This window comes from Actinoplanes sp. NPDC048796 (assembly GCF_040650035.1).
Lineage (GTDB): Bacteria > Actinomycetota > Actinomycetes > Mycobacteriales > Micromonosporaceae > Actinoplanes.
This window is the reverse complement of the sequence record NZ_JBEZGO010000001.1, coordinates 1,318,169-1,375,839: the sequence shown is the minus strand read 5'-3', so window position 1 is coordinate 1,375,839 and position 57,671 is coordinate 1,318,169. Positions and strand designations below refer to the sequence as shown.

The 57,671-nt window shown below is 71.5% G+C and carries 45 protein-coding genes and 1 pseudogene (1 of these 46 cut by a window edge); 27 read left to right on the top strand and 19 right to left on the bottom strand.

Going from position 1 to position 57,671, the window contains the following annotated elements; genetic code table 11:
- Nucleotides 1-322: the 3' portion of a methylmalonyl-CoA mutase family protein gene (locus tag AB0C26_RS06485; protein WP_360242433.1), read on the top strand. 1,352 nt of this gene lie to the left of the window's left edge; only the last 322 of its 1,674 coding nucleotides appear in the window; its start codon lies beyond the left edge, outside the window; it ends in the stop codon at nucleotides 320-322.
- Here AB0C26_RS06485 and AB0C26_RS06480 read toward each other — a convergent pair.
- The gene (locus AB0C26_RS06480) at nucleotides 298-873 is read right to left on the bottom strand and encodes a helix-turn-helix domain-containing protein (protein ID WP_360242430.1); all 576 of its coding nucleotides are present in this window, start codon (nucleotides 871-873) and stop codon (nucleotides 298-300) included. The genes AB0C26_RS06485 and AB0C26_RS06480 overlap by 25 nt on opposite strands.
- Nucleotides 874-969: 96 nt before the next feature.
- On the opposite strand from AB0C26_RS06480, the gene AB0C26_RS06475 reads away from it, so the two are divergent.
- Together AB0C26_RS06475 and AB0C26_RS06470 are read left to right on the top strand one after the other, a co-directional pair.
- Nucleotides 970-1,917, top strand: coding sequence for a tetratricopeptide repeat protein (locus AB0C26_RS06475; protein WP_360242427.1), 948 nt, complete (start codon nucleotides 970-972; stop codon nucleotides 1,915-1,917).
- 16 nt (nucleotides 1,918-1,933) lie between these two features.
- Nucleotides 1,934-3,046: pseudogene (locus AB0C26_RS06470) on the top strand (arginase family protein); the annotation flags it as partial.
- Between the two features lie 564 nt (nucleotides 3,047-3,610).
- Here AB0C26_RS06470 and AB0C26_RS06465 read toward each other — a convergent pair.
- Complete coding sequence (locus AB0C26_RS06465; RefSeq protein ID WP_360242425.1) at nucleotides 3,611-5,521, bottom strand: penicillin-binding transpeptidase domain-containing protein; 1,911 nt, start codon at nucleotides 5,519-5,521, stop codon at nucleotides 3,611-3,613.
- Nucleotides 5,522-5,731: 210 nt separating this feature from the next.
- Between AB0C26_RS06465 and AB0C26_RS06460 the strand changes: the two genes are divergently transcribed.
- Nucleotides 5,732-10,666 (top strand): NAD-glutamate dehydrogenase, encoded by a 4,935-nt coding sequence (locus tag AB0C26_RS06460; RefSeq protein ID WP_360242422.1) that lies wholly within the window; start codon nucleotides 5,732-5,734, stop codon nucleotides 10,664-10,666.
- Here AB0C26_RS06460 and AB0C26_RS06455 read toward each other — a convergent pair.
- Entirely contained in the window at nucleotides 10,644-11,267 is a 624-nt protein-coding gene (locus AB0C26_RS06455) for a GntR family transcriptional regulator (protein WP_360242419.1), read from the bottom strand. The two genes, AB0C26_RS06460 and AB0C26_RS06455, sit on opposite strands and share 23 nt — an antisense overlap.
- Nucleotides 11,268-11,319: 52 nt before the next feature.
- Here AB0C26_RS06455 and AB0C26_RS06450 point away from each other — a divergent pair, with 52 nt between their 5' ends.
- Both AB0C26_RS06450 and AB0C26_RS06445 read left to right on the top strand, forming a co-directional pair.
- Nucleotides 11,320-11,856, top strand: coding sequence for a YbhB/YbcL family Raf kinase inhibitor-like protein (locus tag AB0C26_RS06450; protein WP_360242416.1), 537 nt, complete (start codon nucleotides 11,320-11,322; stop codon nucleotides 11,854-11,856).
- A 906-nt stretch (nucleotides 11,857-12,762) separates the two neighbouring features.
- Entirely contained in the window at nucleotides 12,763-14,910 is a 2,148-nt protein-coding gene (locus AB0C26_RS06445; protein WP_360242413.1) for a heavy metal translocating P-type ATPase, read from the top strand.
- 320 nt (nucleotides 14,911-15,230) lie between these two features.
- Here the strand turns inward: AB0C26_RS06445 and AB0C26_RS06440 are convergent, their stop codons facing one another.
- From AB0C26_RS06440 to AB0C26_RS06430, 3 genes are read right to left on the bottom strand one after another with little or no spacing between them, the layout of a single operon-like run.
- The gene (locus AB0C26_RS06440) at nucleotides 15,231-15,905 is read right to left on the bottom strand and encodes a TetR family transcriptional regulator (protein WP_360243592.1); all 675 of its coding nucleotides are present in this window, start codon (nucleotides 15,903-15,905) and stop codon (nucleotides 15,231-15,233) included.
- A 58-nt stretch (nucleotides 15,906-15,963) separates the two neighbouring features.
- Nucleotides 15,964-16,485 (bottom strand): DCC1-like thiol-disulfide oxidoreductase family protein, encoded by a 522-nt coding sequence (locus tag AB0C26_RS06435; RefSeq protein ID WP_360242410.1) that lies wholly within the window; start codon nucleotides 16,483-16,485, stop codon nucleotides 15,964-15,966.
- Nucleotides 16,482-16,904 (bottom strand): hypothetical protein, encoded by a 423-nt coding sequence (locus AB0C26_RS06430; RefSeq protein WP_360242407.1) that lies wholly within the window; start codon nucleotides 16,902-16,904, stop codon nucleotides 16,482-16,484. The genes AB0C26_RS06435 and AB0C26_RS06430 overlap by 4 nt, the downstream gene beginning before the upstream one ends.
- Before the next feature lie 295 nt (nucleotides 16,905-17,199).
- On the opposite strand from AB0C26_RS06430, the gene AB0C26_RS06425 reads away from it, so the two are divergent.
- The 3 genes from AB0C26_RS06425 to AB0C26_RS06415 are packed head-to-tail and all read left to right on the top strand — an operon-like array spanning nucleotide 17,200 to nucleotide 20,112.
- On the top strand, nucleotides 17,200-18,390 hold the full coding sequence (locus AB0C26_RS06425) for an ROK family transcriptional regulator (RefSeq protein WP_360242404.1): 1,191 nt from the start codon (nucleotides 17,200-17,202) through the stop codon (nucleotides 18,388-18,390).
- A 26-nt stretch (nucleotides 18,391-18,416) separates the two neighbouring features.
- The gene (locus AB0C26_RS06420; protein WP_360242401.1) at nucleotides 18,417-19,217 is read left to right on the top strand and encodes an ABC transporter ATP-binding protein; all 801 of its coding nucleotides are present in this window, start codon (nucleotides 18,417-18,419) and stop codon (nucleotides 19,215-19,217) included.
- Between the two features lies 1 nt (nucleotide 19,218).
- Entirely contained in the window at nucleotides 19,219-20,112 is an 894-nt protein-coding gene (locus tag AB0C26_RS06415; protein WP_360242398.1) for a ribokinase, read from the top strand.
- A gap of 7 nt (nucleotides 20,113-20,119) precedes the next feature.
- Here AB0C26_RS06415 and AB0C26_RS06410 read toward each other — a convergent pair whose 3' ends face one another.
- The 4 genes from AB0C26_RS06410 to AB0C26_RS06395 are packed head-to-tail and all read right to left on the bottom strand — an operon-like array spanning nucleotide 20,120 to nucleotide 22,400.
- A complete protein-coding gene (locus tag AB0C26_RS06410; protein ID WP_360242395.1) occupies nucleotides 20,120-21,007 on the bottom strand; it encodes a methyl-accepting chemotaxis protein in 888 nt (295 codons plus the stop codon).
- A complete protein-coding gene (locus AB0C26_RS06405) occupies nucleotides 21,007-21,540 on the bottom strand; it encodes a PAS domain-containing protein (RefSeq protein WP_360242392.1) in 534 nt (177 codons plus the stop codon). Before AB0C26_RS06405 ends, AB0C26_RS06410 begins: the two co-directional genes overlap by 1 nt.
- 39 nt (nucleotides 21,541-21,579) lie before the next feature.
- Nucleotides 21,580-21,936 carry a hypothetical protein gene (locus AB0C26_RS06400; protein WP_360242389.1) on the bottom strand — a complete coding sequence of 119 codons (357 nt, stop codon included), beginning with the start codon at nucleotides 21,934-21,936 and terminating at the stop codon, nucleotides 21,580-21,582.
- A gap of 5 nt (nucleotides 21,937-21,941) precedes the next feature.
- A complete protein-coding gene (locus tag AB0C26_RS06395) occupies nucleotides 21,942-22,400 on the bottom strand; it encodes a DUF6232 family protein (RefSeq protein WP_360242386.1) in 459 nt (152 codons plus the stop codon).
- 55 nt (nucleotides 22,401-22,455) lie between these two features.
- Here AB0C26_RS06395 and AB0C26_RS06390 point away from each other — a divergent pair, with 55 nt between their 5' ends.
- Genes AB0C26_RS06390 through AB0C26_RS06375 form a run of 4 tightly spaced genes read left to right on the top strand, consistent with a single transcriptional unit; the run spans nucleotide 22,456 to nucleotide 27,147 of the window.
- Nucleotides 22,456-23,229, top strand: a complete 774-nt coding sequence (locus AB0C26_RS06390) for an enoyl-CoA hydratase-related protein (RefSeq protein WP_360242383.1) — start codon at nucleotides 22,456-22,458, stop codon at nucleotides 23,227-23,229.
- Nucleotides 23,230-23,269: 40 nt separating this feature from the next.
- Nucleotides 23,270-23,872 (top strand): hypothetical protein, encoded by a 603-nt coding sequence (locus AB0C26_RS06385; RefSeq protein WP_360242380.1) that lies wholly within the window; start codon nucleotides 23,270-23,272, stop codon nucleotides 23,870-23,872.
- A 26-nt stretch (nucleotides 23,873-23,898) separates the two neighbouring features.
- Nucleotides 23,899-25,503 (top strand): Hsp70 family protein, encoded by a 1,605-nt coding sequence (locus tag AB0C26_RS06380; RefSeq protein ID WP_360242377.1) that lies wholly within the window; start codon nucleotides 23,899-23,901, stop codon nucleotides 25,501-25,503.
- Between the two features lie 21 nt (nucleotides 25,504-25,524).
- Nucleotides 25,525-27,147 carry an acetolactate synthase gene (locus tag AB0C26_RS06375; RefSeq protein WP_360242374.1) on the top strand — a complete coding sequence of 541 codons (1,623 nt, stop codon included), beginning with the start codon at nucleotides 25,525-25,527 and terminating at the stop codon, nucleotides 27,145-27,147.
- On the opposite strand, the gene AB0C26_RS06370 is transcribed toward AB0C26_RS06375, so the two are convergent.
- From AB0C26_RS06370 to AB0C26_RS06360, 3 genes are all read right to left on the bottom strand, one after another.
- Nucleotides 27,144-27,485, bottom strand: coding sequence for a PLDc N-terminal domain-containing protein (locus AB0C26_RS06370; RefSeq protein WP_360242371.1), 342 nt, complete (start codon nucleotides 27,483-27,485; stop codon nucleotides 27,144-27,146). The two genes, AB0C26_RS06375 and AB0C26_RS06370, sit on opposite strands and share 4 nt — an antisense overlap.
- Before the next feature lie 989 nt (nucleotides 27,486-28,474).
- Entirely contained in the window at nucleotides 28,475-28,777 is a 303-nt protein-coding gene (locus AB0C26_RS06365) for a DUF202 domain-containing protein (RefSeq protein ID WP_360242368.1), read from the bottom strand.
- A gap of 10 nt (nucleotides 28,778-28,787) precedes the next feature.
- On the bottom strand, nucleotides 28,788-29,168 hold the full coding sequence (locus tag AB0C26_RS06360) for a DUF202 domain-containing protein (RefSeq protein ID WP_360242365.1): 381 nt from the start codon (nucleotides 29,166-29,168) through the stop codon (nucleotides 28,788-28,790).
- Nucleotides 29,169-29,534: 366 nt separating this feature from the next.
- Between AB0C26_RS06360 and AB0C26_RS06355 the strand changes: the two genes are divergently transcribed.
- The 10 genes from AB0C26_RS06355 to gatA all read left to right on the top strand — a co-directional run bounded on the left by AB0C26_RS06355 (nucleotide 29,535) and on the right by gatA (nucleotide 42,658).
- Entirely contained in the window at nucleotides 29,535-30,314 is a 780-nt protein-coding gene (locus tag AB0C26_RS06355; protein ID WP_360242362.1) for an electron transfer flavoprotein subunit beta/FixA family protein, read from the top strand.
- Nucleotides 30,315-30,326: 12 nt separating this feature from the next.
- Nucleotides 30,327-31,250 carry an electron transfer flavoprotein subunit alpha/FixB family protein gene (locus tag AB0C26_RS06350; protein ID WP_360242360.1) on the top strand — a complete coding sequence of 308 codons (924 nt, stop codon included), beginning with the start codon at nucleotides 30,327-30,329 and terminating at the stop codon, nucleotides 31,248-31,250.
- A gap of 70 nt (nucleotides 31,251-31,320) precedes the next feature.
- Nucleotides 31,321-32,496 carry a cysteine desulfurase family protein gene (locus AB0C26_RS06345; protein WP_360242357.1) on the top strand — a complete coding sequence of 392 codons (1,176 nt, stop codon included), beginning with the start codon at nucleotides 31,321-31,323 and terminating at the stop codon, nucleotides 32,494-32,496.
- A 20-nt stretch (nucleotides 32,497-32,516) separates the two neighbouring features.
- Nucleotides 32,517-33,710 (top strand): tRNA 2-thiouridine(34) synthase MnmA, encoded by a 1,194-nt coding sequence (gene mnmA, locus AB0C26_RS06340; protein ID WP_360242354.1) that lies wholly within the window; start codon nucleotides 32,517-32,519, stop codon nucleotides 33,708-33,710.
- Complete coding sequence (locus tag AB0C26_RS06335; RefSeq protein WP_360242351.1) at nucleotides 33,703-34,707, top strand: methionine synthase; 1,005 nt, start codon at nucleotides 33,703-33,705, stop codon at nucleotides 34,705-34,707. Before mnmA ends, AB0C26_RS06335 begins: the two co-directional genes overlap by 8 nt.
- Before the next feature lie 76 nt (nucleotides 34,708-34,783).
- Nucleotides 34,784-37,195 (top strand): NAD-dependent DNA ligase LigA, encoded by a 2,412-nt coding sequence (gene ligA / locus AB0C26_RS06330; RefSeq protein ID WP_360242348.1) that lies wholly within the window; start codon nucleotides 34,784-34,786, stop codon nucleotides 37,193-37,195.
- Nucleotides 37,196-37,521: 326 nt separating this feature from the next.
- The gene (locus AB0C26_RS06325; RefSeq protein WP_360242345.1) at nucleotides 37,522-38,127 is read left to right on the top strand and encodes a hypothetical protein; all 606 of its coding nucleotides are present in this window, start codon (nucleotides 37,522-37,524) and stop codon (nucleotides 38,125-38,127) included.
- Between the two features lie 155 nt (nucleotides 38,128-38,282).
- The gene (locus tag AB0C26_RS06320; RefSeq protein WP_360243589.1) at nucleotides 38,283-40,238 is read left to right on the top strand and encodes an EAL domain-containing protein; all 1,956 of its coding nucleotides are present in this window, start codon (nucleotides 38,283-38,285) and stop codon (nucleotides 40,236-40,238) included.
- 651 nt (nucleotides 40,239-40,889) lie between these two features.
- Nucleotides 40,890-41,189 carry an Asp-tRNA(Asn)/Glu-tRNA(Gln) amidotransferase subunit GatC gene (gene gatC, locus AB0C26_RS06315; protein WP_097318230.1) on the top strand — a complete coding sequence of 100 codons (300 nt, stop codon included), beginning with the start codon at nucleotides 40,890-40,892 and terminating at the stop codon, nucleotides 41,187-41,189.
- A gap of 5 nt (nucleotides 41,190-41,194) precedes the next feature.
- On the top strand, nucleotides 41,195-42,658 hold the full coding sequence (gene gatA, locus AB0C26_RS06310) for an Asp-tRNA(Asn)/Glu-tRNA(Gln) amidotransferase subunit GatA (protein ID WP_360242341.1): 1,464 nt from the start codon (nucleotides 41,195-41,197) through the stop codon (nucleotides 42,656-42,658).
- A gap of 18 nt (nucleotides 42,659-42,676) precedes the next feature.
- On the opposite strand, the gene AB0C26_RS06305 is transcribed toward gatA, so the two are convergent.
- Nucleotides 42,677-44,134, bottom strand: a complete 1,458-nt coding sequence (locus AB0C26_RS06305; protein ID WP_360242338.1) for a M1 family metallopeptidase — start codon at nucleotides 44,132-44,134, stop codon at nucleotides 42,677-42,679.
- Nucleotides 44,135-44,260: 126 nt separating this feature from the next.
- Between AB0C26_RS06305 and gatB the strand changes: the two genes are divergently transcribed.
- Nucleotides 44,261-45,760 (top strand): Asp-tRNA(Asn)/Glu-tRNA(Gln) amidotransferase subunit GatB, encoded by a 1,500-nt coding sequence (gene gatB, locus AB0C26_RS06300; RefSeq protein ID WP_360242335.1) that lies wholly within the window; start codon nucleotides 44,261-44,263, stop codon nucleotides 45,758-45,760.
- A gap of 219 nt (nucleotides 45,761-45,979) precedes the next feature.
- On the opposite strand, the gene AB0C26_RS06295 is transcribed toward gatB, so the two are convergent.
- Genes AB0C26_RS06295 through AB0C26_RS06280 form a run of 4 tightly spaced genes read right to left on the bottom strand, consistent with a single transcriptional unit; the run spans nucleotide 45,980 to nucleotide 50,356 of the window.
- Entirely contained in the window at nucleotides 45,980-47,023 is a 1,044-nt protein-coding gene (locus tag AB0C26_RS06295; protein ID WP_360242332.1) for a hypothetical protein, read from the bottom strand.
- 41 nt (nucleotides 47,024-47,064) lie between these two features.
- The gene (locus tag AB0C26_RS06290) at nucleotides 47,065-48,705 is read right to left on the bottom strand and encodes a metallophosphoesterase (RefSeq protein ID WP_360242329.1); all 1,641 of its coding nucleotides are present in this window, start codon (nucleotides 48,703-48,705) and stop codon (nucleotides 47,065-47,067) included.
- A 46-nt stretch (nucleotides 48,706-48,751) separates the two neighbouring features.
- Nucleotides 48,752-49,933, bottom strand: coding sequence for a PQQ-dependent sugar dehydrogenase (locus AB0C26_RS06285; RefSeq protein ID WP_360242326.1), 1,182 nt, complete (start codon nucleotides 49,931-49,933; stop codon nucleotides 48,752-48,754).
- 48 nt (nucleotides 49,934-49,981) lie between these two features.
- Nucleotides 49,982-50,356 (bottom strand): PH domain-containing protein, encoded by a 375-nt coding sequence (locus AB0C26_RS06280; protein WP_360242323.1) that lies wholly within the window; start codon nucleotides 50,354-50,356, stop codon nucleotides 49,982-49,984.
- A 65-nt stretch (nucleotides 50,357-50,421) separates the two neighbouring features.
- Here AB0C26_RS06280 and AB0C26_RS06275 point away from each other — a divergent pair, with 65 nt between their 5' ends.
- The 3 genes from AB0C26_RS06275 to AB0C26_RS06265 all read left to right on the top strand — a co-directional run bounded on the left by AB0C26_RS06275 (nucleotide 50,422) and on the right by AB0C26_RS06265 (nucleotide 54,530).
- Complete coding sequence (locus AB0C26_RS06275) at nucleotides 50,422-51,498, top strand: exo-alpha-sialidase (RefSeq protein ID WP_360242320.1); 1,077 nt, start codon at nucleotides 50,422-50,424, stop codon at nucleotides 51,496-51,498.
- Complete coding sequence (locus AB0C26_RS06270; protein ID WP_360242317.1) at nucleotides 51,498-51,794, top strand: MoaD/ThiS family protein; 297 nt, start codon at nucleotides 51,498-51,500, stop codon at nucleotides 51,792-51,794. The genes AB0C26_RS06275 and AB0C26_RS06270 overlap by 1 nt, the downstream gene beginning before the upstream one ends.
- A gap of 162 nt (nucleotides 51,795-51,956) precedes the next feature.
- Nucleotides 51,957-54,530 carry an EAL domain-containing protein gene (locus tag AB0C26_RS06265; protein WP_360242314.1) on the top strand — a complete coding sequence of 858 codons (2,574 nt, stop codon included), beginning with the start codon at nucleotides 51,957-51,959 and terminating at the stop codon, nucleotides 54,528-54,530.
- A gap of 646 nt (nucleotides 54,531-55,176) precedes the next feature.
- Here AB0C26_RS06265 and AB0C26_RS06260 read toward each other — a convergent pair.
- On the bottom strand, nucleotides 55,177-57,666 hold the full coding sequence (locus AB0C26_RS06260) for a glycoside hydrolase family 2 protein (RefSeq protein ID WP_360242311.1): 2,490 nt from the start codon (nucleotides 57,664-57,666) through the stop codon (nucleotides 55,177-55,179).
- Nucleotides 57,667-57,671 lie beyond the last annotated feature (5 nt).

The window sequence follows — 57,671 nt, the reverse complement described above, 5'->3', positions numbered from 1 at the left end:
CTACCAGCAGGCGCTGGAGAAGAACGAGAAGCGGATCGTCGGCGTCAACGCCCACACCGGCACGGTGGCCAAGGAGCTGGAGATCCTGCGGGTCTCCCACGAGGTCGAGGTGGTGCAGAAACGGGAGCTGGGGGCCAGGAAGGCCGGGCGTGATCCGGTACGCGTGAAGGACGCCCTCGACCGCATGCTGGCCGCGGCCCGCAGCGGGGACAACATGATCCCGGCCATGCTCGACGCGGCGCGAGCCGAGGCCAGCCTCGGGGAGATCTGCGACGCGCTCAAACAGGAGTGGGGCATCTACCGCGAGCCGGCCCGGTTCTGAAGACCTTCCAGGAGTACGCCGAGGTAGCGCTCCGCCGCGTCGTCGCCACCGGCGCGGACGGCGTGCTGCACACCGCACATCAGCCGGCGCAGGTCGTCGCCGGTGATGTCGGGCCGGACCGCGCCCGCGGCCCGGGCCCGGGCGAGCACGGTGCCGAACGCCTCGAACAGTTCGGCGCTGAGCTCCCGGGTCTCGGTGCAGGCGAAGTCGCTTTTCTGCATGACGGCGGCCAGCGCGGGATCGGCCAGCATCAGCCGGAGCCCGGCGCGCATGATCCGGGCGAAGCCGGTCGCCGGGTCGGTGTCGCGCTCGGCGGCGCGGGCGTCGGACACCAGCGCCGCGAAGCTGTCGGCGGCGAGCGCCTCGAGCAGCACCTGATGGCTCTCGAAGTGCCGGTACGCGGTGCCGACGCCCACGCCGGCCTCTTTGGCGATGGCGTTCATCGGCAGGGTGACGTCGCCGTTGCGCAGCCGCTCGCGGGCGACCGAGAGCATCAATTCGCGCACCCGGGCCGAGTCGGCCCGAAGCTTCTCGGGATTCAGCGACGGCATACTAAAAGGATAACTCATCCGTTATGCTGTGACGTCCGATATCAGGCCCGCCGCGGCGCGGCGGAGCGCCTTGTCAGCGTGCGAGACTAGGTAACCATGAGCGACCCACGGACCACTCCGTCGATCTTCACCCGCGGCGCGGTCGATCTCAGCGCGCTGCGCGCGCCCTCTCCGGCGCCGAGCCGCCCCGCTGCCCCCGCCGACACCCAGGCAGACGCGCACGGCGGACCGCCTCCCGGCGCCATCCCGGGCGGGCTGCCCGGCGGTGCCGGCCCCGAGACGATCATCGACGTCACCGAGGCCAACTTCCAGTCGGCCGTCCTCGAGCGTTCGCTCGCGACGCCGGTCATCCTCGACTTCTGGGCCGACTGGTGCGAGCCCTGCAAGCAGCTGTCCCCGATCCTGGAGCGGCTCGCCCAGGCCGGCGGCGGCTCGTGGGTGCTCGGCAAGGTCGATGTGGACGCCAACCCGCGCCTCGCTCAGGCGCTGCGCGTGCAGGGCATCCCGATGGTGGTCGCGGTGGTCGGCGGCCAGCTCGTCGAGGGCTTCACCGGCGTGCTTCCCGAGTCCCAGGTCAAGCAGTACGTGGACGCGGTGCTCAAGGCCGGCGGCGTAGCCGTGCAGCAGGCCGAGGACCCGCGGCTCGACGCGGCCGACGACGCCCTGATGACCGGCGACCTCGACGAGGCCGAGGCGGCGTACCGGAAAATCCTGGCCGAGTCCCCGCAGGACGCCGCCGCCGAGTCCGGTCTGGCCCAGGTCGAGCTCTACCGCCGCATCCAGGGCGCCGACCCGGCGGCCGCGCTGGCCAAGGCCGACGAGTCCCCCGACGACGTCGACGCCCAGCGCCTGGCGGCCGACATCGAGGTGCTCAGCGGCCAGGCCGACAAGGCCTACGCGCGCCTGGTCGCCCTGGTCAAGCGCACGGCGGGCGACGACCGGGACGCCGTACGCAAGCACCTGCTCTCGCTGTTCAGCGTGGCCGGTCCCGACGATCCCGCGGTGGCCGGCGCCCGGCGCGCCCTGGCCAGCGCCCTCTTCTAGGCAGGGGAGCCGCTCCGTGCGCCGCATCGCTGTCCTCGACGCACCGTCCAATCTCGGTCTGCGCCCGCCGACCGAGACGTCGGTGCCGGGCTGCGCCAAGGCGCCCGGAGCGCTCCGCGACAAGGGCCTGATCACCAAGCTGGCCGCCCGCGACGCGGGCTGCCTGACCCCGCCGAGGTACGACCCGGGCGACTGGCGCCCGGGCGACGGCGTGGCCCACGCGCAACAGATAGCGGCGTACTCCCGGGCCCTGGCCGACCGCATCGGCGCGATCCTCGACGCCGGCGAGTTCCCGGTGGTCCTGGGCGGCGACTGCTCCATCCTGCTCGGCTCGGGCGTGGCGATGCACCGCCTGGGCGAGGCCGTCGGCGGCCGCATAGGCCTGGTCTTCGTGGACGGCCATTCCGACTTCCGCCACCCCGGGAACGCTTCCTACGTGGGTGCCGCCGCCGGCGAGGACCTGGCCCTGGTGACCGGCCGGGGCCAGGCCGACCTGGCCGCGATAGAGAGCCGCCGCCCGTACTTCCGCGACGTGGACGTGGTGGTCCTGGGCATCCGTGCCCAGGACGAATACCGCCTGGACCTTCAGGCCGCCGGCATAGTGACCCGTCCGGTGACGGCCCTGCGGGCCGAGGGTGCGGCCCGGAGCGCCCAGTGGGCCCGAGACCAGCTGGTCGACTGCGCCGGTTACTGGGTCCACGTGGACGTCGACGTCCTGGATCCGGCCGTGATGCCGGCCGTGGACGCCCCTTCCCCCGGCGGCATCGCGTTCCCCGAGCTGGAGATCCTGCTGTCCGGCCTGGTCGAGTCCCCGCACTGCCTGGGCGTCGAGATCACCGTCTTCGACCCCGACTACGACCCCGACGGCCGCTACGCCTCGGAGATCACCAACGCCGTGGTGTCGGGCCTCGAGGTCGCCCACAACGTGACCCCGCGCCCCGATCTGGTCGCCGCCCGGGCCGACATCGACAGCACGACCGCCTCCATCGAGTGGGAGCACCGCCGAGCGAGGGCCGCCGCCGACAGCGTGACGCTGGCCGCCGCCGGCATGTCGGCCGGCCCGGATGACGCCCTGGACGAGTCCGCGGTCCCGGCCACGACGATCCTGGCCGTGGCGGAGGGCGCCGAGACACCGCCCCTGCCTCGCGATCCCGATCAGGAGACCCCGGACGAGGCTCCGGAGGACGACGATCGGGAAGCGGGCGACGACGAGCCGGCCGAGCCCGCCAACCCCGAGCCCACTGATATCGCGGATCGGGACGGCCCGGTCGAGTTCGCCGAATTGTCCGATGTCGCCGACCCCGTTGATCAGGACGCCCCGCCCGAGACCTCTGATAGTGCCGATCTCATCGAGGTCTCCGGAGGCGACGGAGACGACGGCCCCGCCGATGAGGCCGAGCGCGCCGATTCCGAGGCCGCGGCGGACGTCGAGGCGGAACCTGACCTCGAACCTGAGTTCGACGCCGAGCCCGAGTTCGAGGCCGAGCCGGCGGCCGCGGCGCGGCTGGTGCCGAGGCCGCTGGGGCAGGCGCCGTTGCTGGACTCCGATCCGCTGCCCGCGACCCGGCCCGGCATGCTGCGCCCGCGAATCAGCGAGGAGCCGGCGCCGGACAACTTCTCCCTGCCGGCCCAGCGGCCGGCGTTCGAAGTCGGCCTCGGCCCCGGTCAGGGCACGCCGGCCGACATCGCCTGACTACTTCGCCAGCGCTCGCAGGAAGCGGTCCACCGCGGGGACCGCTGCTTCCGAGCCGGCGCCGCCCTTCTGGACCATCACGGCGAAGGCCACGTCGCCCTGATATCCGATGAACCACGAGTGGGTGTCCTCGGTGGTCTCGGCGAACTCGGCGGTTCCCGTCTTTCCCTGTACCGGGCCTCCCGGGGCCGACTTCAAAGCCGTTGCGGTGCCGGCCGTCACCACCTCGCGCATCATCTGGCGCAGCGGGGTCACCGCCGCCTCGTCCAGCTTCGGGCCGTCGGCGGCGGGGGCCGCGGGGGCCGGGTCCACCACCAGCCTCGGCTGCTTGAACTGGCCCCGGGCGATCGCCGCGGTGGCGCCGGCCATGGCTACCGGGCTCACCGCGGTGGCGCCCTGGCCGAACGTGGCGGCGGCCAGTTCGGTCGGGGTGGCGGCGGGGGAGACCTTGCCGCTGAACGCGTCCACTCCCAGGTCCCACTTGGCACCCAGGCCGAGGTCGCTCGCCGCCTTTTGCAAGCCCTCGGCGGTCAGTTTCGGGGCGAGAGCCACGAACGCCGTGTTGCACGATTTCGCGAAGTCGACGTGGAACGGGACGTTGCCCAGGACCTCGCCGTCGGCGTTCTTGAACTCCCGGCCGGCCACCGTCGCCTTCGCCGGGCACGCCACCGTCGTGTCGGCCGTCACCGCCTTGCGCTGCAACAACCCGTACGCGGAAACGGCCTTGAAGGTCGACCCGGGTGGGACCTGACCGGTGAGGGCCGTGTCGACCGTGCCGCCGTCGGGGCCGTTGGCCACGGCCAGGACGGAGCCGTCGCTGATTTTGACGGCGACCAGGGAGCTCGGCTGTTTGATCGAGGCCAGGGCCTGGTCGGCCGCCAGTTGGGTCTTCACGTCGATCGTCGTCTTGATCGGTTTGCCGGCCACCGGCTTCGACGTGAAGATCTCGGTGTCCTTGGGGGTGTCGTCGGCCTCGGAGGTCGGGCGGGCGACGACCACCGACAGGCCCGGTGTGCCGCGCAGCGTCGTGTCGTACTTCTCTTGCAGGCCGCCGTGGCCGACTATGTCGCCCTGGCTGATGGTCTTCGGGTTCTCGTCGATGTCGTCGCGGGTCGCCTGGTCGGCCGTGCCGAGCAGAGCGCGGGCGAAGGCCCTGGTCGGGGCCAGGTCGCGGGTCGCCTCCTGGAACTGGGTGCCCTTCAGCGGGCGGACCTGGTTGCGGATCTTGAGATAGTCGGGGCGGCGGAGGGTGACCACGTCGACGAAGGCGCCCGGGTCGGAGGCCTTCACCCGGGTCGCCAAGTCGGCCATGTCCACCGTCACGCCGACCTTGGCCAGCGCGGTGGCCAGGTCTTTCTGCAGCTTCGGGAGGTCGGCGATGTTCTGCGGGACGACGCCGATGGTCACCACCTCGCGGGCCGTGACGATGGGCTGTCCGGCCGCGTCGAGGATGCTGGCCCGGGTCGAGGGGAGGCGCCGGAGCCGGACCTTGTCGCCGGCGACCAGGTCGCTCTGGACCAGCGCGGGCTCCCAGACCACCGACCAGCCGTCGGTGTTCTTCTTGGTGAGACGGACGGTGCTCTCGTACGACCAGGTGACGTCGCCCGGCAGCTGCCACTCGAGTTTGATCGGGTGGGTCGCGTCGTCGCCGGTGGTCTTCGCCTCGCCGGTCTTGGTGACCGTCATCTTGGCGTTCACCAGCTCGCCGGTGAGTTCCTTGAGCTGGGCCTGCACGTCGGCCGAGGCGAGCTTGCCGCCGGCCGCGCTGACGAAGCCGACCTTGCTCAGGTCGTTGCCGCGCCAGCCGCTCAGGAAGTCGTCGAGCGTGTCGTCCGGGCCGTCCTTGGAGCATCCGGCGAGCAGGCCGGTGGCCAGAGTCAGCGTGGCGACCGTGGCGGCGAACCTGCGCATGGCATCACCTTTCGCGGGGTATTAGGACGGACCAGACGTGACGGTAGTCAACCGATGCCCGTCCCGTTGACCCGAGTCCGGTGACAAAGGTCAAAATCGCCGCCGATCGGACCGTTCACACCGCGAGTGTGATCGCCGCCTCCGGCGCGTTCTAGGCTGTCGTCGACATGTTCGAGCCCACAGTGTGGTGGGTGAGGGGAGCGCCAGACCATGGCTGTCGCCGATGAGGCCGCAACCGAGACCGAAGCCGATCTGGACTATGCCGCCGGACCGGGGCTGGCCCTGACGGGGCGCCTCGGCGCCTCCGCCGAGGAGGGCGAGCTCGACGAGCCGCTGCCCAACGGGGAGCGGTTGGTGGCCCAGGCCGTCGAGGTAGCGGGCCGCGATCACGCAACTGCCCAGCTCGTGGGCCGCTTCTGGCGGTTCGCGCCCGACGAGGAGCTGGTCGGGTTCACGCCGCGGGAGATGTACGACGCCGCGGTCGCCCATCGCGAGCTCGCCCGCACCAGGTTGCCGGGCGAGCTGAAACTGGCCATCACGCCGCCGTCCGGGTCGCAGTGCCACACGGTCGTGCAGATCGTCACCGACGACATGCCGTTCCTGGTCGACTCGGTGATCGCGTTGCTGTCGGCCCACCAGTTGCAGGTGCACCTGCTGGTGCACCCGTTGATCGTGGTGCGGCGCGAGCCGCTCGGCGCGCTGGCCGAGCTGGCGGCCGACGTCGAGCCGGACGACGCGATCGAGGGTGACCTGGTCGAGAGCTGGATCCGCATCGAGATCGACCCGATCCGTTCCGAGGACACCCGGGAGCAGCTGCTCAACGAGGTCCGCCGGGTGCTGACCGACGTGCGCGACGCGGTCGAGGACTGGCCCCGGATGCGCCAGCGGGCCATAGTGATCGCCGACGAGCTGGCCACCGCTCGCGGCTCCGAGCGCAAGCTGCCGGTGCCGGACAAGGACGTCACCGACTCCATCGAGCTGCTCAAGTGGCTGGCCCACGACCATTTCACGTTCCTGGGCTACCGGGAGTACCGGCTCGACGGTGACGTGCTCGGCGCCGTGCCCGGCACGGGGCTGGGCATCCTGCGCGGCGACAGCAAGCCCCGCAAGCTGTCGTCGATGACCCCCGAGGCGTACAAGAGGGCCCTGGAGAAAAGGCTCCTGGTCATCACCAAGGCCAATTCGCGGGCCACGGTGCACCGCTCGGCCTACCTCGACTACATCAGCTTCAAGATGTTCGGGCCGGACGGCGAGGTGATCGGTGAGCGGCGCTTCCTGGGCCTGTTCAGCTCCTCGGCGTACCGGACCAGCGTCCGTGAGTTGCCGGTCGTCAAGCGCAAGGTCATGGAGGTGCTCGACCGCTCGGGCCTGTCGCCGCGCGGGCACTCCGGCAAGGACCTGCTGCAGATCCTCGAGACCTACCCCCGCGACGAGCTTTTCCAGATCAAGACCGATGACCTGTACGAGGCGGTGATCGGTGTCCTGCGGATGGCCGGCCGCCGCCAGCTGCGCCTGTTCCTGCGGCGCGACGGCTACGGCCGGTTCATCTCGTGCCTCGTCTACATGCCGCGCGACCGGTTCACCACCGGCAACCGCCTGCACATGCAGGAGATCCTGCTCCGCGAGCTGAACGGCGTGGGTCTCGACTACACGACCCGGGTCACCGAGCGGATGCTGGCCCGGGTGCACTTCATCGTGCGTACGGACCCGGCCGACCCGCCGGGCAAGGTCGACCCGAACGCGCTGGCCGAGATGCTGGCCGACGCCACCCGCATGTGGGACGACGACTTCTCCCTGGTGCTCGAGCGCAAGCTCGGCGAGGAGGCGGCCCGCGACCTGTTCGGCCGCTACTCGACGGCGTACCCCGACAGTTACAAGGACGGCCACACGCCGTACGAGGGCATGCAGGACCTGGCCAAACTCGAGCTCCTCGAGGAGGAGGGCCAGCTCGAGATGCACCTGTACCGCAAGCGGCGGCCGGGCCGGACGGGCGAGCCCGAGCCGGACGAGCACGACGTGCGGTTCAAGGTCTACCGGTACGGCGAGCCGATGCTGCTGTCGGCGGTGCTGCCGGTGCTGCACTCGCTCGGCGTGCAGGTGGTCGACGAGCGGCCGTACGAGATCCGGCGCAGCGACGGCACCATCTACCTGTACGACTTCGGGTTGCGGCCGCCGGCCGCGCACCGCGAGCTGGCCGAGGTCCGCCCGCAGGTGGAGAACGCGTTCGCGGCCGCCTGGCGGGGCGAGGCCGAGGTCGACGGCTTCAACGAGCTGGTGCTGCGGGCCGGGCTCACCTGGCGTCAGGTGGTGGTGCTGCGGGCGTACGCCAAATATCAGCGCCAGACCGGCAGCGTCTTCTCCCAGCGCTACCTCGAGTCGACCTTCATCGCCTACCCGGAGATCGCCCGCCTGCTGGTGCGCCTGTTCGAGACGCGGTTCTCGCCGGGGCTGGAGGCCGGCGAGGAGCAGCGGTCGCATCTGGCCGGCGAGCTGGTCGACCGGATCACCGGGCTGCTCGACGACGTGGACAGCCTCGACCAGGACCGGATCCTGCGCTCGTACCTGACGCTGATCCAGGCCACGCTGCGGACCAGTTTCTTCCAGCGCGGCGCCGACGGGCGGCCGAAGTCGTACGTGGCGTTCAAGCTCGACCCGCAGGCCATCCCCGACCTGCCCCAGCCGCGCCCGAAGTACGAGATCTTCGTGTACTCGCCGCGCTTCGAGGGCGTCCACCTGCGGTTCGGCGCGGTGGCCCGCGGTGGGCTGCGCTGGTCGGACCGGCGCGAGGATTTCCGTACGGAGATTCTGGGCCTGGTCAAGGCGCAGATGGTGAAGAACGCGGTGATCGTGCCGGTCGGCGCCAAGGGCGGCTTCGTGCTCAAGCAGAAGCCGGGCGACCGGGACGAGGCGGTGGAGTGCTACAAGCGCTTCATCACGGCCCTGCTCGACGTCACCGACAACATCCACAGTGGCAAGATCGTGCCGCCGCGGGACGTGGTCCGGCACGACGGCGACGACCCGTACCTGGTGGTCGCGGCCGACAAGGGCACGGCCACGTTCTCGGACATCGCCAACGAGATCTCCGTGGGCAAGGACTTCTGGATGGGCGACGCCTTCGCGAGCGGTGGCTCGGCCGGCTACGACCACAAGAAGATGGGCATCACGGCGCGGGGCGCGTGGGAATCGGTCAAGAAGCACTTCCGCGACCTCGGCCTTGACACCCAGACCCAGGACTTCACAGTGGTCGGCGTGGGCGACATGAGCGGCGACGTCTTCGGCAACGGGATGCTGCTCTCGTCGCACATCAAGCTCGTGGCCGCCTTCGACCACCGGCACATCTTCCTGGACCCCGCTCCCGATCCGGCCGCGTCGTTCGCCGAGCGCCGGCGGCTCTTCGACCTGCCGCGCTCCTCGTGGGACGATTACGACAAGTCGCTTATTTCGCAGGGCGGTGGGGTCTATCCCCGTACGGCGAAATCGATCCCTGTCTCGCCGGAAGTGCGCGCCGCCCTCGATCTGGGCGACGCCACGGCGATCAGCCCGGTCGAGCTCATGCGGGCCATCCTGCGCGCGCCGGTCGACCTGTTGTGGAACGGCGGCATCGGCACGTACGTCAAGTCGTCCGCCGAGACGCACGCGGACGTCGGCGACAAGGGCAACGACGCCATCCGCGTCAACGGCGGCCAGCTGCGCTGCCGGGTCGTGGGCGAGGGCGGCAACCTGGGCCTGACCCAGCGCGGGCGCATCGAGTTCGCCCGCACCGGCGGCCGCATCTACACCGACTTCATCGACAACACGGCCGGTGTGGACTGCTCCGACCACGAGGTCAACATCAAGATCCTGCTGGGCGGCGCGGTCACCGACGGCGAGTTGTCCCTGCCCGAGCGGGACGAGCTGCTGGCCACCATGACCGACGAGGTCGCGGCGCTGGTGCTGCGCGACAACTACGAGCAGGCGCAGGCCCTGGGCAACGCCCGCTCCCAGGCGCACTCGCTGCTGCCGGTGCACCGGCGCATGCTGACCTGGCTGGAGGAGAGCGGGCAGCTCAACCGCGAGCTCGAAGCCCTGCCGACCGACGCCGAGCTGGCCACCCGCTACGAGAACGGCGAGGGGCTGACGGCGCCCGAGTTCGCGGTCCTTCTGGCGTACGTCAAGATCGCCGCGGAGCGGGAGGTCCTGGCCGACGAGCTGGTCGACGAGCCGTGGACGGCCTCCGTCCTGTCCGGATACTTCCCGACGCCGCTGCGCGAGCGGTTCGCCACTCGGATGGCCGGCCACCGGCTGCGCCGCGAGATCATCACGACGGTCCTGGTCAACGAGGTGGTCAACCGCGGCGGTACGTCGTTCATCTTCCGCGCCATGGAAGAGAGCGGCGCCTCGGCGGCCGACGTCATCCGGGCGTACGTGGTCATCCGCGACACGTACGGGCTGGCCGGCATCTGGGCCGAAGCCGAGGCCCTGGACAACAAGGTGCCGACGCCGGCCCAGACACTGGTCTTCCTGGAGTCGCGGCGGCTGCTCGACCGGGCCGTCCGCTGGCTGGTGAGCACCCGGCGCTCGCCGATCGACGTGGCCGGCGAGGTGGCGCGGCTGCGGCACGGCGTACAGGACCTCATGCCGAGAATGTCGGCGGTGCTCAAGGGCAACGAACGTCTCTCGATGGACGAGCACATCGGCTGGCTGGTCGACAAGGGCGTGCCGATGGAGCTGGCCGAGCGGGTGACGCTGGTCAACTACGGTTTCGGCCTGCTCGACATCCTGGAGACGGGCGTGGCCACCGGCCGCGACGCGGACGAGGTGGCCCCGGTCTACTTCGCCCTGTCCGAGCGCTTCCACATCGACCAGCTGCTGTCGCACATCTCCAAGCTCCCGCGCGGCGACCGCTGGCAGACGCTGGCCCGCATGGCGTTGCGGTACGACCTGTACGCGGCGCTGGCCGCCCTGACAGCCGAGGTCCTGCAGTCGACACCGGCGGACGCCTCGGCCGACGACCGCGTCTCCGAATGGGAACGCGTCAATGCCGCCTCCATCGCCCGGGCCGCCAACGCCATGGGCAACGTGGGCGACACCCCGGCCGAGCTGGCCGCCCTGTCGGTGCTGCTGCGCCAGATCCGAACCCTGGTCAAGACCTCGTCAGCGGCTTGACGGTCCGGGTCACGTGATGGTGTAGGAGGCCGGCCGCCCGGTCGGCCTCCCGCGCCAGAACGGCCTCCTCCAGCGCCAGATGCTCGGCGGCGGCGTCCCGGGCCGGCCCCTTGACGGCCGACCAGCGCCGGGCCAGCTCGCTGTCGGTCCAGAGCCGGTCGAAGGTGCCCATCAGCACGTCGTTGCCGCACGCCTCGAGCAGCGTGCGATGAAAAAGCCGATGGGCCTCGGACCAGCCATCGGGATCCTGCTCGTACGGCGTGGCCCGCGCCAGCCGATGATGCGCGGCCCGCACACGGGCCTCCCACTCGAGGTCACCGCGCTCGATGGCCATCCGCAGCATGGCCGGTTCGACGGTGGCCCGCGCCTCGGCGATCTGCTGCCACCGCTCGTCACCGGTGTCCGGCACGGCGAAGCCCCGGTTGGGCAGCCGGTCGGCCAGTCCTTCACCGACCAGGCGCAGCAGGGTCTCGCGGGCGACGGCCAGGCTGACCACATGCTGGGTGGCCAGTTCCTGCGGCTTCAGGGGCTGCCGCGGGGCGAAGTCGCCGTGCAGGATGGCCGCCCGCAGCGCCAGGTACATCCGTTCCGAGGGGGTCACAAGGATCACCCTATCTGGCGCAGATAATCGATTATCCGTAGGGTAGTCGACTATGAACGATCCTTTCGCGCGCCTTCCTTCGGCGCCCACCTTCACAGTCACCAGCACAACCGTCGCCGACGGGCAGCCACTGCCCGCCGCACAGCACTCCGGCATGTTCGGCATCCCCGGCGGCGAGGACGCCTCCCCGCAGCTGAGCTGGAGCGGGGCGCCGGCCGGAACGAAGAGTTACGCGGTGACGGTGTACGACCCGGACGCGCCGACCGGTTCCGGTTTCTGGCACTGGGCGGTCGCCAACATCCCGGCCGACGTCACGTCCCTGCCCGAGGGCGCGGGCGACGACAGCGGCTCCGGCTTGCCGCCAGGCGCGGTGCAGTTGCCGAACGACGCCCGGTTGGCCCGCTTCCTGGGCGCGGCCCCGCCGGCCGGCCACGGCGCACACCGCTACTTCATCACGGTGCACGCCCTGGACGTCCCCGACATCGGCGTCCCGGCCGACGCCACCCCAGCCAACCTCGGCTTCACCATGGCCGGCCACATCCTCGGCCGAGCCACCCTGATCGCCACAGCGGAGACCCCGGCAAGCTGACCCCGCCCCTCCCCGCCGCTCGTCAGGGCCCGGCCCCAGCCGGGCCCTGCCCGCCGCCGCGCTGTCGGCCCCGTCTCGGCACCGCCCCTGGCTTCCCGCTCGGCCCGCCTCTCGCCTCCAGCACGGCGTCGACCTTGGCTTGCCGCCCGGCATCGGCATCGGCGTCGGCCTCGGTCGCCCGTCTGCCGTCGGCCCTAGCCTCCTGCCCGACCATGGCCCCGGCAACAAGCCCCGGCCCGAGCGTGAACCTTGAGTTTGGCCGACTTCAGCCTCGGGTCTTAGCTGGCGTCGGCCTCGCCCGACTTGGCCGCAACCCTGGCCCCCTTGAGAAGCTGCGCGACTCGGCCTCGGCCCGTCTCTGGCTTCGGCTGGGTCCGTCTCTGGCCGCGGCCCGGCTCCCGCCCGGCCCGGCTCCGGCTCCGGCTCCGGCTCCGGCCTGAGCTTCGGTTCGAATCTGGGCCCCGGCCCGAATGCCAGCCCCGAGCCAAACTGGCCTCACCCCCGACCCGTTTCGACGCCAAATCCAACTCCGGCAGCGGCCCGGCCTCGACTCCGGCTTGGCACTGCCTCGGCCCTTTCCTTGCCGTCCCGCGCCCTCGCATGCCGTCCGTAGCCGTGCCGCGCCGTCCCATGGCGTGCCGCGCCGTCCCATGGCGTACGCGCCGTCCCATGCCGTACCGCGCCGTCCGATGCCGTTTCGCGCTGTCCGGGGCTGTCCGCAATGTCCCGCGCTGCCCTGCCCAGCCCTGCTTGCAAGCGCTGGAGAGAGTCCTGCCGAACGCGACGCGGACGACCCTGCGCGGGCAGGGGCACGTTGCTGAGCGGTCGGCGCCCGCAAGGGTGGCCGCATCCATCCAGGGCTTACGGTGAGGCATACCCGTACCCCCGAGGGGTATGCTCGGAGGCATGGAGCGGGTGATCGAGCTGGAGATCGGTGGGATGACGTGCGCGGCGTGCGCCAATCGCATCGAGAAGAAGCTGAATCGGGTGGACGGCGTGACGGCCACTGTCAACTACGCCACGGAGAAAGCGCGGGCCACGGTTCCGGTCTCCGTCTCCGCCGCCGACCTGATCGCTGTGGTCGAGAAGACCGGCTACACGGCGGCCGAGCCCGCGCCGGAGAAGCCGGTGGACGTCGCGGAGCGGCGGGATCCGCTGCGCGACCGGCTGCTGATCTCGGCCGTGCTCAGCCTTCCGGTGATCGTCTTGGCCATGGTTCCGTCATGGCAGTTCGACTACTGGCAGTGGTTGTCGCTCGTGCTTGCTTCACCCGTCGTGGTGTACGGCGGGTGGCCGTTCCACCGGTCGGCCTTCGTGAACCTGCGGCACGGCGCGGCCACCATGGACACGCTCGTGTCGATGGGCACGCTGGCCGCCTTCGGATGGTCGATCTGGGCGCTGTTCCTCGGTGACGCCGGGATGCCGGGCATGACGCACCCGTTCTCCCTGACCGCGAGCGACGGCGACGCGATCTACCTGGAGGCGGCGGCCGGGGTCACCACCTTCCTGCTCGCCGGGCGCTATCTGGAGGCGCGGGCCAAGCGCCGCGCCGGTGACGCGCTGCGGTCGCTGCTCGAGCTCGGGGCCAAGCAGGTCACCGTCCTCGCGGACGGCGTCGAGCGGGTCATTCCGGCCGGCGATCTCACGCCGGGTGACATCTTCCTGGTACGGCCGGGTGAGAAGGTCGCCACCGATGGCGTGGTGGTCGACGGAGTGTCGGCGCTGGACGTCAGCCTGCTGACCGGTGAGTCGGTGCCGGTCGAGGTACGGCCGGGTGACCCGGTGACGGGCGCGACGGTGAACGCCGGCGGGCGCCTGGTGGTGCGGGCCGAGAAGGTGGGCGCCGACACCCAGTTGTCGCAGATGGCGCGATTGGTCGAGGAGGCGCAGAACGGCAAGGCGGCCGTGCAGCGCCTGGCCGACCGGATCTCGGGCGTGTTCGTGCCGGTGGTGATCGCCCTCGCGGTGGGGACGCTCGGCTACTGGCTCGGTACCGGCGAGGGATCGTCCGCGGCGTTCACGGCGGCGGTGGCCGTACTGATCATCGCCTGCCCCTGTGCCCTCGGCCTGGCCACGCCGACGGCCTTGCTGGTGGGTACGGGCCGTGGCGCCCAGTTGGGCATCCTGATCCGGGGCGTGGAGGCCCTGGAGTCGACCCGCCGGGCCGACACGATCGTGCTGGACAAGACGGGCACGGTGACCACGGGCCGGATGGCGCTGGCGGCGCTGATCCCGGCCGGCGGAACCGACCCGGCGGAGCTGTTGAGGCTGGCGGGCGCGGTCGAGGCGGCCTCGGAGCACCCGATCGGCCGCGCGATCGCGGACGCCGCCCGGGAGAAGGGCGCGCTGCCCGCGGTCACGGACTTCCACGCGACGGCCGGCGTCGGCGTGCGCGGCCGCGTCGGTGGCGTGGAAGTAGTGATCGGGGCCGGGGCGCCGCCCTCGGCGGCTGTCGACGGCTCGACCTGGGTCGAGGTGTCCGTCGATGGGGTGGTGGCGGGGTGGCTGGGGCTGGCCGACGCCGTACGGCCGACGAGCCGGGCCGCGATCGCCCGGCTCCGGCGGCTGGGGCTGGAGCCGATGCTGGTCACCGGCGATGCCGCGCCGGTCGCCGAGGCGGTGGCGGCCGAGGTCGGCATCACCAAGGTCTTCGCGGGGGTGCTGCCGGCGGGCAAGGTGGACGTGGTCAAGGGTCTGCAGGCCGAGGGCAAGTCGGTGGCCATGGTCGGCGACGGCGTCAACGACGCGGCCGCGCTGGCCCAGGCCGATCTCGGGTTGGCGATGGGCGCCGGCACCGACGTCGCGATCCAGGCTTCAGATCTCACTTTGGTACGCGATGACCTGAGCGCCGCCGTGGACGCGGTGCGGTTGTCGCGCCGCACCTTGAACATCATCCGCGGCAACCTGTTCTGGGCCTTCGCCTACAACGTGGCGGCTCTGCCGCTGGCCGCGGCCGGCCTGCTCAACCCGATGATCGCCGGGGCCACGATGGCGCTGAGCTCGGTCTTCGTGGTTCTCAACAGCTTGCGCCTGCGGTCTTTCAAGGCGGCCTGAGGTTCTGCGGCCCGAATGCAGCGTGAGCCGGGCCGGCGGCGGATTGCTCCCGAAATCCGCGGCCGGGCCCGGCTCACCGTCTGCGTCGCGAAGGCTCGAACCGGTCCCGTGGCCCGAGCCCACTGTCCGCGACGTCCCCAGATCCACCTGCGGTGATAACGCTACGTGCCGGTGGTTGCCGGCCGAAAGCTCTCGGTGGCCGAAATGGCCGTTCGGCCCACGCGGAATGGGCGACAGATCCGGCTATTTCTGGACAGCAAGGGATATAGGTCCAGAGCCGATCACTTACCGTGGCGGCGGTGATGCACTACCGAAAGTGATCAATCGTCCCGGCGAATGCTGTCGATCAGGCCCAGCACCTGCCGCAACGCGGGCCGCAGCACCCGCAGCCGGGACAGCGAGACGAGCCGGTCGATCAGCGGCACGACGCCGTCGATGAGCCGGCGGGTGCGCCTCTGGCCCGGCGACCTGTCGTACACCCAAAAGAGAATGACCCCCATCCACCCGAGCCACAGCAACTCGGGCAGCTCACGGCGCAACTCCGGATCGAGCTTGGCCGTCGAACCCTCCACCACATCCCGGAAGATCGCGATGGCCGCCTCACGCGCCGGCGACGACTCCCGCGAGAACGGACTCAGCGGCGATGACGGCTCGGCCGCGCTCTTGAAGAAGGTGGCGGCAAACGAGTGGTACGGGCCGTTGACGTCGATGCCCGCGTGCAACACCCCGCGCAGTCGCGGCGCCAAATCCTTCTCGGCGGCGAAGACTTCCTCCGCCGCCGCCCGGTGCGCGGCTTGGTTCCGGTCGTAGAACCCCTGAATCAGGTGTTCCTTGGAGTCGAAGTAGTAGTACGCGTTCCCGACCGCGACCCCCGCCTCCTTGGCGATGGCCCGCATGGTCGTCTCGGCGTACCCCCGCTCCCGGAAAAGCCGAAGCGCCGTCTCCAGAATCAGCTGCCGCGTCTGCTCGCCCCGGGCCCGCCGAGGTTTCTCCACCCGGGAGGGCGGCTCGGTGAGCGGGGTGGCCGGCGATGGGTCGTCCGGGCCGGTCGGCTCAGCGGCAGCGGTCGTCACACCCGTCACCGTAGTCCCCCGCCCAGTCCGCGCGTGCCTCCCCGGCCTCGGTGGCCGGCGTGCGCGTCGCCTCCCGGAGGGCGGACACGGCGGCGATGAACTTGCGGGCGGTCGGCAGCAGCACCGGCGAACTGATCCGTTCCGCCATGGCCCGGTAGTCGGCAAGCGCCCACAGGCACGCCACCCAGGCCGCGTCCCCCACGTAGACCGAGCCGTCATCGCCGATCACCGTGATGTCCCGCAGTGTCGCCTCATGGTCCAGTCCGGCGAACCGTTGCCGCGCCACGGCCGACCCCGCGGGGATGAATTCCAGCGGTACGAGTTGAGCCCGCCCCCGCAACCAGCGCCCCGCGGCCCGGCAGATCGGGCACCCCGCGTCGTAGAGAACAGCGAAGGACCCGATCCCGCCGAGTGGTTCGGTCCGGCCGGCCCCGTGACCGGCCGGACCGAGTTCATGGTGGCCGTTCCCGGAGCCGGCCGGGTTGATTTCGCGAGTTCTCATGCTCGGGCCGGCGGTGGGGTCTGCGGGTGGAACGGAAGGCGGCCGGCCGGCGGCAGTGGGGGCACGGCTTGCTGCTGGCGCAGGCGGCCGCGCCGGTAGCGGCCCAGGAAGAAGACGTTGCAGAAGTGCAGAACCCCGAGGACGAGCAGCACCAGCCCGATCTTCATGGACAGGGTCTCCAGTGCCTCGCTCGTGTCGGCGATCGCGCCTCCCGATCGCATGGCCACCGTGACGTATCCCAGATTCAGCAGGTAGAAGCCCATCACCAGCAGTTGGTTGACCGCCTTGGCCAGCTTCGCGTCGGCGAAGACGTCGGCCAGGAAGACCATCCCGTTGCGGGACAGCGTGGTGGCCACCCAGACGGTCAGGCCGACGCTGACCGCGAGATACGCGAGGTACATCCACACCTTCGGATCCATCGGATCGCCTTTCTTGAACGTGTTCAAGTAATACTCAGGAGCGTAAACCGAAACTTGAACATGTTCAACAAGGGCGGTGCGCGGCGCTATGACGACGAGGGCTCGGTTGCGCGGGGAGGTGGGAAGGGTGAAGGCGGGGCTTCGGGTCTGGTCGGCGTGGGCGGGACCTGCCATGATCGCTCGAGGTCGATCGGTGGGGGAGTTGCCGACGCGCCGGGACCGCTACGCTGCGCCTACCCGTTTGATGGGTGCCGGTAATCTAATAGGAAATAATCCTAAATAAGTAGGGGATCGCATGGCCGCCACCCGCCTTCCGGGCACGCCCCGGCTGTTGCGCGCGCTCAACGACCGCGCGGCGCTGGAACTGTTGCTCTCGCGCGGGCCGCTGACCCGGGCCCAGCTGGGCGAGATGACCGGCCTCAGCAAGGTCACCGCCTCGCAGCTGGTGGAGCGCCTGGAGCAGCGCGGTCTCGTGCGCCGGGTCGGTGAGCAGGCCGGCGGTCGCGGGCCCAACGCCCAGCTGTACGCGGTCACCCCGGGCAGCGCCCACGTCATCGGCGTCGACGTCGGGCCCGATCGGGTCGTCGCCGCCTGTGCCGACATCACCGGCACGATCATCGGGCGCGACGAGCAGTCCACCAAGGACACCGACGACCCGGTCGGCGTCGTGCACAACGCTGTCGTGCGGGCCGCGACCGAGGCCGGTGCCGACATGGGCTCGGTGCGGCGGGTCGTGCTCGGCACCCCGGGCCTGGTCGATCCGCAGAGCGGCGAGATCTCCTTCGCCTGGGATCTGCCCCGCTGGCATCGTGGGCTGCTCGACGACCTTCGCCGCGACCTGCACACCCCGGTCGTCTTCGGCAACGACGTGAACATGGCCGCCGTCGCCGAGCAGAGCACCGGCGCCGCCACCGGGGTTCGCGATTTCGTGCTGATCTGGGCCGGCCGCGGTGTCGGTCTGGCCAGTGTCATCGACGGCCGCCTGCATCAGGGCAGCACGGGCGCCGCCGGCGAGATCGGCTATCTGCCCGTGCCCGGCGCCGAGGTGCCCCGGCACTCGTCCAAGCGGGCCGCCAAGGGCGGCGTGCGTGGCGCCTTCCAGAGCCTGGCCGGGGCCGAGGCGGTCAAGACCATCGGCAAGAAGTACGGCTTCCGCGGCGCCGAGGCGGCCGATGTGATCCGGGACGCCGTCGCCGCCGGTGAGGCCGGCGAGCCGGTGCTCGACGAGCTCGCCGCGCGGCTGGCCCTGGGTGTCGCGGCCACCTGTGTCGTTCTCGACCCGCCTCTGGTCGTGCTGGCGGGCGAGATCAGTCACGCCGGTGGCCCGGCCCTGGCCGAGCGCGTCGAGCAGGAGGTCGCCGCGATCACGCTGGTCCACCCGAAGGTCGTCATCACCGAGGTGGAGTCCGATCCGGTGCTGCACGGCGCGCTGTGGACGGCCCTCGACGCCGTACGGGATGAGGTGTTCGGGTCTACAACGGCCTGAGGTAAAACGCGTGGTTGGATGGTCCCGTGACTCTCCCTCCCGACGACGACACCGTCATCGCGTTCGACCGGGTCAGCGTGATCCGCAACGGCAACTTCCTGGTTCGGAGCCTGTCCTGGCAGGTCGAGCTGGACGAGCGCTGGGTGGTCCTCGGGCCGAACGGCGCCGGTAAGACGACCCTGCTCAACCTGGCCTCGGGCCGGCTTCACCCCTCCCGCGGCACGGCCTACGTGCTGGCCGAGCGTCTCGGGCGCACCGACATCAACGAGCTGCGGACCCGCATCGGCCTGGCCACCGGCCAGTTAGCCGACCGGGTGCCGGCCGACGAGCGGGTCCTCGACGTCGTGGTCACCGCCGCCTGGTCGGTGGTGGGCCGCTGGCGGGAGAGCTACGACCCGCAGGACGAGGCGCGCGCCCGGCAACTGCTGGCCCAGCTCGGCATGGGCACGCTGGTCGACCGCGAGTTCGGCACCCTCTCCGAGGGCGAGCGCAAGCGCACCCTGATCGCCCGGGCCCTGATGACCGACCCCGAGCTGATGCTGCTCGACGAGCCCAGCGCCGGCCTCGACCTGGGCGGCCGGGAGGATCTGATCGCCCGCCTCACCGAGCTCGCCCTCGACCCCGACTCGCCGGCCATGGTGCTGGTCACCCACCACGTCGAGGAGATCCCGCCGGGCTTCACCCACGGGCTGCTGCTGCGCGAGGGCACCATCGTCGCGGCCGGCCTGCTGGGCGAGGTGATGACCGCCGACAACCTGTCCAAGACGTTCGGCCTGCCGCTGATCATCGACCGGTTCGGCGACCGGTACACGGCCCGGGCGGCCTGACGTGTCCCCGCGGATCGTGGTCGCCGGCAGCGCCAACATGGACCTGGTCGGGCTGGCCGAGCGCCTGCCCCGGCCGGGTGAGACGGTGCTGGGCGACGACTTCCTGATGATGCCGGGCGGCAAGGGCGCCAATCAGGCGATCGGCGCCACCCGGGCCGGCGGACGCACCTGCTTCCTCGGCGCGATCGGCTCCGACTCGTTCGGCGTCAACCTGAACGCCCAGCTCAACGGGGCCGGCGTCGACATGACCCACGTGCGGACGACGTACGGGGTCTCCGGCGTCGCCGTGATCATGGTGGATCGCGCCGGGGAGAACTCGATCCTGGTCGCGCCGGGCGCCAACAACGCCTTCACCGGCCTGAGCGACGGCGAGCGGGACGAGATCGCGGCCGCCGACGTGCTGCTCTGCCAGCAGGAGATCCCGGTCGAGACCGTGATCGAGGCGGCCCGGGCCGCGCGGGCGGGCGGCACCCGGATGATCCTGAACGCGGCCCCGGCCCGGGAGCTGCCGCCGGAGCTGCTGGAGAACGTCGACCTGCTGGTGGTCAACGAGGTCGAGGCCCTGGCCGTCACCGGCGGCGACACGATCGACGTGCCGGCCCTGCTCGCCCTGGTGCCGCGGGTGGTGCTGACGCTGGGCGGGAGCGGTTCCCGGTACGCCGACCGCGAGGGCCGCGACGAGCAGGTCCCGTCGTTCAAGGTGAATGTCGTCGACACGACCGCCGCCGGCGACGCCTTCACCGCCGCGCTGGCCGTGGCCTGGGGTGAGGGCCGCGATCTGATCGAGGCGGTGCGCTGGGCCAACGCGGCCGGGGCCGCCTGCGTACGCAAGGTCGGCGCCTCCAATTCGTTGCCCACGCGCGCGGCGATCGACGAGATCTACAACGGGGGCTAGAGCGGGGCTAGGTCTGGCGGGCCGTGGTGACGAAGCGGTTGACCTCGGACCGCAGCACCTCGGCCAGCTGGGAGAGGCCGGTGCTGCCCACGTCGCCGCCGCCGTCGACCGCGGCGGCGATGCCGTCGACCAGGCCGCTCATCTCGCGGATGCTGTTGGTGACCGTCTCGAGGACCGTCACCGCGTCGTTCGCCACCTCCTGCACGGTGTTGACCTGTCCCATGATCTCGTCGCTGGAGGCGCTGGTCTCCGTGGCCAGGTTCTTCACCTCGCCCGCGACCACGCTGAAGCCCTTGCCGGCCTCACCGGCGCGGGCGGCCTCGATGGTCGCGTTCAGCGCGAGCAGCCGGGTCTGCTTGGCCACCGCGTTGATCAGGTCGACCGCCGTCCGGATCTGATCGGAGGCCGCGCGCAGCCCGGTCACCGTGGACAGGCCGCGCTCCGCCTCGCTCACCGCGTCGCGCGCGAAGTCGGCGAGCCCGTTGGCCGTGGCCCCCATCTCGGTGGCCGCGGTCGCCACCTGCTCCGACACCGAGAGCACGGCCGACTCCAGGTCGTCGGCGAGCGCGACCCGGGCCGCGTTCGCCTCGGCGATGCGGGCCGCGTTCTGGCTCATCACCGATGTGGAAGCGGAGATCTCCTCGGCCGCCGTCTTGAACGCGCCGCGCAGGCCGCGGGTCAGGATGCGGCGGTGGAAGCGTCCCTGCGCGGCCGCCGCCGAGGCCGCGCTCGACTCCCGCAGGAACGCGTCGCTGGTGTCGAGCAGGTTGTTGATCGCCTCGCGGGCGGCCACGGCCTCGTCGGTGTCGCCGATCGAGGGCAGGCGCGCCTCCAGGTCACCGGCGGCCGCCCGGCGGCACACATCGGTGATCAGCCGGAGGACCTCGTCGGCCATCAGCGGGCACCGGTGGTCAGGGCCCAGACATATTCGTCGTACGTCTGGCCGCCGAGTTCCGCCAGCATCGCCTGCCACCCCGCCTCGACCGCCGCCTTGGTGTTCGGCGCGCCCCGCTCGGCCGTGAGCAGCCGGTCGTACAGGCGGCTCACCTCGGTGATCACGTGCTTGTCGGGGGAGCGGCGGTTGGAGTGGTAGCCGGCGAGCCGGCCGTCAGCCGCGTACGAGGGCGTGACGTGGGCGAAGACCCAGTAGTGGGCGCCGTCGGCGGCCAGATTCTTCACGTACGCGAAGATCTCCTGCCGTTGCTCGAGGGTGTCCCAGAGCAGCTTGAAGACGGCCCGGGGCATGTCCGGGTGCCGGATGAGGTTGTGCGGCTGCCCGACCGCCTCGGCCTCGGTGAGGGCCGAGGTCCGCAGGAAGACGCTGTTGGCGTACGTGATGACGCCGCGCGGATCGGTCTTCGTCACGATGATCTCGTCGAGGCCGAAGGTCCGCTCGACACCGGTGGGGCGCGTCTGGGTGGCTCGCATCAGTTCCGATGGTCACCGACTCGTCCCCCCGCCCGCACGCTATTGGGCAAAAACGCGGCGGGCCCAGAGAACGAGCGGTATCTGCAACGGCAGCCGCCCGTAGGCGACGGCCCGCTTGGCCGGCGAGGCGTGCCGCCAGTCGACCGCCATCTTGACGTTGGCCGGGAAGACCGCGGCGAACAGGCCGGCCGCGGCCAGGGCGCCCACGCGCCGGGTGCGGGGATGCGCGACGGCGGCCGCCACGGCCAGCTCGGCGGCGCCGCTCAGATAGGTCCAGGTGCGCGGGGAGCCCGGCAGGGAGCGCGGCACGATCGCGTCGAACGGCTTCGGGGCGGCGAAGTGCAGCGCGCCCGTGGTCGCGAGCAGGACCGAGAGCCCGGCGGCTTGTTTGTTCATCCGCGTCACTTTAGAGAAGGTTCGAGCGCCCGCTGAAGGGCCCGGTAGACGCGGCCGAAGCGCGCCGAGTCGGGCGTGCGCAGCAGCATGACCTTGCCGGTCGGGGTCCGGGCCCAGATCTCCCGGGTGCGGCTGCCTCGGTCGTACGAGCGGTCGACCTGCTCCAGAAGCACGTCGGCCAGCGGCGCCGTGGCCAGGCCGACCAGCACGCCGCCGCCCACCAGCGCGATGGTGGTGCTGGTGGAGGCGTCGATCAGCAGCGCCACCATGATGCCGAGCGCACCCAGCAGGATCGGGACGAGAATGGCCAGGCCCAGCGCGCCCCGGCCGGCGATCGTCGCCCAGGACCGGCGCCCACGCGTGTGCCAGACCTGGATCAGGTCGTCCAGAGCCAGATCGACACCGTTCATCCGGACGCCGCCGGACGTGATCCACACGTCCGGGTCCCGGTAGTAGGTGGTCATTGTCATCTCCGTACCCGTCGTAGGCTGACCTGAACCAATACTCAGGAGGCTGTTCGTGGGCGAGTTCGTGACGCTGGAGACCAACGACGGTATCGGAACCATCAAGCTGAACCGGCCCCCGATGAACGCTCTCAATACCCAACTTCAGGAAGAACTTCGCGCCGTCGCGCATTCCGCCGCCGGCGACGAGGGAGTCAAGGCCATCATCGTGTACGGCGGTGAGAAGGTCTTCGCCGCGGGCGCCGACATCACCGAGTTCACCAAGGTCGGCTACCAGGAGATGGCGATCCGCGCCGAGGCGCTGTCGAGCGCGTTCGACGCCGTCGCCCGCATCCCCAAGCCGGTCGTCGCCGCGATCACCGGCTACGCGCTCGGCGGCGGCTGTGAGCTGGCCCTGGCCTGCGACTGGCGGGTGGTGGCGGACGACGCCAAGCTCGGCCAGCCCGAGATCAAGCTGGGCATCATCCCGGGCGCCGGTGGCACCCAGCGGCTGGCCCGGCTGATCGGGCCGGCCCGCGCCAAGGATCTGATCTTCTCGGGCCGCATGGTCGACGCCGAGGAGGCCCTGCGGATCGGCCTGGCCGACCGGGTGGCGCCGGCCGCCGACGTCTACCGGACGGCGGTCGAGCTCGTCCGGCCGTACGTGACCGGGCCGTCGCTGGCCCTGCGGGCGGCCAAGCTGGCCGTGGACGGCGGGCTCAACCTCGACCTCGCCTCCGGCCTGGCCCTGGAGTCGCAGCTGTTCGCCGGGTTGTTCGCCACCGACGACCGGATCGAGGGCACCACCGCCTTCGTCGAGAAGCGTAAACCCACATTTACGGGCCGCTGACCCTCGCATATATCGATCAGTTGCCATAAAGTCACGCGGTGTGGAACCGGTCCCGGTCACGCGTGGGGTGCGGCGCACCGTGCGCATGGCCGTGGCCCTGGTGATCGGGCAGGCTCTGCTCTGCGCCCTGATCGGCTGGCTCACGCTCGGCCGGTCCGGCTCCGAGTCCGGCGGTTCCGGTGCGGCGGTCGACCAGGCCGCCGCCCCGCCACCGCGCCCGTCGGCGGCCGCGCCGGCGCCCGCTGTTCCCGCTCCCGAGCCGCCGGTGGCGGCCCCGCGCAGCCCCGAGGCGCCGGTGTCGAAGACGCGCCGCCCCACCCGGAAAGCCACCACCACCGTCACCGCCGCCGCGCCGGAGGCGACCAAGCCACCGCCGGTCACCTCGAAGCCCGCTGTGCCGAGCGTCACGCCGTCGAGCGAGTTGATCATGCTGCCGCCCGAGCCGCCGGAGTCACCCGTCGCCTCGCCCAGCAGCTCACCCACGCCCGGTGACCGGCCGCGGCCGGACGGTGAGCAGTTTCAGCGCGATGTGACAGTCGGTGATCGTTGTTGGCCCGAGGGTGCCTTCGGGCGCACCCGCGACGGCGAACTCGTTCGCTGTCTGCGCGCGCGGTATGACCCTCCGCGCTGGAAGATCGTCTGACGGCGGGTACCCCCTAGACTCGGTCCATGCCCATCGACCAAGGTGAGCCGAAGAGGCATGCCCTCGGCGTGGACTTCGGTACCTCGAACACTGTCGCGGTGGCGCGCTGGCCCGACGGCCGCGCCCGCCCGATCCTGGTCGACGGGTCCCCGCTGCTTCCCTCGGCCGTCTACGCCGAGCCCGACGGCAGTTTCGTCGTCGGCCGCGACGCCGTGCACGCCGCCCGCTTCGACCCGGCCCGCTTCGAGCCCAACCCGAAACGCCGCATCGACGACGGCCTCGTGCTCCTGGGCGAGCAGGAGGTGCCGGTCGTCGACCTGATCGCGGCGGTGCTGGCCCGGGTGGCCGAGGAATGGCACCGCGCGGTCGGCCCGCTGCTGCCCGAGGTGACGCTCACCTGCCCGGCCACCTGGGGCGCGACCCGCCGCACGCTGCTGGCCGAGGCCGCCGCCCAGGCCGGGCTCACCCGGGCCCGGCTGGTCGCCGAGCCGGTGGCCGCGGCCACGTACTTCGCCGAGGTGCTCGGCCGCGACGTGCCGATCGGGTCGGTCGTCGTGGTCCACGACTTCGGGGCGGGCACCTTCGACGCGAGCGTCGTCGCCCGTACGGCGGAAGGCTTCGAGGTCATGGCCGTCGACGGCCGTGACGACATCGGCGGGCTGGACATCGACGCCGCCATCGTCGAACACCTGAAAACCGACGAGTGGCAGCGCCTGATGGAGCCGACGACGGCCCAGGAGAGGCGCGCGCAGCGTCAGCTCTGGGAGGAGGTGCGGATCGCCAAGGAGCGGCTGTCGCGCACCCAGTCGGCCGACTTCGTGGTGCCGCTGCTCGACACCGAGGTGCACCTGACCCGCGACGAGCTGGAGAAACTGGCCCGGCCGATCCTCGACCAAACCGTACGCATCACCAAGGGCATGCTCGACTGGGCCGACCTGCCCGAGGGCCGGCTGGCCGGCGTCTTCCTGGTCGGTGGGGCCAGCCGCATCCCGCTCGTGGCCACCCTGCTGCACCGCGAGCTGGGCGAGGCGCCGGTGGTGATCGAGCAGCCCGAGCTGGTGGTGGCCGAGGGCAGCATCCTGGCCGGTGCGGCGCTGCTGGCCTCCGGCCCGGCCGCCCCGGGGCCGACGGCCGAGATGCGGCTGGTCTCGACCGGCCTGGCCGACTCCGCGACCGTGCGGGTGGAACCGGCCGTCGTCGAGCACATCCCCGGCACCACCGGACTGCAGCCGCCGGTCGATCCGTGGCCGGACGCCGATCACAGCCACTGGGCGCCCGATCCGCACGCGACCGTGCCGACCCCCAAGTCCGCCTTCGCGCCGCCGGTGAGCGCGCCACCGCCTACCGACCGGCCCATCTCCGTGCCTCCCCGGGCAGTGGCGACCGCGACGCCGAGCCGGCCGATGTCGCCGGTGCCGCAGCCCTATCAGCCGCCGCGCCCGCCGGGGAAGAAGCCGCGCAAGCGTTCCAGCGGCTTCGTACGGTTCCTCCAGATCACGTTCAGCACCCTGCTGATGATCGTCGTTCCCCTGGTGGCGCTGGTGGTGGCGTACGGCTACGGCAACGGGGACTCGCTGCCGCTCGACGCGGAAAATTTGTGGCGCGAGATTCGGGAGCTGCTGGGGATCTGACTCACCGGTAACCTGCTGGGCATGGCTGAGGTGATCGAGGGGCACGGCGGAGATCTGGCGCTGGCGGCCCTGCGTGCGTACGGGGTGACGGAGATGTTCACCCTTTCCGGCGGACACGTGTTCCCGCTCTACGACGCGGCACACAAGACCGGTTTTCCGATCTACGACGTACGCCACGAGCAGTCCGCGGTCTTCGCGGCCGAGGCCGTGGCCAAGCTTCAGCGGCGCCCCGGGCTGGCCGTGCTCACCGCCGGCCCCGGCGTGACGAACGGCATCTCCGGCCTGACCAGCGCGTTCTTCAACGCCTCGCCGGTGCTGGTGCTGGGCGGCCGGGCGCCGGCGTTCCGCTGGGGCTCGGGCAGCCTCCAGGAGTTCGACCACGTCCCGCTGGTCAAGACCATCACCAAGTACGCGGGCACGGTCGGCGACACCGACGCGGTCGCGGGCGAGATCGGGGCCGCGCTGACCGCCGCGCTCACCGCCCACCGCGGGCCGGCCTTCCTCGACCTGCCCCTTGAGATCGTCTTCTCCACCGGCGAGGCGGCCGCGCCGGGCACACCGGCGATCCCGGTGATCGAGCCGGACCCTTCCCTGGTCGAGGAAGCCGCCCGCCTCCTGGCCTCGGCCACCCGGCCGGTGATCATCGCGGGGTCGGACGTGTGGGGCGGCGACGCGATCGACGCGCTGAAGGCGGCGGCCGAGGCGCTGCAGGTGCCGGTCTTCACCAACGGCATGGGCCGGGGCGCGCTGCCGCCGACCCACCCGCTCGCCTTCGCCAAGGCCCGGCGGGCCGCCCTCAACGAGGCCGACGTGGTATGCGTGATCGGCACGCCGCTCGACTTCCGGCTCGGCTTCGGCGAGTTCGGCGAGGCCCAGGTCGTGCACATCGTGGACGCGCCCTCCCAGCGGGCCACGCACGTGACGCCGGCCGTCTCACCCGCCGGCGACCTGCGGCTGATCCTCACGGCGCTGGCCGACCACACCGGCGACCGGGCCGACCACGCCGAGTGGATCGCGGGGCTGCGCTCGGCCGAGGACGCCGGCCAGGCCCGCGACGCCGAGGCGATGGCGGCCGAGACCGACCCGATCAAACCGGCCCGCGTCTACGGCGAGCTGCGCAAAATCCTCGCCCCGGACGCGGTGACGATCGGCGACGGGGGCGACTTCGTCTCGTACGCCGGAAGGTATCTCGAGCCGTCCCGGCCCGGCACCTGGCTCGACCCGGGCCCGTACGGCTGCCTCGGCACCGGCATGGGTTACGCCATGGGCGCCCGGGTCACGTACCCGGACCGGCAGATCTGCGTGCTGTTCGGTGACGGCGCCGCCGGCTTCTCCCTGATGGACGTGGAATCGCTGGTCCGGCAGCAACTCCCGGTGGTCATGGTGGTCGGCAACAACGGCATCTGGGGCCTCGAGAAACACCCCATGCGGGCCATGTACGGGTACGACGTGGCCGCCGACCTGCAACCCGGCCTGCGCTACGACGAGGTGGTCCGTGCCCTCGGCGGCGCCGGAGAGACGGTGGAGAAGGCGTCGGGGATCGGCCCGGCGCTCGAGCGCGCTTTCGCCGCGGGCGTGCCGTACCTGGTGAACGTCCTGACCGACCCGGCCGACGCCTATCCCCGGTCGTCGAACCTGGCCTAGTCCTCCTCGCCCTTGTTCAGCTCCCTTTCCCACTGGGCGAGCATCTCGCTGTCGCGGCGGGACTTCTCGGTGTCGACCGACCGCAGGAAGTCGGGGTCGTCGTCGGGGGAGGTGGGCCTCGAGGCGCCACGGCGCACGGGGCCACCCTCCGTCGGCGGCGGCAGGGGCCGCCCCCAGACGAAGTACGCGATGGGGCCCAGCAGCGGGATCAGCAGGATCACCAGAACCCACACCAGGCGGGGCGCGCTACGCACCCGATCGGCCGAGAGGCAGCTGATCAGCGCCAGCACGAAGAGCACCAGCTGCACGGCAGCCAGGAGGATGAACAACCGGACCATGAGGCAATGATGACGCGCGGCGGCGCTTCCGGCGACGATCAGAGCATGACAACCGGACCGAATTGGTCGGCGCCGCCCCTTTGAGCGCTCCTACGCCGCCCCTTCGCTGCCGCCCGCCTGCCCCGGCCTTGCCCGGCTCCGCTCTCCGGACATTTCACCGTTTTCCTTCCTTCCCTCCTCCGCGTCTCCTCTTCCGCCCCACCTCCCACGCTTCTTTCCTGCGCCTCGTTCTTCCTGCCTTGTTCTTCTCGCGCCTCGTTGCCCACGCCTTCCTCCTTCTGTGCCTCGTTGCCCACGCCTTCCTCCTTCTGTGCCTCGCTGTCCTGCGCCTTCCTTCTTCTGCGCCTTCCTTCTTCTGCGCCTAACTCTCTGCGCCTAACTCTCTGCGCCTGCTCTCCTGCGCCTGCTCTTCCGCGCCTGCTCTTCCGCGCGTCGCGTTGCTTCTTCCGGCGCTCTGTCTTCCAGCGCTCTGTCTTCCGGTTTCCGCTCCTCGCTTCCCGCGCGCTTCTTCGTTCCGGTTCCGCTTCCCGCGCGTTCCTTCCCGCCTCCGCTTCTAGCGCCTTTCCCGCTTCCGCTCCTCGCTCCTTTTTCCCGGACTGCGCGTAGCGCGGCGCTTCCCCACTCGCCCTCTTTCCGCGCTTCCCTCTTCGCGCGAGGGATGAAGGAGCGACGTCGCGCGAGAGGGCCAGGGGTGACGTTGCGCGAGAGGGCCAGGGTGACGTTGCGCGAGAGGGTCAGAGGTGACGTCACGCGAGAGGGCCAGGGGTGACGTCACGCGAGAGGGCCAGAGGCCACCTCGCGCGAGAGATGAGGAGGTGACCTCGCGCGAGAGGGGCGGCGGGCGATTTTGCGTTAGGGGCGAGAAGGCGACCTCCGACGAGAGGGCCAAGGGGCGACCTCACGCACGGGTCAGCGGGGCGATTTCGCGCGAGGGGTGAGGGGGTGACCGCGCGAGAGAGGGCAGCAGGGCGACTCCGCGCGCGAGGGGGTCAGAGGGCGATGACCAAGCCGCCGAGCAGGGCGAAGGCCAGGGCGAGAAGTGCGAAGGCCGGAACGGTGCGGCGTGCGGGCTTGGGTGGGTACGACGTGAGGCCCCTCGCCCGCCGGTAGGCGATGGCGACCATCGCGGCCCAGCCGACCAGGATGAGGGCGGCCCCGATCCATCGCCCGGCGTGGGTGGGGTGGGTGATGGCGGGCCGCAGGGCGAGCAGGGCGACCGCCGCCGCCGAGAGGGCGGTGCGGCGCCAGGCCAGGCGGGTGCGCTCGGCGGCGGCGCCGTGGTCGGCGGTCATGGGTGGGCGTTCAGTCCTTGGCCGCGTTGATCAGGACGGTGATGATCAGGAGCAGGGAGCCGAGGGCGACGGTCATCGCCAGGATCGCCGGGAACTTCGAGCCGGGTAGTTCCTCGCCCAGGCGCATGGCCCGTTCGGTGCGGGCCCAGTGGTCGACCGCGCGCAGCGCGACCACGCCGCCGAGCAGCAGCAGGGCGATGGCCAGGCCCTCGCGGAGGAAGGTGATCGGCAGCGGGGGCAGGAACTGGGCGCAGGCCAGCCCGCCGGCGATCAGCGCCAGGCCCGTACGGATCCAGGCCAGGAAGGTGCGCTCGTTGGCCAGCGAGAACCGGTAGTCGGGCGTACGGCCGACCGTCGGCGTCTTCTCCGGATCGAACCACTCCCGTAACACCCGTTGATTATTGACCGCGGAGGTCCGGAAGGCGGGTCCACAGGATGCGGACTTCGTCACTGACGCAGGCCTCGCGTGGGCGGCCGCATCGGCACCAGGGTGAGTCGGGTCCGGCACGTCCATGGGTGTCCGGCGCGGGGCCGTGAACGCGTGGGGGAGTATGTGAGTCGGACGGAAGCACACCGTCGACCAGCGGAGCGATTTGGCCGGACATATCGCGACACCTCCTTGCCCTGATCGTAGTCGTCTTGCGGGCGGGACGGGTGAGGTGAGTCACTACTAGGTGCACGACACGTGCAACTTACTGGCGGGTAACCTGGCGGGTGTATGGGCCGGCGGTCATAACAGGAGGGTCGTAAAAGCGCGATGAACATCGTCGTACTGGTGAAGCAGGTACCCGACTCCGGTGCCGAGCGCACCCTGAGCTCTTCGGACAACACGGTCGAGCGTGCCTCGGCGAGCAACGTCATCAACGAGATGGACGAGTACGCCATCGAGGAGGCGCTGAAGATCAAGGAGGCGCACGGTGGTGAGGTCACCGTGCTGACGATGGGCCCGGCCGGCGCGACCGAGTCGATCCGCAAGGCGCTGTCGATGGGCCCGGACAAGGCCGTGCACATCTCCGACGACGCGCTGCACGGCTCCTGTGCCGTGGCCACCTCCAAGGTTCTCGCCGCCGCGCTCGGCCAGCTGGGCGCCGACCTGATCATCTGCGGCGCCGAGTCGACCGACGGCCGCGTGCAGGTCCTGCCCCACATGATCGCCGAGCGGCTGGGCATCGCGGCGCTGACCGGCGCCCGCAAGCTCACGGTGGACGGCTCGCAGCTGACCGCCGAGCGGCAGACCGACGAGGGCTACGAGGTCGTCACCGCGGCCACGCCGGCCGTGGTCAGCGTCTGGGACACGATCAACGAGCCGCGGTACCCGTCGTTCAAGGGCATCATGGCCGCCAAGAAGAAGCCGGTGCAGGCCCTGACGCTGGCCGAGGTCGGCGTCGACGCGGGCGAGGTCGGCTTCGCCGGCGCCACGTCGCAGGTGCTCGAGTTCGCCAAGCGGCCGCCGCGTTCGGCCGGCACGAAGATCACTGATGAGGGCGACGGCGGCGCGCAGCTGGTCTCGTACCTCGCCACCGAGAAGTTCGTCTGAGAGGGGCCGGTCATGGCTGAAGTTCTTGTCGTCGTGGAAGGCTCCGTCAAGAAGGTCACGCTGGAGCTGCTGACCATCGCCCGCACGCTGGGCTCCCCGTCCGCCGTCGTCTTCGGCGACGTCGACCAGGCCAAGCTGGCCGAGTACGGCGCGGAGAAGATCTACCAGGCCGAGGCGTACGACTACCTGGTCGCCCCCAAGGCGACCGTCGTGGCGTCCCTCGTCCGCGAGAAGCAGCCGGCCGCCGTGCTGCTCGGCTCGACCCAGGAGGGCAAGGAGATCGCCGGCCGCCTGGCCGTCAAGCTGGACAACGGCCTGCTGACCGACGCGGTCGAGGTGGCCGCCGACGGCACCGCCACCCAGGTCGCCTTCGCCGGCTCCACCATCGTCAAGTCGAAGGTCACCAAGGGCCTGCCGATCGTGACGATCCGCCCGAACTCGGTCACCCCCGAGCCGTCGGCCGCGACGCCGGCCGTCGAGCAGGTCACGGCCGAGCTGTCCGAGGCCGACAAGCTGACCAAGGTCGTCGAGCGGGTCACCGAGACCAAGGGCTCGCGTCCCGAGCTCACCGAGGCCGGCGTGGTCGTCTCCGGTGGCCGCGGCGTCGGCAACGCGGACAACTTCAAGCTGGTCGAGGAGCTGGCCGACCTGCTCGGCGGCGCCGTGGGCGCGTCCCGCGCGGCCGTCGACTCCGGCTTCTACCCCCACCAGTTCCAGGTCGGCCAGACCGGCAAGACCGTGTCGCCGCAGCTGTACGTGGCGCTCGGCATCTCCGGCGCGATCCAGCACCGGGCCGGCATGCAGACCTCGAAGACGATCGTCGCGGTCAACAAGGACCCCGAGGCCCCGATCTTCGAGCTCGCCGACTACGGCGTGGTGGGCGACCTGTTCAAGATCGTGCCGCAGGCCGCCGACGAGATCCGTAAGCGGAAGTAACAGTCCTCACGTACGAGCGGCCCGGCGCTGTGCGCCGGGCCGCTCGTCGTCAGGCATAAGCTTCATCGTGATGGCCTACTTGGATCACGCGGCGACCACGCCGATGCTCGCCGAGGCGCTGGAGGCGTACGTCGCCGCCGCCCGCGAGGTCGGCAATCCGTCGTCCCTGCACGCGGCCGGCCGGCATGCCCGGCGGCTGGTCGAGGAGTCCCGCGAGCGCATCGCCGCGGCCCTCGGCGCCCGCCCGTCCGAGGTGGTCTTCACCAGCGGCGGCACCGAAAGCGACAACCTGGCGACCAAGGGCATCTTCTGGGCCCGCCGGGCGGCCTCGCTCAACCACAACCGCGTGGTGGCGTCCGCGGTCGAGCACCACGCCGTCATGGACGCGGTGGAGTGGCTCGGCGCGCACGAGGGCGCCCAGGTCAGCTGGCTGCCGGTCGACTCCGGCGGCCGGGTCGACCCGGCCGCCCTGGCCGCCGTCGTCGACCAGTACGCGGACGAGATCGCCGTGATCAGCGTGCAGTGGGCGAACAACGAGGTGGGTACGGTCCAGCCGGTCCACGAGCTGGCCGCGCTGGCCTCGGCCGCCGGCATCCCGTTCCACACCGACGCCGTGCAGGCCGTGGGCCAGATTCCGGTCGACTTCACGGCCAGCGGCGCGGCGGCCATGACGGTCACCGGTCACAAGGTGGGCGGACCGGTCGGGGTGGGCGCGCTGCTGCTCGGCCGCGACGTCGCCTGTACGCCGTTGCTGCACGGCGGCGGCCAGGAGCGCGACGTCCGCTCGGGCACGCTCGACACCCCGGGGGTGGTGGCCTTCGCCACGGCCGTCGAGGCGACGGTCAAGAGCCAGGCCGAGTACGCGGTACGGGTCGCCGCCCTGCGTGACGATCTGGTGGCCCGGGTCCGCGCGGCCGTGCCCGACGTCATCTGCAACGGCGTGACCGGCGACCGGCTGCCGGGCAATGCCCACTTCAGCTTCCCCGGCTGCGAGGGCGACGCGCTGTTGCTACTGCTGGACGCGGCCGGCATCTACTGCTCGACCGGCTCCGCCTGCTCGGCCGGCGTCGCCCAGCCCAGCCACGTGCTGATCGCCATGGGCGCCGACGACGACCGGGCCCGGTCGTCGCTGCGCTTCACCCTCGGTCACACCTCGACCACGGCCGACATCGACGCGCTCGTGGCGGCGCTGCCTGGCGCGGTCGAGCGGGCCCGGCGCGCCACGGCCTGGAAGACGCCCCGCTGACGCCGGATAGGCTTGTCGCCATGCGAGTACTAGCGGCCATGTCGGGCGGAGTCGATTCCGCCGTTGCCGCCGCGCGCGCCCACGACGCCGGTCACGACGTCACCGGGGTGCACCTGGCGCTGGCGCGAAACCCACAGACCTACCGGACGGGCGCGCGGGGCTGCTGCACGCTGGAAGACTCCCGCGACGCTCGCCGGGCGGCCGACGTGATCGGCATCCCGTTCTACGTGTGGGACATGGCCGACCAGTTCCACGAGAGCGTGGTCGACGACTTCGTCGCCGAGTACGCGGCGGGCCGTACGCCCAATCCCTGCCTCCGCTGCAACGAGAAGATCAAGTTCGAGGCGGTGCTCGACCGGGCGGTCGCCCTCGGCTTCGACGCCGTGGTCACCGGCCACCACGCCCGCCTCGGCGCCGACGGCCTGCTGCGGCGCAGCGTCGACGAGGCCAAGGACCAGTCGTACGTGCTGGCCGTGCTCACCGGCGCCCAGCTCTCCCGGGCGGTCTTCCCGCTGGGCGACTCGACCAAGGCGCAGGTGCGTGACGAGGCGGCGGCCCGCGGCCTGGCCGTGGCCGACAAGCCCGACTCGCACGACATCTGCTTCATCGCCGACGGCGACACCAAGGGCTTCCTGCAGCGCAAGCTGGGCGAGGCGCCGGGCGACATCGTCGACGGCCGTACGGGTGAGAAGGTCGGCACCCACAACGGCGCGTACGCGTACACGGTCGGCCAGCGCAAGGGTCTCGACCTGCGCGTACCGGCCGCCGACGGCCGCCCGCGCTACGTCCTGTCGATCACCCCGGTGTCCAACACGGTGACCGTCGGCCCCCGCGAGGACCTCGAGGTCGACGTGGTGACGGCGACCCGCCCGATCTGGCACGGCGCCGACACCCCCGTCGAGTGCGACGTGCAGCTGCGCGCCCACGGCGAGGTGGTCCCGGCCGTGGTCACGGTCGCCGACGGCACCCTGACGGCCCGCCTCCTCACCCCGGCCCGCGGAGTGGCCGCCGGCCAGGCGATCGTCGCCTACCGCCGCGACCCGTCGGCCGGCGACATCGTCCTCGGCTCAGCCACCATCACCGCGGGCACGGCCTCGGACGCGCTGCGTCCTTCCGCGCCCTCCACCTCCGCGCCCTCCACCTCCTCCGGTGATCTTGAGGTGCGGGTCGCGGAGCCGGTGGCGGCCGGTGTTTCGGGGCACGGCCGTGGCTGAATTTCCGTGGCCGGCGGGGGCGGCCACCGGCATCGGGTCGCTGCCGGGGACGGACATCGTCGAGGCGCAGCGGGTCGTGTTCGGGGAACTGCCCGACCTCCCGCATCTGGCTGAGTTGCCGGCTCGCGGGCCGGGGGCCGACATGATCGGGCGCAGCGCCGGGTTCCTCGTGGAGTTGCCGGTGCAGCTCTACGCGGGCCGGTGGCAGGTGGCGCCGCGGCCGGGCAAGGACCTTCGGCGTACGGCCGATCTGCTCGAACGTGACCTGGACCAGCTCACCGAGCAGGGGGACGGGTTCACGGGCACGCTGAAACTCCAGTCGGCCGGGCCGTGGACGCTCGCGGCGAGCATCGACCGGTCGATCGGCGGCCGGCTGCTGCGCGATCCGGGCGCCGTCCGGGATCTGACCGACTCGCTGGCCGAGGGGCTGCGCAAGCACGTCGACGAGGTGCGCAAACGGCTGCCCCGGGCGAGCATCCTGCTTCAGGTGGACGAGCCGTCGCTGCCGGCCGTGCTGGCCGGGCAGGTGCCGACCGAGAGTGGACTCGGCGCCTACCGGGCGGTCGACGGGCCGGACGCGGCCACGGCCCTTCGGACGATCGTCGAAGCCGTCGGGGTGCCCGTCGTCGCGCATTGCTGTGCACCCGGCGTACCCCTCAATGTCTTGAAAGACGCGGGCAGCGCGGGCGTAGCGGTGGACCTGGCGTTGCTGAAAGACCTCGACCCGCTGGGTGAGGCGATCGAAGCGGGGATGGGCCTCTTCGCGGGCGCCGTCCCGTCGACCGGCAGCCCGGCCGCCGGTGATCCGTCGGCGGCCGGCAAGCGTACGGCCGAACGGGTCTCGACGCTGTGGAAGCGGCTCGGCTTCCCGGCCGCGCGGTTGCCGGAGCAGGTCGTCATCACCCCGGCCTGTGGACTGGCGGGGGCCACCGCGCCGTACGCGCGAGAAGCCCTGACCGCCTGCCGGGAGGCCGCGCGGAGGCTGGCCGAGACCTGATCCACGCGCGCCGGGCCACAAAAATGTCGGAGGTGGCGACTACCGTTCTCCCCAGAGGTCGAGCAAGGGGGTCACGGTGCCTGAGCAGGCGAAGTCCAAGCAGCAGGAGAGCGACGAGGCCGTCGTCGCGGGTCCTACCGCCGAGCAGGAGGCCGCCGCCGGCAAGGACCCGACGCCCGAGGCGAGCGCGCGTCACGCCGAGCTGAGCGACGAGCTCCGCGGTCATCAGTACCGCTATTACGTGCTCGACTCGCCGACCATCTCCGACGCCGAGTTCGACAAGCTGCTGCGTGAGCTCGAGGCGATCGAGGCGGAGTTCCCGGCGCTGCGTACGCCCGACTCGCCGACCCAGAACGTCGGCGGCACGTTCTCCACGCTGTTCACCCCGGTCGAGCATGCCGAGCGCATGCTCTCGCTCGACAACGTCTTCGACGACGACGAGCTCAGCGGCTGGGTCGACCGCACGGTCCGCGACGCCGGCGGGCCGGTCGAGTTCATCTGTGAGCTCAAGGTCGACGGTTTGGCGATCAATTTGACGTACGAGAAAGGCCGTCTCGTCCGTGGCGCCACCCGGGGCGACGGGCGCACCGGTGAGGACGTGACGTCAAACGTCCGCACGATCCGCGAGATCCCCGAGCGGCTGGCCGGCGACAACCCGCCCGACCTGCTCGAGGTGCGCGGCGAGATCTACTTCCCGGTCTCCGCGTTCGCCGACCTCAACGCGTCGCTGGTCGAGCAGGGCAAGGCGCCGTTCGCCAACCCGCGCAACGCGGCCGCCGGCAGCCTGCGGCAGAAAGACCCGCGGGTCACCGCCTCGCGCGGCCTGCGCATGGTCGTGCACGGCATCGGCGCCCGGGAGGGATTCGCGCCGGCGTCACAGTCACACGCGTACGAGGCCCTGAAATCCTGGGGTCTGCCGACCAGCTCCCGCTGGAAACTGGTCGACGGTCTCGACGGCATCCGCGAGTTCATCGCCTACTACGGCGAGCATCGCCACGACGTCGAGCACGAGATCGACGGCGTGGTCATCAAGTGCGACTCGGTGGCCATCCAGGGCCGCCTGGGCTCGACGTCGCGGGCGCCGCGCTGGGCGATCGCCTACAAGTACCCGCCCGAGGAGGTCACGACCAAGCTGCTCGACATCGCGGTGAACGTCGGCCGCACCGGCCGGGTCACGCCGTTCGCGGTCCTCGAGCCGGTGAAGGTGGCGGGTTCCACGGTCGCGCAGGCCACGCTGCACAACGCGCGTGAGGTCGAGCGCAAGGGCGTGCTGATCGGCGACACCATCGTGCTGCGCAAGGCCGGCGACGTGATTCCCGAGGTGCTGGGCCCGGTGGTCGACCTCCGGCCGGACGACGCGCACCCGTTCGTGATGCCGACGCACTGCCCCGCCTGCGGCACCAAGCTGGCGCCGGCGAAGGAAAGCGACATCGACATCCGGTGCCCCAACACGCGTTCCTGCCCCGCGCAGCTCCGCGAGCGCGTCTTCCACCTGGCCGGCCGGGGCGCCTTCGACATCGAGGTGCTGGGTTACAAGGCGGCGCAGGCCCTGCTCGACTCCGGCGTCATCACCGACGAGGGCGAGCTGTTCGCGCTGACCGAGGACCAGTTGCGCCAGTCCCCGTTCTTCGTCAACCAGGACGGCAGCCTCGGCACAAACGCGGTGAAGCTCCTGGAAAACCTGGAAGGCGCCAAGGACCGCCCTTTGTGGCGCGTGCTGGTCGCTCTCTCGATCCGACACGTCGGCCCGACCGCGGCCCAGGCTCTGGCCCGCCAGTTCGGCTCGATGGAGGCCATCGAGGCGATCGTGGCGGCCCCACCCGGAAGCCCCGAGGAGGCCGCCGCAGTCGAGGCCGCCACCGAGTCCACGGCCGCCGCGGTCGAGGCCGCCAGCGAGTCCACGGGCGCCGCGGTCGAGGCGGCCACCGAGTCCACGGGCGCCGCGGTCGAGGCGGCCACCGAGTCCACGGGCGCCGCGGTCGAGGCCGCCAGCGAGTCCACGGGCGCCGAAGCCGAGGCCGCCGCCTCCACCGTCGCCGCGACCAAGGTCAAGGCTGAGCCGGATGTGTTGTCCTCCGTGGACGGCGTCGGGCCGACGATCGCCGAGAGCCTTCGTGAGTGGTTCACCGTCGACTGGCACCGGGAGATCGTCCGCAAGTGGCGCGAGGCCGGCGTCCGCATGGCCGACGAACGGGTCGACGAAGGCCCGCGGCCCCTCGAGGGCATGACCGTCGTCGTGACCGGAACGCTCGCCAACTACTCCCGCGACCAGGCAACCGAGGCGGTCACCGCCCGGGGCGGAAAGGTGAGCGGCTCCGTCTCGAAAAAGACGGCCTTCGTCGTGGTCGGCGACAACCCCGGAAGCAAGTACGACAAGGCCATCTCGCTCAAGGTCCCGGTCCTCGACGAAGAGGGCTTCGCAGTCCTCCTCGCCGACGGCCCCGACGCGGCCCGGGAAGTCGCCGAGATCGGCCCCGACGAAACCTGACGCCGCTGCACTAGCCGCCGGCCCCCGCATGCGCCCGCAGGTGACCGCCAGCGGTTACTTGCGGCCGCGGGTGACTGCCGGCCCGAGCGCGGCCGCGGGTGACCGCCGGCCCGTGCGTACGGCCGCAGGTGACCGCCGGCCCCGAGCGGCCGCTGGTGGCGTCGGCCCGAGTGCGGCCGCAGGTGACCGTCGGCCCCGCATGCGGCCGCAGGTGGCCGCCGGTCGGCGATGGCTGGCGGTTGCGTTCGAGGCGGGCTGGCGGGCGGCACGTATTCAGCGCGCGGCGGGGCGTCACTCGAAGGAGGTAATTTGGGTTTAATGCACGTTTGAGGGCTTATGCCGATTTGATAACGGCAAAGCGGTTTCGCGGCGAAAAGACCATGTGGATCTATCGTGAGAACGATCGGTTGATCGACGCCATGGTGGAGGTCGCATGGACGCCGCACGCCCCCGCAACTCCACGGCGAACCGCCGCCTGCCCGAGCCCGGCCGTGCCGATTCCGGCCGTGCCGATTCCGGCCGTGCCGATTCCGGCCGTGCCGATTCCGGCCGCGCCGCTTCCGGCCGTGCCGATTCCGGCCGTGATGAGTCCGGTCACGCCGATTCCGGCAGTGCTGGTTCCGGTTGCGCCGATCCCGGCGGCGCTGATTCGGGTCGTGCCGGTTTTGGTCGTGCTGAGTTCGGTCGTGCCGGGGGTGAGCGCGTGTCCGGCGACGGGCCGTGTTCAGGCGCGGCGCGGGCGCTCGACGGTGATGGATCGTGGCCGGAAGAGCTTCGGGCGTTCGACGGCGACGAATCGTGGCCTGAGCAGACTCTCGACGGCGACGGGTCGTGGCCGGATGGGGCGGGGGCGGTTGGCGGCGGCGGGTCGTGGCCGGATCGGGCGCGGGCTGTTGGCGGCGACGAGTCCTGGCCGGATGGGGCTCCGGTAGATGACGGTGATGGGAACTGGCTGGGGGTCGGCGGCCGGTCGCGAGGTTTCGGTGGGGCTGGGGGACGGTCGCGCGGCGGGCGGGGGAACGGGTCGGGAGGCCGTGAACGGTTGCGCGGGCCCAAGCGGCGGCGGGCCCTGATCGTCACCGGGGGGCTGGCGCTGGCGGTCGACGGGCTGCTCTGGGTTGTGAGCCGGGACGGGTTCGGGGAGTTGCCGGCCGCCTACTGGCTGATGGGGGCGTTGGCCGTGGTGGTTGACGCCCGGCCTTATGTCGTGGCCGATCGGCGGGCCAGTTCGGTGATTCTTCCGTCCATCTGCTTCACCTTCGCCATCGCCCTCGCCTGGGGGTTCGGGCCGGCGCTGGCCGTTCAGGTGGTTGCCGTCGCGGTGGCGGGCGTGCGGATGCGGCAGCCGGTGCGGCGGACTCTGCATCTGGCCGGGCAGCATGCGGTGGCGCTGGGGGCCACGGCGGCGGTGGCCGCGGCGGTCTCGTTGCGGATCGGTCCCCGGTACGACTGGGACGACGCCCTGCTGACCGTGGCGGCGGCCAGCGCGTGGATCGTGGCCCGGTACGGGCTGGCCGCCGTCGTGGCCCGTGCCGTGGCGGAGCGGCCGGCGTCGCGGGCCCGGTGGCGGCAGCGTGGGGTCGAGGTGCTGGCGACCGGGGCTCTGCTTCTTCTCGGGCCGGTGGTGCTCGCCACCGCGCAGGTCGGGCTGGCCTTCGTACCCCTGGTCCTGCTTGCCCTGCACGCCGTCCACCGGATGGTTCGCTCGGCGGGTGAGTTCGAGCGGGCCTCGCGGGTGGACGCTCTGACCGGGCTGCCCAATCGCCGTGCTCTCCAGGCTTCCGTGCTGTCGCAGGGGCGGGGGAAGCGGCTCGCGCTTCTGCTTCTCGATCTCGACCGGTTCCGTACGGTCAATGACGCCCTCGGGCACAGCGTGGGGGACCGCCTTCTCGTGGAGGTGGCGCGGCGGCTCGCGGACGTCGTACCCGCACACGATCTTGTTGTTCGGCTGGGCGGGGACGAGTTCGCCGTGCTGGCCACGCGGGTGGACGGAGCGCCGGGCGCACGCCGTATCGCGCACCATCTCGCCGAAGCCCTGAACCGGCCGTTCGCCTTCGACGGCATGCCGGTCGACGTGTCCGCCTCGATCGGGATCGCCCTGCAGCGCGAGCCGGGCGGGGACGGCGCCACCCTGCTGCGGCAGGCCGAGACCGCCATGTACGACGCGAAGCAGCGCGGGGACCAGGTCGCCGTCTACGGCCCGGACGCGGCGCACCACTCGCCCGACCGGCTCGCCCTGCTGGCCGACCTGCGGCACGCGCTGCGGGAGGACGCGCCCGACGACGGGATCACGCTGTTCTACCAGCCGCAGATCGCCATCGCGACCGGTGAGGTGGTCGGGGTCGAGGCGTTGTTGCGCTGGCGGCACCCGGAGCGCGGCCTGGTCGGCCCGGAGGAGCTGATCCGGGTCGCCGAACCCACCCCGGTGATGCGACTGTTGACCGAGCGGGTGCTGCACGACGTGATCGCCCAGCTCGCGCAGTGGCGGGACGCCGGACGGCCGATCCGGGCCGCTGTCAACGTGAGCGCCCGCGACCTGCACGCCGGCGACATCGCCGATCGGGTCGAAGACCTCTTGCGGGTGTACGCCGTACCGGCCGACCTCCTCCAGTTGGAGATCACCGAGAGCGCGCTGATGGCCGACCCGCACCGGGTGCTGAACACGATCACCCGGCTCGACCGGATGGGCATCGCCATCTCCCTGGACGACTTCGGCACCGGCTACTCCTCCCTGCAGCACCTGCGCCGCCTCCCGCTGGCCGAGGTGAAGATCGACCGCTCGTTCGTCCTGGGCATGGCCACCGACCGCGGCGACGCCGCCATCGTCCGCTCGGTCATCGACCTGGCCGAGGCCCTGGGCCTGCGCGCCGTAGCCGAGGGCGTCGAGGACGAGCGCACCTGGCGCCTCCTGGCCGAGGCCGGCTGCCACGCCGCCCAGGGCTGGTTCCACGCCCGCCCCATGCCCGCCCCCGACCTGGCCGTCTGGCTGACCCGCTACCGCCCGGTCCGCCTGCCCCGTCCCGCCCTCCCCACTACACAGTGACCGCGCCCACCGCGGCCAGCTCTTCCGCACGCGGCACCCGTGACCGCTGCGGGCCGCTTTTTCGCACGCGGCATCCCCGCGCCCGCCGTGGCCGTTCGTGTGCAATGGGCCGCAGGCTGAGCGCGGGCTGCTTTTCCGCGCGCAGCATCCCCGTGCCCACCGCGCGCGGCATCCCCGTGCCTACCGCGGGCAGCATCCCCGTGCCTACCGCGGGCAGCATCCCCGTGCCCACCGCGGGCCGCTTCTCCGCGTGCAGCGCCCCACTTCCGCCGCGGGCTGTTCGTCCGCGCGCCGTGGCCCCAATGCCTATCACGAACCGCGCCCTCCGGCGCCTGCGAAAGCGGGCGCCTGTGGACAACGCCAGAACTGTGGATAACTCGCGATCCGCCCGGCCCGAGGGTGTTTGATGGGCGCAACCACTCACGCACGTCGCCGTGGTGGGGTGAGCGTTCTGGGCGCGCCAGCGCCCAGCTCGGCCCGCCGCGGCCCTCGACGGGAGTTGCGGTCCGTACGCACCACCCCGCTACGACATGGTCCTTGATCTTGGTTGAAGTTCTGCCGGGAGTGACAAACCCGTCCCGCCAGCAGCCGCGTGACGTCGGCGAAATAGACTCCACCAGTCAGCGTCGCATTCGAGAAAGTAGGGGCAGGATGGCCGCCATCTCCCGCGAAGAGGTCGCGCACCTGGCGCGCCTGTCGCGGCTCGCCGTGACCGAGGAGGAACTGGACCGGTTCGCGGGGCAGCTCGACGTGATCCTCCAGTCCGTCGCCCGGATCGGTGACGTGGCGGCGGATGACATCCCGCCGACCTCGCACTCGGTGCCGCTGACGAATGTGTACCGCGACGACGTCCCGCAGCCGTCCCTCACCCAGGAGCAGGCGCTCTCCGGCGCGCCCGACGCCTACGAGGGCCGTTTCCGGGTGCCGCGGATCCTGGACGAGGAGGACTGACCGCCGTGACCGATCTGACCAGGATGTCGGCGGCCCAGCTGGCCAAGACGATCGCCGACAAGCAGGCTTCGGCCGTCGAGGTCGCCACCGCCCACCTCGACCGGATCGACGCGGTCGACGAGCGGGTGCACGCGTTCCTGCACGTCGACCGTGAGGGCGCGCTGGCCGCGGCCGAGCGGGTCGACCGGGGTGAGGTGACCGGGCCGCTGGCCGGCGTGCCGATCGCCGTCAAGGATGTCATCGCCACCAAGGGCGTGCCGACCACCGCCGCCTCGAAGATTCTCGAGGGCTGGCGCCCGCCGTACGACGCGACGCTCGTCGAGCGACTGCGCGCGGCCGGCACGGTGATGCTCGGCAAGACCAACATGGACGAGTTCGCGATGGGCTCGTCGACCGAGTATTCGGCGTACGGGCCCACGAACAACCCGTGGGATCTCGGGCGCATCCCGGGCGGCTCGGGTGGTGGCAGCGCGGCCGCCCTCGCCGCGTACGAGGCGCCGCTCGCCATCGGCACCGACACCGGCGGCTCGATCCGCCAGCCGGGCGCGGTCACCGGCACGGTCGGGGCCAAGCCGACGTACGGCGGCACCTCGCGCTACGGCCTCATCGCCTTCTCCTCGTCGCTCGACACGCCCGGGCCCTGCGCCCGTACGGTCGAGGACGCGGCCCTGCTCCACTCGGTGATCGCCGGGCACGACCCGCGCGACTCCACCTCGATCCCGCAGCCGGTGCCGGACGTGGTCGCCGCGGCCCGCCGTGGTGGCTCGGGTGACCTGGCCGGCGTCAAGCTGGGCCTGGTCAAGGAGTTCGCCGGCGACGGCTCGGAGCCGGGCGTGCTGGCCGCCTTCCACGAGTCGCTCGAGGCCCTGGTCAAGCTGGGCGCCGAGGTCGTCGAGGTCTCCTGCCCGCACTTCCAGTACGCGCTGCCGGCCTACTACCTGATCGCCCCGAGCGAGGCCTCGTCGAACCTGGCCCGCTTCGACGGCGTCCGGTACGGCCTGCGCGTCGGCGACGACGGCAACCACTCGCTCGAGGAGGTCATGTCGCTGACCCGCGAGGCCGGCTTCGGCCCCGAGGTGAAGCGCCGGATCATCCTGGGCACGTACGCGCTGTCGTCCGGCTACTACGACGCGTACTACGGCCAGGCCCAGAAGGTCCGCACGCTGATCACCCGCGACTTCGAGTCGGCCTTCGAGAAGGTCGACGTGCTGGTCTCCCCGACCACGCCGTTCGTCGCGTTCCCGTTCGGCTCGCGCACCAGCGACCCGTACCAGATGTACCTGGCCGACCTCTTCACGATTCCGACCAACCTGTACGGCGGCCCGGCCATCTCGGTCCCGTGCGGCCTGTCCGAGGGCCTGCCGGTCGGTTTCCAGGTGATGGCGCCGACCATGGCCGACGACCGCATGTACCGCGTCGCGGCCGCCCTGGAGTCGGCGGTCGGCACCCTCACCCCGCCCGCGCTGTAGTCAGCGGCAAGTCCACCCCTATGCGGGGGTGGACTTGCCGTCCAGCCAGTTGGTGATCAGCTTGGTGAAGTCCTTTCCGGTCTGCTTGTTGACGAAGGCTATGAAGGACGCCCGGTCCTGCTGGGTGTTCTTCTGGGTCTGGACCCAGGCTCGGCCCAGGGCGAAGAACTTCGCGTCGCCGAGGGCGTCGTTGAGTTCTTTGAGCATGGCGGCCGGGCAGATGTAGACGTTGCTCTCGGCGAAGTTGGCCGCCTTGGGCGAGCCGGGCGGGCCGAGTTTCGCGCGCAGCTTGGCGTCGGACTGCCGGAGATAGGTTTCCAGCGCGGCGTCGCTGAACTTGTCGATGCTCTGCTGGTAGAGAAACTGCGTGTACGTCGCCCAGCCCTCGTTGAGCCACAGGTCGGTCCAGCTGCTCGGGGTGACCGAGTCGCCGAACCACTGGTGTGCGTACTCGTGGAGTAGATCCTCCTCGTAGGCGGCCGGGTCGAACTTCGCCGGCTTGCCGCCCATCGTGATCATCTGCTGGGTCTCCATGCCGGAGGCGGAGTCGACGATGACGATGCCGCCGGTGGGGAACGGGTACTTCCCGAAGCGCTTCTCCAGGAAGCTGATGAACTGCGGCGACTTCTTCAGCGACGGCAGCAGGCGCTCGTCGGTGCCCGGGCGGTACCAGTACGTCAGCGGCAGGCCGTTCGGGCCCTTGGCGGTGATCCGCTTGTACTTGCCGACGGCCAAGGTCTGCAGATATGACGCCATCGGGTCGGTGCTGCGGTAGCTGAACGTGGTGCCGGTCTGCCCGGCCGGGGTGCCGGCCGCGATCGCCGACCAGCCCGGCGGCACGGTCACCGCGATGTCGTACAGGGCCTTGTCGGACGGTTGATCGTTGGCCGGGTACCAGGTGAAGGCGCCGAACGGCTCCTGCATCGTCCAGAGGCCGCCCTCCTTGGTGATGGTCAGGCCGAGCGGTTCGACGTCGCTACGGTGCGACGGGATCGGCGTGGTGGCCGGCTTCCCGTGGTATCCGACGGTCAGGGTGACCGGCTCGTCGCTTTTCACGGTGGCCGGGACGACGAGCTTTTCGGCCGTCACCTTCGCGCCCTTCGCCGGTACGCCGTCCACGGTGACCTGATCCAGGGCGTACGGCTTGAAGTCGAGCTTGATCTCCGACGCGTCGGCGGTGGGGCGGATGCGCAGCGTGGCCGTGCCGGTGAGGGTCTTCGTGGTGGGTTTCCAGGCCAGCTTCAGGTCGTAGTGCAGGACGTCGAGCGCCGCCGTGCCGTGCTTGGGGTAGAGCTTGTCGGCCACCGGCTTCGACGTGCCGGCCTGCCAGGCCGAGTAGTCGATCGCGGCGGCGGTGGAGGGAGCCGGGGTCGGCGGGGTGGTCGACGTGGTCGGCGAGGGGGTGGGCGTGCCGTCGCATCCGGCCAGCAGAACTGACGCGGTGAGGGCGACGACGGCGAGGGGAACGCGTCGCATGGCCCGGAACCGTACCTAAATGATCATCCGCTGTGGGGTCGGTCGTGGGTCACCCGAAATTCTGTCGGTGGGGCCCACTAGTCTTAAAGCCGTTCAGTCGCCGGTCTTCACCTGGGAGCTCACCGCATGACCACCACCGTGCTGCCCTCATACGAGGACGCCATCGCGCGTTACGAGCCGGTCATCGGCCTCGAGACCCACGTCGAGCTGGGCACGGCCACCAAGATGTTCTGCGGCTGCCGCACCGATTTCGGCGCCGAGCCCAACACGCAGGTCTGCCCCGTCTGCCTGGCCCTGCCCGGCGCGCTGCCGGTCGCCAACCGGGCCGGCATCGAGGCGACCATCCGGATCGGGCTCGCGCTCAACTGCGACATCGCCACCTGGTGCCGCATGGCGCGGAAGAACTACTTCTACCCCGACATGCCGAAGAACTTCCAGACCTCGCAGTACGACGAGCCGCTGTGCACCGACGGCTACGTCGACGTGGAGTACGAGGGCCAGAGCTACCGCATCGGCATCGAGCGTGTCCACCTCGAGGAGGACACCGGCAAGACCCTGCACGTGGGCGGCGCGACCGGCCGCATCCAGGGCGCCACCGAGTCGCTGGTCGACTACAACCGTGCCGGTATCCCGCTGGTCGAGATCGTGACCAAGCCGGTTCCGGGTCTCGGCGCGCTCGCCCCCGAGATCGCCCGGGCCTACGTGACCGAGCTGCGCGACATCATCCGCTCGCTCGGTGTCTCCGACGTGCGCATGGAGCAGGGCTCGCTGCGCTGCGACGTCAACACCTCGCTCAACAAGCCGGGCGAGGAGTGGGGCACCCGTACCGAGACGAAGAACGTCAACTCGCTGCGCTCCGTCGAGCGCGCGGTCCGTTCCGAGATCATCCGGCAGACGGCGGTCCTCGACGAGGGCGGCCGCATCGTGCAGGAGACCCGCCACTTCCACGAGGACCGCGGCGACACCAGCCCGGGCCGCTCGAAGGAGACGGCGACCGACTACCGCTACTTCCCCGAGCCCGACCTCGTGCCGATCGCGCCCGACCCGGCGTGGGTTCAGGAGCTCAAGGCGGCCCTGCCCGAGCGGCCGAGCGCCAAGCGGGCCCGGCTCAGCGAGGAGTGGGGGATCAGCGCGGTCGACATGCAGTCCGTGGCCAACGCGGGCGCGGTCGAGCTGATCGAGGAGACCATCGCCGCCGGCGCGTCCCCCGCGGGCGCCCGCAAGTGGTGGATGGGCGAGCTGGCCCGCCGCGCCAACGAGACCGGCGTCGAGCTGGCCGAGGTCGGTGCCACGCCGGCCCAGGTCGCGGCCCTGCAGAAACTGGTCGACGAGGGCAAGCTCAACGACAAGCTGGCCCGCACGGTGCTCGAGGGTGTCGTGGCCGGCGAGGGCGACCCGGCCGCGGTCATGGCCGCGCGGGGCCTCGAGGTCGTCTCCGACACGGGCGCGCTGACCGCCGCCGTCGACGAGGCCATCGCCGCCAACCCCGACATCGCCGCCAAGATCCGCGACGGCAAGGTCGCCGCGGCCGGCGCGCTGGTCGGCGCGGTCATGAAGACCACCCGCGGCCAGGCCGACGCGAAGTCCGTCCGCGAACTCATCCTGCAGCGGCTCGGCGTCTCTTAAATTCACAAGAAGTAGTACGAATCGACGAACGGCACCGAGGTCCACAAGCCCGGGCGCTGCCGTCCCGGCCTCTCTGCCGCGGCTGCCGGGCTGTCCTGCAACGAAAGCAGCTCGTCACGCCGCCCGCGCTTCGCGGGCGGCGTGACGCGCGTCAGGCGCCGGGCGCCGCGGCCTGGGTGGGGTTCGGGGGCTGCGGCGGTGACACGTTAGCGCAGTGCGTCAGGCGTCGGGGGTCGCGGCCGCGGTGGGTTCGGGGGCCACGGCGGTGAGGGCTGTGGGCGAGTGCGCCGGGTAAAGAGCCCAGCGGCGGGCCGAGCGGGTGCGGGCCAGGAAAGCCGGGATGCGGTTGGGCCGGACCGTCTGGTACCAGAGGGAGCCGGAAGCGGCGTCCTCCAGGAAGCCGTAGTACTCGTCGGCCTCGGTGGGGGTGAAGCCCTCGGGGCCGGCCTCGGACGGCGGGTTCGGGTAGACGGTGATGATCGCGCCGGGCGGCACCGCGGCGCGCACGGCGGTCAGGTCGCCGGTCGGCGGGATGAGGGCCCAGCGGCGGGCCACGCCCTCGGTGGTCTCCAGCAGGGCCAGTTCGGTGCCCGCCTGCTCGGCCAGGTCGCGGACGCTGTCCCAGAAGGCGTCGTCGGCGGGCGGTACGTCGGTGGACGTCTCGGCCCGGGACACCGGCGGCAGTGGCTGGGCGGGGACCGGCTTGGTGGTGGAGCCGATCCGGAAGGCGACGCCCGCGGTGGCGACCGCTCGGCGGATGGTTCGGCGGAGCTGCCAGACGCCGTACAGCAAGAATCCGAGACCGGCGACGCGGAAGGACTGGATGGCCGCGCTACGGCCGAGGGCGGCGGCCAGCGTGTCCAAGTCGCCCGGTACGGCCCGGTCGCGGTCGACCACTGACACCACGATCGACAGGACGAGGCACACGGCCCAGGCGCTCACCGACCAGTGCCGGAGCAGGCTCGGCTCGGCGCCGATCCGGCGGATGATCTCCAGGGTCTTCTTGCGCCACCAGAAGTACGTACCGATGTAGGCCACCATGAACATCGTGGCCAGCAGGTCGAAGACGTACGGATCCTCGAGCACCGTGGACGCCAGCCCGGAGACCTCACCGGTGCCGTCGGCCTTGATCCAGGAGCGCAGCTGAAGGTCGGTGACGACGAGGGCGAGGCTGGCCAGCGCGGTGCCCAGGATGGTGGCCAGGGTGGCGTTGGTGTGTACCTCCCAGGCGCGGGGCGGCCGGGCGGTGACAGTGTCGGACATGGTGATTCCCCGTGATCAAGAGAATGAGCGCGGGGAATCTATCAGCGCTGAGGGACCACCGGGACCACCGAGGCCGACGGGGACGGTGACTCCTCCGGCTCGGCGCCGACGACGTTGCGCTGCATCTCCACGTTGGATTCGCCGGTGCCGCCCAGCGAGATGTCGTCGTACGCCTTGAGCTGGTGTTTCTCGTCGAAGTAGAGGACCGACAGGCTCAGCGGGGTCGGCTCCTCCTTCTCCAGGCCGCGCAGGCCGGCCCCGCCCGTGGAGCCCTCGACCAGCAGGCGGGTCGTGATCGGCTGCTGGGTGGTCCCGCCGGCCGAGGGCGCCGAGGACGGCGACGCGGACGCGCCGAGATCGGCCGGCGGCGCCGGCAGCAGGCTGACCTCGCGCTGATGCTTGTGGCCGGCCAGGACCAGCGGCACCACACCGGACAGCGGCGGCGCCATCGCGGGATCGTGGACCAGAGCGACGTCGACCGGCTTGCCCGAGGCCCGGATCGTGTCGGCGAGCTGGCTCCCCGAACGCAGCAGCGGGCTCTCCTGCGTACTCGCCGGATCCTGCGCCGCCGGGGTTTCGCTCTTGTCCGGGGTGAACTCCGGGTCGCCGATGCCGGCGATGGTCAGGCCGTCCACCGTGGTGATCTGGTTGTCCAGCACCACCGCGTTGTCCTGGCGCTTGACCGCGGCCTGGATGGCGGCCGAGTCGTGATTTCCGCGGACCCAGATGTACGGGACCCCGACCGACGGGATCGACGCCGCGTACCCGGTCTCGGCGCTGCTGCCCCAGTCGACCAGGTCGCCGGTGTCGACCACGGCGTCGATCTCGAAGGTCTGCACCACGGTGCGGATCAGGCCCCAGGAGGACGGGTTCAGGTGGAGGTCGGACACGTGCAGGATGCGCGTGGTGTTCGCCTCCGGCTCGTACACCGGAAGCGAGGAGACCGTCGTGTAGAGCCGGCTCACGTTGCTGACGATCTGCTGCAGCTGGTCGGCGTACTTGCCGTAGTTGTCGGCGATCCGGCGGGCGTCACCGACGACGGCCGGCGCGTTCACCAGCAGACCCTCGTACCGCGGCTCGGCGATCGAGTCGGGCCGCAGCGTGCCGGCCGCCAGTCCGAGGCTGCCGCCGGTCACCACCAGGGCGGTCAGGCCGGCCGCGGCCACCCGCCGGACGTTGCGGAAGATCAGAGCCGAGAGGATCAGAGCGGCCAGTACGGAGATACCGAGCGTCCGCACGCCGAGCTGGATCACGCCGGTGCGGACGTCGTCCACCGCCCGGTCGCCGGCCGAGGTCAGCGCGGTCGGGTCGTCGATCAGCGCCTCGGTCCGGCTCTGGTCGAGCGAGGACAGGTTGACCTTGAGGTGGATCGGGCCGTCGTGGCTGTCCAGGTGCAGCGAGCCGAGCGGCGGAAGGTCGACCTCGGTGCCGCCGAGCAGCGACGGGCTGATCGACATCTCGGCGCGGAACGGGCCGACGTTCAGGTCGGCGTGCGCGAAGAGCATCGTGCCGACGACGACACCGCCGACGCTGACCAGCGCGACCGCCGCCCCGATACGAAGCCGGCGGGTCCACCGGTTGCGGTGCACCCGCCCGGTGACCCGGGCCGTCGCCCGTGCCCATCGGTCCACTGCTGCCCACCAGCGGCGCCACGTCGCCGCCGAGGCCGTCTGCTCGGTCATCGTCGGCTCCCTGCCCCCACCCGCTTCCCGTCAAACCGTGCCATGGTCAGGTGCGACCGGCCCCACCATCGGAGAAGACCAGCCGAATGATGCGGTCGTCGTCGGTGGCCGGGGTGCCGCCGTCCTCCCGGTTCGACGTGCTCACCCAGAGCGAGCCGTCGGGGGCGGCGGCGATGGCCCGCAGCCGGCCGTACTCGCCGGTGAGCACGCCCTGCGGCACGCCGATCACGGTCCCGTTGCCGGTCACGTTGAGCAGGTAGACGCGCTGCCCGAGCAGGCAGGCGGTGGCCACGGTCTGCTCGATCACGGCCACACCGGAGCAGGACGACTCGGCGACCGGCCAGCTGAACAGCGGGTTGGTCAGCTTGGCGTCGGTGCCCGCGCCGTCCGTACCGGGCCAGCCGTAGTTCTTGCCCTTGACGATGACGTTGAGTTCGCCGGACTTTTTCTGGCCGGTCTCCGTGGCGTACATCCGCTTGGTCTTGTCCCAGGCGATGCCCTGCACGTTGTGATGGCCGGAGGACCAGACCAGGGAGGTCTTGACCGGGTTTCCGGCGGCGGGCTTGCCGGCGGTGGTCATCCGCAGGATCTTGCCGCCGAGGCTTTTCGGATTCTGGGCCAGCGTGCCCGTGCTCGTGCCGTCGCCCGTCCCCGCGTACAGGAAACCGTCGGGACCGAAGGCGAGCGCGCCACCGTTGGCGTCGGCCGAGCGCGGGATGCCGGTGAGGATCGGCTGGAGCTTGCCGCCGAGGGTGAGCTTGCCGACCCGGTTGTCCTTGGCCGTCGAGTAGTAGACGAAGACGGTCTTGTCGGTGGCGTATTTCGGCGAGACCGCGATGCCGAGCAAGCCGCCGTCGCCGGACGCCTGGACCTCGCTCAACCGTTGCCCCTCGGTGACCGTGAGGCCGTTCGCGTCGGACTCGGGCCCGACCTTGAGGATGCGGCCGGTGTCGCGCTCGGTGACCAGTGCCGTTCCGTCGGGCAGGTAAGCCATGCCCCACGGAACGTCGAGCGCCCTGGCCAGCACGGTGATCGCGACCTCCTGGCTGCCGCCGCCGGGGTCGGCGCTGCTGTCGCCGGACGGCTCGATCGCCGATGGTTTCGGCAGGTTGGGTGGTGCGCCCTGCTGGTCGGGATCGGGCGGGCCGAAGCTGCACGCCGCGGTCAGCGCGAGCACGGCGGCAAGCGCCGCGGCGACGGCCCGGCCCCGGCGGGAACGCACGATCACTCGACCTCCTCGATCTCGACGCACCCCAGGGTAGCGGCGGAACCTGAGTCAGTCGGCGTGCTTGATCTCCTGCCCGCCGGCGGCGAGCACCCGGGGCAGGTTTTCGCTGGTGACGGCGGTCAGCTTGATGACGTTGCCGTTGTCGAGCAGGGCCGAGACCTGGCCGCGGGCGTCGGGGGCGAGCTCGGCGATGCGCGGCCACGGCACCCTGGTGCTGCCGGCGAGCGCCCGGACGCGCAGCTCGTCCGCATAGACGTCGGTGCCGGCGCGCCAGGCCCAGACGAAGAACACGATGGGGATCAGCAGCACCGGGGTGAGCTCCCACCGGGCGCCGGCGAACGGGATGGCGCCGAGGAAGGCCAGACCGGCCGCGACCAGCAGGGCACCGGTCTTGCGGACACGGAGAAGGGGCTTAGAACTCACGTATCCCAGTGTCCCACCCACGTTGTCCGCCATTTCTGTCGGACCCGCGGCGCATACTCGGCGGCATGACAACGCTGCTCGCGATCGGAACGCAGAAAGGGCTGTTCCTGGCCACAAGCGACGACGACCGCCGGACCTGGCAGGTGGGTCCGGCACACTTCTCCGGCACGGCGATCTACACGATCGGCGTGGACACCAGCGGACCGCGGCCGAGGCTTCTCGCCGCCGTGGACAACTCACATTTCGGGCCGAGCATCGCGGTGAGCGAGGACTTCGGCCAGACCTGGGAGGAGCCCGACTCCGCCCCGGTCGCCTTCCCGGCCGACACCGGGGCCTCGGTCGAGCGTATCTGGCAGATCGTGCCCGGCGGTCCCGGCGTGATCTACGCGGGCTCGCAGCCGTCCGCGCTGTTCCGCTCCACCGACGGCGGGCGCTCGTTCGCGCTGGTGCGCGGCCTCTGGGACCACCCACACCGGCCGGAGTGGGGCGCCGGCTTCGGCGGCCAGGCCGTACACACGATCCTGCCCCACCCGGCCGACCCGTCGAGTCTGGTCGTCGCCATGTCGACCGGCGGCGTCTACCGCTCGTCCGACGGCGGCGACAGCTGGGCCCCGGCCAACAAGGGCATCAAGGCCTACTTCATGCCCGATCCGTGGCCCGAGTTCGGCCAGTGTGTGCACCGGGTGGCCCGGGACGCGGACGACCCCCGCCGGCTCTACGCGCAGAACCACCACGGTGTCTACCGCTCGTCCGACGGCGGCGACTCGTGGCAGTCCATCGCCGGCACGCTGCCCAGCGACTTCGGCTTCCCGATGGTCGCCCACCCCAGCCGGCCCGGCGTGATCTGGAACTTCCCGCTCACCGCCGACTCCCAGCGGCACCCCACCGAGCTGCGCTGCCGCGTCTTCCGGTCCACCGACGCCGGCGACAAGTGGGAGGAGCAGAGCAACGGCCTGCCCGGCGGGCCGTACTACCCGGTGGTGCTCCGCGACGCCATGTGCGCCGACGACGGGACCCCGGCCGGCGTCTACTTCGGCACCCGCGCCGGCGAGGTCTTCGCGTCCGGCGATGAGGGTGACTCGTGGACGACAGTGGCGGCTCACCTGCCCGACGTGCTCTCGGTGCGGGCGGTGTCGATCTGATGCCGGTCCTGCTGGTGCCGGGCGTGCTGCGCGCCGAAGCGGGCGGCGCGTCCCGGCTCGAGATCTCAGCGTCGGGGTCGCTGGCGGCCGTGCTGGCCGAGGTGGACGAGCGCTGGCCCCGGCTCGCCCGCCGCATCCGCGACGAGCAGGGCGCGGTGCGGCGGTACGTCAACGTCTACGTGGACGGTGAGGACAGCCGGCGCACCGCCGGGCTCGAGACCCCGGTCGCCGAGGGGTCCGAAATCCAGGTGTTGCCGTCCGTGGCGGGAGGGAGCGGCTTCGACGTGCGCCGGTGACTTACTCGGCCGTAACCTGTTCGGGGGAAGCGTCGTTATCCGGACAGCGCCCCCGTACGACCCCCTACCCGGCGAGATTCCCAGAGGATCGTCGTTTTGGCAGTGCAGCCCCCCACCGCACGTGCCACCCGGTCGCCCCACCACCGGGTGTTGATCCTCGGTGTGCCCGCAGCGTTCGCGGCCGCGATCCTGATCGCCGGTGCGAGCGGGCTGATCCCGGCCCGGCTCGCCCTGGCGATCGCCGTCGGCGGTTACGGCCTCGTGGCCGCCGCGATCCTGGTGCGGGCCGCGCTGGCCATCCACCACACCGACGGCACGTTCGTGGCCTGCCGCGGGGCGGGCTTCGTCGGCATGGGCGGTCTCGCGACCGCCCTGACCGCCACGGTGCCCGCCTGGTCGCCGCCCGGAGCGGGGGTCTGGGCCACGATCGGGCTCGGCGTGGCCGCGGCCTGCTACTCCGTCGGCACCCTGCTGCTGCCCGGCGCCGGCCGGGGCTGGGCGCTGCACAGCCGGCGCGCCTTCGACGGGCTGGGCCTCGGCGTCAGCATCGCCTTCGCGGGCTATCTGATCCCGCCCGTCAAACAGGCCCACCCGGCGACCCTGCCGGTCACGCTGATCGCCGCCACCGGCATCGCCATCGTGCTGGTCTCGGTGCTGCGCGGTACGCCGCACCGGCGGCCCGCGATCCGGTGCGGGACCGGGGCGATCATGGTACTGATCGGCCTCACGATCGCCGCCACGCTGGTCACCATGGGTTCGGGCGACACGGTCGCCCTGGCCCTGGTCGGCCTGCCGATGGTGGCCGGCCTGGCGCTCACGGCCGACGGCGGCTCCCGCCGCGACCTGCCGCTGCCGCCGCTCGAACCCCGCAACCCCGATCAATATCTGGCGAGCTATCCGCTGCTCGCGGTGCCGGCCGGAGTCGGCGTGATCGCCGCGATCTGGCACCTGGCCGAGGTGCGCAGCTTCGACCCGACCAGCATCATCCTCGGTATCGCGATGGTGGCCGTGCTGGCGATGCGCGAGCTGCTGGTGGTCCGCGACATCCGCAAGTACGCGGGGCAGTTGCAGACCGCCGAGGCGCACTTCCGCTCACTCGTCGCCGGCGCCACCGACCTCACCCTCGTGCTCGACGAACAGCTGCGCATCCGATGGCAGTCGCCGGCCGCGTCCCGGCTGTTCGGGCTCACCGACGACGAGGTGGTCGGCAAGGCCTTCCGCGACCTGATCCACCCCGACGACGTGGCCGGGGCCCAAGAGATGATCGACTCGGTGCTGGCCGGCGAGCACGCCGACGGTCCGCCCGCGCTGGTCGCGGCCCGGCTGCGCGACGGCGCCGAGCTGTGGCGCGACACCGAGTCGACGATCTCCGACCAGCGGTCGGTGCCCGAGGTGGCGGCCCTGGTGGTGCACGTGCGCGACATCGGGGAGCGGCGTCACCTCGAACGGGCGCTGCACAAACTGTCGTACACCGACCAGCTCACCGGCCTGGCCAACCGGCGCGCGCTGATGCGCGACCTACTGGCCTACCGGCGGCGGCCGGGCCGGCAGGGCACCCTGCTGGTGATCGACCTGCACGGGCTGGCCGACATCAACGACGCGCGCGGCCGCGAGACCGGCGACGCCGTCCTCATCGAGGTCGGCCGCCGCCTGCGGACCCTGCTCGCCGCCGAGGACGTGCCGGCCCGCCTCGGCGGCGACGAGTTCGCGGTGCTCACCACGGACGGCGCGGTACTGGCGTACGCGCTGGCCACCCGCATCGCGACCGTGCTGTCCGAGCCGCACCAGCTGCCGGGCGCGGTGGTCGAGCTGCACACCAGCATCGGCCTGGCCGAGTTGTCCGGCGGAACCGACTCCGACGAGGTGCTGCGCCACGCCGACCTGGCCCGCAAACGCGCGCGGCAACTCGGCCTGGACCGCGTCGAGTGGTACGACCCCGACGTCGAGATGAAGCTCAACCGCCGCATGGACCTGGAACGCGAGCTGCTCGGCGCGATCGAACGCCACGAGCTCGACCTGGTCTTCCAGCCGGTGGTCGGCCTCCGCGACGACCAGCCGGCCGGCGTCGAGGCCCTGCTCCGCTGGCGCCACCCCACCCTCGGCACGATCATGCCGAACGAACTGCTCCCGATCGCCCGCGCCGTCGGCATCGCCCCCGAACTCGACGAGTGGGTCCTCGACACGGCCTGCAAACACCTGTCGGCCTGGTCGACCGGCGACACGGGCTTCTGGCTGTCGGTGAACGTGTCGCCGCGCGAACTCCTGACGGCTCGCTTCCCCGACCGCGTGGCCACCACCCTGCGGCGGTACGGGATAGCCCCCGAGCGCCTGGTCGTCGAGGTGGCCGAGGACTGGATCGCCGAGGACGTGCCGGCGATCGTGGCGTCCCTGTCGGGCCTGCGCAAACTGGGCGTACGGGCGGCCCTCGACGACTTCGGCTCGGGCCAGGCGTCCCTGTCCCACCTGCGCCGCCTGCCGGTCGACATGCTCAAGCTGCACGCCTCCCTGACCAACACGGCGCCGGAGCCCACACCGGGCGGCGGCCCCGCGGTCATCGACGTCGTGGTCAGCCTCGGCCGCCGCCTCGGACTCGAAATCGTCGCCAAGGGCCTGGAGTCCCCCGACCAGATCAAACGCGCCGCCCAGGCCGGCTGCCTCTACGGCCAGGGTTTCGCCCTGGGCCACCCGGGCCCGGCCGAACGCATCGAGGCGTACCTGGAGACCCACCGAGCCTGACCGCCTTCTCTCGCCGGCGTCGCCCCTCCTGGCACGACCGCCGTCGAACCACGCCACGCCGGCCCACCTCGGCGACGCCCACCGCGGCGCCGGCCCACCTCGGCGACGGTCCGCCGCAGCGACGGTCCACCGCGCAACGGTCGTCCTTCGCGGTGCTCACGTTGGTCGCACCCACCTTTGGGGCGATCCGCGCTTTTCGAAGTGCGTCTTTGCGGCAGCTCTTCTCTTGTGGCGGCCAGTCCTTTTGCGACTCGAGACGCCTGGAAACGGCCGCCCTTCGCGGAGTGCGTCTGCCCCCTTCGGCTGGGGCGGCCAGCGCGCCTTGACGGCTTCCTCCCCGGACGCGTGCCTGGATGGCTTCCTTCCCGGCCGCGCGCCTGGATGGCGTCGACGCCGGCCGGCACCCGCACAGGGATTGCGGCGTTGACGCGGCAGTTCCCTGGTCCGCATACCGGTGCCGGCAGGGGCCGGGGTCGAAGAGCGCATTACTTCGCGACGGCCTTTTTTGGGCGCCGCGTAAGCGGATCGGGCCCGTCGAGGCGTCCTTCCAAGTGAGGGGGCAAGAAGGAGGTGGCGTGATGGAGCGGCGTTCGTTGAGAGCAAAGAGCCCGGCGCTCCCAGGGTGGGACTGGGAACGCCGGGCCGGTCAGTGGGCCACGTCGTTGACGCAGCGGAGGACCGGGTGCTTCGTCAGGTCGGCCGGGTTCAGGGGGACGTTCGACCGGATGGTGAAGGTGGTGGACTCACCGGGCAGGAGGGTCACCGCCGCCTGGTCGGCTTCGGCGGTGGGGTGCAGGCGGTCCGGGAACAGGGTCAGGGAGCGCAGGGTCGTGGCCGCGGTGACGGTGACCTTTGTGGACGTTCCCGTCGTCTCGACCGTGGTCGTGTGCTCGGGGGTGGGCCAGGGGATGTCCTTGTCCTCGGCGAAGAACCACCACGACCGCCGGCCGTCGATCTCGGCGACGATCAGTTCCATGGTGGGGTCGCCGGGGGTGACCACGTCGGCCGGGAGGGGCAGGGTGGTGGCGCCGGCGGTGGCGACCGTGGCGCCGAGGACGGCTGAGGCCAGGATGTCACCGGCCAGGTTGCGGCGGGTCACGGTGGCGGAGAAGGCCCAGGGGGTACGCGCGTCGTTCACCGCTACCAGGGCCGGGGCGCCCGCCGGCGGGACCACCGCGCCCGGCTCGATGTCCGGGTGGGGGCCGCCCGGCTCCAGCGGGGTGCCGGTGCGGGGCTGGAGGGTGAGCAGGCGGTCGGCGTAGGCGTCGCGAAGGGCGTACCACAACGGCTTCTTGCGGCCGTCGCCGTCGACGGCGGCCCATGAGGTCACCGGCCAGCAGTCGTTGAGCTGCCACATGATGACGCCCGAGCAGAGGGGGCGTAGGGAGCGGAAATGTTCGATGCCGAAGGCCAGGGCGCGGGCCTGGTTGAGCTGGGTGAGGTAGTGCCAGTCGTCGAAGTCGCGAGGGGTGGGCAGGTGGTTGGCCAGGCCGCGTTCCAGTTTCTTGTCGCCGTCGACGGCTTTCTGGTGATGCGCCATGCCGGGGGAGTCGTGGGCCAGCGGGTCGTCGAGCAGGGCGCGGCGCAGCGTCGAGTACGCGGGTGGGGCCTGGAAACCGAACTCGGCCACGAAGCGCGGGCGGTAGGCGGCGTACTTCGTGTAGTCGTCGGTGTTCCAGACGTCCCAGATGTGCGTGGTGCCGTACGCCGGGTCGTTCGGGTAGCGCTCCGGGGTGCCGGAGTAGGGGCTGCCGGGCCAGTACGGTCGGGTCGGGTCGATCTCGGCGACGATCCGCGGCAGCAGGTCGTAGTAGTAGGCGGCGCCCCAGGAAAGGCCGTTCAGCGCGGGTTTCCAGCCCCAGTCCTCGTGGCCCCACAGGTTCTCGTTGTTGCCGGTCCACATCACGAGGCTCGGGTGCGACGCGAGCCGCAGGACGTTGTGCCGGGCCTCGGCCTCGACCTCCGAGCGGAACGGCTCCTCCTCGGGGTACGCGGCACAGGCGAACAGGAAGTCCTGGCCGACCAGGAAGCCCTGCTCGTCGGCGAGGTCGTAGAAGTCGCCCGACTCGTAGCGGCCGCCGCCCCAGACGCGCAAGTAGTTGACGTTGGCCTCGGCGGCCTGCCGGAAGCGGGCGGCCAGGCGGTCGCGGGTGACCCGGTTGTCGAAGACGTCGTCGGGGATCCAGTTCACGCCGCGCACGGCCACCGGCATGTCGTTGACGATCAGTACGAAGCCGTCGTCCGAGGTGTCGACCCGTACCGTCCGGAAACCGACCCGCCGCGACCACCGGTCGAGCTCCCGAGCCGACGGCGAGGCGGCCGAGGGCGAGTGGGCGGTGGCGGTGACTACGACGTCGAGGTCGTAGAGGGGCTGGTCGCCGTAGCCGCGGGGCCACCACAGAGCGGGGTCGTCGACGGTGAGGATCAGCAGGGCCTCGACGCCGTCCACTGTGGCTTGGGCGGTGCGGCCGGCGATCGAGGCGGTGATGGTGACCGGCTCGTCCGAGGCGCGTTCGAGGCGGACCCGCAACTCGACGCGGCCGGTCCCGCCGGCGACTGTGACCTGGGGGCGGACCTCGGCCAGCCGGGCCACCGACCAGGTGTGCAGGCCGATCGGCTGCCAGATGCCGGCCGTGACCAGGGTGGGGCCCCAGTCCCAGCCGAAGTGGCAGGCCTGCTTGCGGATGAAGTTGAACGGCTCGTCGTACGCGTTGGGGCGGCGGCCCAGCCTCTGTTGCGCCGCCTCGGCGTACGCGTAAGCGCTCGTGAATGTGACCCGCAGGGTGTTGGTGCCGTCCCGCAGCAGCGGGCCGACGTCGAAGCGGTAGCCGCGGTGCATGTTCGCGGTCTCGCCGACCGGCGAGCCGTTCAGCGTGATCGCGGCGACCGTGTCCAGGCCCTCGCAGACGAGGTCCGTGCGATCGGCGCCCGCCGCGAAGGAGAACGTGGTCGAGTAGTCCCAATCGGTTCGGCCGATCCAGGCGAGTTTCTTCTCGTTCTCGTCCAGGTACGGATCGTCGATCCGGCCGGCCGCGAGCAGATCGGTGTGCACGCAGCCGGGAACGGTCGCCGGTACGTCCGCGAGGTCACCCCCGGATACGGTCCAACCTTCGTGCAGGGACTGGTACGAGGTCACGGTTC

Coding starts and splice junctions, on each gene's coding strand:
- AB0C26_RS06450 (WP_360242416.1), top strand. CDS start 11,320: ATGAACGATCCTTTCGCGCGCCTTCCTTCGGCGCCCACCTTCACAGTC.
- AB0C26_RS06395 (WP_360242386.1), bottom strand. CDS start 22,400: ATGACCACCTACTACCGGGACCCGGACGTGTGGATCACGTCCGGCGGC.
- AB0C26_RS06435 (WP_360242410.1), bottom strand. CDS start 16,485: ATGAGAACTCGCGAAATCAACCCGGCCGGCTCCGGGAACGGCCACCAT.
- AB0C26_RS06305 (WP_360242338.1), bottom strand. CDS start 44,134: ATGCGACGCGTTCCCCTCGCCGTCGTCGCCCTCACCGCGTCAGTTCTG.
- AB0C26_RS06275 (WP_360242320.1), top strand. CDS start 50,422: ATGACAACGCTGCTCGCGATCGGAACGCAGAAAGGGCTGTTCCTGGCC.
- AB0C26_RS06365 (WP_360242368.1), bottom strand. CDS start 28,777: ATGACCGCCGACCACGGCGCCGCCGCCGAGCGCACCCGCCTGGCCTGG.
- AB0C26_RS06295 (WP_360242332.1), bottom strand. CDS start 47,023: ATGTCCGACACTGTCACCGCCCGGCCGCCCCGCGCCTGGGAGGTACAC.
- AB0C26_RS06375 (WP_360242374.1), top strand. CDS start 25,525: ATGGCTGAGGTGATCGAGGGGCACGGCGGAGATCTGGCGCTGGCGGCC.
- AB0C26_RS06290 (WP_360242329.1), bottom strand. CDS start 48,705: ATGACCGAGCAGACGGCCTCGGCGGCGACGTGGCGCCGCTGGTGGGCA.
- mnmA (WP_360242354.1), top strand. CDS start 32,517: ATGCGAGTACTAGCGGCCATGTCGGGCGGAGTCGATTCCGCCGTTGCC.
- AB0C26_RS06270 (WP_360242317.1), top strand. CDS start 51,498: ATGCCGGTCCTGCTGGTGCCGGGCGTGCTGCGCGCCGAAGCGGGCGGC.
- AB0C26_RS06345 (WP_360242357.1), top strand. CDS start 31,321: ATGGCCTACTTGGATCACGCGGCGACCACGCCGATGCTCGCCGAGGCG.
- AB0C26_RS06475 (WP_360242427.1), top strand. CDS start 970: ATGAGCGACCCACGGACCACTCCGTCGATCTTCACCCGCGGCGCGGTC.
- AB0C26_RS06400 (WP_360242389.1), bottom strand. CDS start 21,936: ATGAACAAACAAGCCGCCGGGCTCTCGGTCCTGCTCGCGACCACGGGC.
- AB0C26_RS06405 (WP_360242392.1), bottom strand. CDS start 21,540: ATGCGAGCCACCCAGACGCGCCCCACCGGTGTCGAGCGGACCTTCGGC.
- AB0C26_RS06480 (WP_360242430.1), bottom strand. CDS start 873: ATGCCGTCGCTGAATCCCGAGAAGCTTCGGGCCGACTCGGCCCGGGTG.
- AB0C26_RS06350 (WP_360242360.1), top strand. CDS start 30,327: ATGGCTGAAGTTCTTGTCGTCGTGGAAGGCTCCGTCAAGAAGGTCACG.
- AB0C26_RS06430 (WP_360242407.1), bottom strand. CDS start 16,904: ATGGATCCGAAGGTGTGGATGTACCTCGCGTATCTCGCGGTCAGCGTC.
- AB0C26_RS06445 (WP_360242413.1), top strand. CDS start 12,763: ATGGAGCGGGTGATCGAGCTGGAGATCGGTGGGATGACGTGCGCGGCG.
- AB0C26_RS06410 (WP_360242395.1), bottom strand. CDS start 21,007: ATGGCCGACGAGGTCCTCCGGCTGATCACCGATGTGTGCCGCCGGGCG.
- AB0C26_RS06465 (WP_360242425.1), bottom strand. CDS start 5,521: ATGCGCAGGTTCGCCGCCACGGTCGCCACGCTGACTCTGGCCACCGGC.
- AB0C26_RS06460 (WP_360242422.1), top strand. CDS start 5,732: ATGGCTGTCGCCGATGAGGCCGCAACCGAGACCGAAGCCGATCTGGAC.
- AB0C26_RS06380 (WP_360242377.1), top strand. CDS start 23,899: ATGCCCATCGACCAAGGTGAGCCGAAGAGGCATGCCCTCGGCGTGGAC.
- AB0C26_RS06370 (WP_360242371.1), bottom strand. CDS start 27,485: ATGGTCCGGTTGTTCATCCTCCTGGCTGCCGTGCAGCTGGTGCTCTTC.
- gatC (WP_097318230.1), top strand. CDS start 40,890: ATGGCCGCCATCTCCCGCGAAGAGGTCGCGCACCTGGCGCGCCTGTCG.
- gatB (WP_360242335.1), top strand. CDS start 44,261: ATGACCACCACCGTGCTGCCCTCATACGAGGACGCCATCGCGCGTTAC.
- AB0C26_RS06425 (WP_360242404.1), top strand. CDS start 17,200: ATGGCCGCCACCCGCCTTCCGGGCACGCCCCGGCTGTTGCGCGCGCTC.
- AB0C26_RS06355 (WP_360242362.1), top strand. CDS start 29,535: ATGAACATCGTCGTACTGGTGAAGCAGGTACCCGACTCCGGTGCCGAG.